Consider the following 56,856-nt stretch of genomic DNA (forward strand, 5'->3'; position numbering starts at 1 on the left):
GTACCGGGGCGTTGCGCACGGGCCGCCGCCCCTCCTCGGCAGCCGTGCCCGCGCCTCGGGTCCGGGCGTCGCGCCGAGGCCCCATCGAGCGCCCCCAAGGAGACCGCCGTGCGGTTCACCGTCTCGTCCCTCGTCGCCAACGGGCCCGATCCCGTGACCGGCGTCCAGCGCACCCCGCAGGAGAAGCTGTGGAACGTCATCGACCAGGCGGTCGTGGCCGAGCAACTCGGTTACGACGGCTACGGCGTGGGGGAGCGGCACGGTGAACCGTTCCTCTCTCCGGCGCCGCCGGTGCTGCTCAGCGCGATAGCGGCCCGTACCTCCACCATCCGGCTGTTCACCACGGTGACGGTGCTGAGCATCCTGGATCCGGTCCGGGTCGCCGAGGACTACGCCCTGCTCGACCAGCTCTCCGGAGGCAGGGTCGAGTTGATCATCGGCAAGGGCAACGACCCGCGGCACTTCGACCTGTTCGGCCTGCCCGAGGAGCGCCAGTGGGACGCGCTCGCCGAGAACTACGGCCTGCTGCGCCGGCTCTGGCGCGAGGAGCGGGTGACCTGGGAGGGCTCGACCCGCCCACCGCTCAAGGACGCGGCCGTCGCGCCGCGCCCGTTGCAGGACCCGATCCCGGTGTGGCACGGCAGCGCGACCAGCACCCAGTCCACCGACCTGGCGGCCCGCTACGGTGATCCGCTCTTCTCCGCCAACTCCTTCCACCCGCTGGCCAAGTACCGCTCGCTGGTGGAGCACTACCGCGAGCGCTGGGCGCACTACGGGCGCGATCCGAGGGAGGCCAGGGTGGGCGCGAGCTTCGGCGGGCTGTACGTCGTCAAGCGCTCGCAGGACGCGGTCGAGGGCTTCCGTCCGTACTGGGACGCGATGTTCGGTTCGGCGGCCGGCCGGCACAACAAGTCGCCGTTCACATCGCTGGAGGACGCGTTGGAGCACGGTTCGGCCCTGGTCGGAAGCCCGCAGCAGGTGATCGAGAAGATCCACCGCTATCACGAGGCCTTCGGCAACGAGGTGGTCGGGATCGGAGTCGACGCCCTGACGGAAGGGGCGCAGCGGGAGCAGTTGGAGCTGATCGCGGCCGAGGTGGCCCCGGTGGTCAGGCGCGAGCTTCCGTGAGCGCCCGCCCGATGTGACGCGCGCCACCGGCTGCGGTGGAGTGCCGCCGGTCGGCGCTGGGGAGGCGAGCGGGCGAGGGGCCGTGGCCGCCGGGGGGCGGCGCACGGCCCTCAGCCGTTCCCGGTGCGGACCGCGTCTGCCCGCCTCGCGTCCGCGTCGAGCCGGGCAATCCCTGGCTTCTGTACCTACTGGTATGTACAGTGTTTCGCATGACCACCCAGGACCGTCTCATCGAGAGCACCCAGGCACTCCTCTGGGAGCGCGGCTACGTCGGCACCAGCCCCAAGGCCATCCAGCAGCACGCCGGCGTCGGCCAGGGCAGCATGTACCACCACTTCGCCGGCAAGCCCGACCTCGCCGCCGCCGCACTGCGCCGCAGTGCCGAGCAGCTGCGGGGAGTCGCCGCCGCCGACCTGTCCGCCCCCGGCAGCGCGTACGACCGCATCTCCGCCTACCTGCGCCGTGACCGCGACGTGCTGCGCGGCTGCCGGATCGGCCGGATGGCCCAGGACCCGGACGTCATCGCCGACCCCGAACTGCGCGCCCCCGTCGAGGAGACCTTCGACTGGCTGCGCGCCCGGATCGCCGAGTTGGTGGCCGAGGGCCAGGTGGCGGGCGAGCTCGCCCCCGGTGTCGACCCGGCGGACACCGCCGCCGCCGTGGTCGCCGTCGTCCAGGGCGGCTACGTCCTGGCCCGCGCGGCCGGCCGGGCCGAGCCCTTCGAGCAGGCCGTACGCGGCGCCCTCGGCCTGCTCGCCGCCCAGCGCACCGCCTGACCCGCGCCGCGAACGGCTGAGCGGCCGCGCCACCGACTGACCGCGTGACCGCGTGACCGCGCGACCGACCGCGCGACCGACCGCGCGGCCGACCGGCCGAGCGACGTCCGCTCGACGATCCGACCGAGGAGACCCGCCGTGCACGCCATGCAGTACGAGATCACCCTCCCCGCCGACTACGACCTGGGGATCATCCGCAAGCGCGTCGCCGACAAGGGCCATCTGCTCGACGCGCACCCGGGCCTCGGGCTCAAGGCGTACCTGGTCCGCGAGCGGGGCCACGACGGGTCGCCCGTCAACCAGTACGCGCCGTTCTACCTCTGGCGCACCGTCGAGGGCATGAACAGCTTCCTCTGGGGGCCGGGCTTCCGCGGCCTGAGCGCCGACTTCGGCCGACCGTCCGTCCGTCACTGGCTCGGCGCCGGTCTGGCCCACGGCGCCGTGCCGGACGCTCCGGCGACCTCGACCTCGACCTCGACCTCGACCGTGACCGTGGCCACGCCCGCGACCACGGCTACCCGCCACACCGTCAGGCTCCCCGAGTTCGACGATCCCGCCGAGGCGGTCGAGCGGGCCATCGCCGAGTTCCCCGCGCACCCCGCCCTGCACACCGCCGCCGTCGCGGTGGACCCGAGCCGCTGGGAGCTGGTCCGCTTCGCCCTCTGGCGCGGCCCGGCGCCGGACGACGTGCCGGGCATCCGCTACCAGGTGCTGCACCTGTCCTGTCCCGAACTCGACCGGCTGCCCGGCGGCCGACACTGGTGAAAGGTTCCGCCACTCCCATGACCAGTCCCATGACCACCCCCGCGACCACCCCCGCGACCGCCCCCGCCGTCCCGGCCCCCGCCCCCGCCCAGATGACACCGGCCGACCTGACCCCCGCGCCGCTCGACCGCGAAGCCGGCTACGCCCTGCTTGCCGACCTCGCCGGCCCGGTCGCCGCCGCGACCCTCGGCGGTCTGGACGGTCTCGCGCCCGGCTTCCCCGACTGGATCGTCACCAGCCTCTTCGGCGGCACCTACCAGCGCCCCGGCCTCGCCCTGCGCGACCGGCAGGTGGCCAACCTGGCCGCGCTCACCGCCCTCGGCGGCGTGGAGCCGCAGCTCGCCGACCACGTCCGCAACAGCCTGCGGATCGGCCTGACCAGGGAGGAGATCACCGAGGTCATCGTCCACCTCGCCCCCTACGTCGGCGTCCCCAAGGCCCTGGCCGGCCTGCGCGTCGCCACCGCAACCTTCGCCGAGGCGTCCGCGACCGAGCCGTCCCCGGCCGCCGCAGACCCCACCCCGGCAGGCTCGACCGAGACGGACCGGGCATGACCCCCACGATCCGCACCGTCCTCGGCGACCTCGACCCCGCGGAACTCGGCGCCACCGACTCCCACGACCACCTCTTCATCCGCAGCCCCCTGCTCCCCGGCGAGGAACTGGACGACCCGGCCGCCGCCGAGGGCGTCCTGCGCGCCTTCGCGGCGGCCGGCGGGCGGTCGTTCGTCCAGTGGACCCCGTACGGCATGGGCCGCGGAGCGGACTCCCTCGCGAAGCTCTCCCGTGCGACCGGAGTCCACGTCGTCGCCGCCACCGGCCTGCACCAGGCGGCCCACTACGACCCGGACGCGCTCCCCGCCCTGTACGACGGGCTGGCCGAACGCTTCACCGCCGAACTCACCACCGGGCTGACGGCCGAACCGGCCACCGAACTGCCTGGGCTGCCCGGACCACCCGGATCGCCCGAGGCCGTCCGGGCGGGCCTGATCAAGATCGCCTGCGAGCCCGGGACCACCACGGCGCACACCCACCGGGTGATGGCCGCGGCCGCCGACGCGCACCACTCCACCGGTGCCCCGATCGCCGTTCACCTCGAACCCCGAGCCGACCCGCACCTCGTCCTGAACCGGCTGCACGCTCGACATGGCGTACCACCCCACCGGATCATCCTCGGCCACCTCACCCGGCTGCCGGACGTGCGGGTGCACCGCGAACTCGCCGCGGAAGGCGTCTACTTCGCGCTGGACAGCCCCTCCCGGGCCGGCCACCCGGCCGACCACCAGGCCTTCGACGTCATCGCCGACCTCGTCGAGGCCGGCCACGCCTCCCGGCTCCTCCTCGGCGCCGACACCACCACCCGCACCGCCCGTCGGGCCGGCGGCCCGACCGCTCTGCTCAACGACCTCGTCCCACGGCTGGCCCGCACCTTCGGGCCCGAACTGCCCGGCCTCCTCCTCACCGCCAACCCGGCCGCCGCCTTCGCCACCAAGTGGCGCACGCCCTGAACCGTCCATGCTCGGCCCGCCCCGGTCCCGACCCCGGCCGCGGGCCGACCCCGGGACTTCGGTGAAGGCCGGCCGCCCACGCCCTACCGTGACGGCCATGGTGACCCTGCGCATTCTCACGACCGACGACTGGCCGCTCTGGCGCGACCTGCGCCTCGCCGCCCTCTCCGACGCGCCGCACGCCTTCAAGGCCCGCCTGGTGGACTGGCACCACGGCGGCGAGGAACAGTGGCGAGCCCGGTTGCACCTGCCGGGCGCCCACCACGTCGCGGCGCTGATGGACGGTCCGGACGGTCCGGCCACGACTCCCGTCGGCCTGGCGGACGGCCTCCCCGGAGCCGACGGCGTACGGGAGTTGCGCTCGGTGTGGGTCAGTCCGAAGGCGCGCGGCAGGGGCGTCGCCGACCGCCTGCTGGAGGAGGTCGAGCGCTGGGCCCGTGCATCCGGTGGCAGCACGCTGCGCCTCGCGGTGATCCCCGGCAACGAACCCGCGATCGCGCTCTACCGCCGGCATGGCTTCACCGCGCTCGCACTCGCCGAGCCTGGCGGGCCGCTCGCCGACGGGGTCGCCCGGGAGCTCGTGATGGCGAAGCCGCTGCGCTGACGGCTGCGGCTGACGGCCGGGCGGTCGGCTACCCGCCGATCCACCCCGCCACCCGCTCGACGGCCGCGAACGCACCGAAGGCGAGCAGCCGCGTCAGTTCCCCGTCGTCGGCCGCGGGCCGAACGGCGCGCCAGGCGGCCACGTCGGCCTCCGTGAGCCGGTACGGCGCGAGGGCGGTGAGCAGGGCGAGCTGGGCGGCCGGACGCTCGGGTGCGGCGAGCCCGGCCAGGTGCGGGCCGACGGGGTCGCCGCCGAGCGGCGGGTGGGTGCCGTCCCAGGTGGCCAGCGCGTCCCGGACGGTGGCGCGGGCGGGATCCGTCAACAGGCCGCCGCCCTCCGACGCGGCCGCGCGCAGGGCGAGGTAGGCGGGGCCGATCGCGCCGTCCCGGGCCCAGGCGGGCGTGGCGCCATCGGGGGAGGGGGAGGGGGAGCCGCCGAGGACGGTGAGGCCGGCGCCGGGCAGCACCGTGAGACGGGCCGCCGTCGCCACCGCCAGCGCGGCGGCCCGCCGCTCCTCGGCGGAGTGGCGCAGGGCCTCCGGCAGCAGCGCCTCCTCGTCCAGGAGAGCGGTGACCATGCGGTTGATGAAGTGGGTGACCAGCACCGTCCCGACGAACTCGGGAGCGAGGGAAGCCGGGAAGGGCGGGCGGGCCAGGGCCGGGTCCCCCGGCGAACGGGTGGCCGCCGCCCAGGCGAGCAGGGCCGCCTGCCCGGCGTCCTCGGGGGCGCGGCCGACCCGGGCGGCCTCGGCGAGGCGGTGGTCGCCGGCGCCGCGGGCGAGCAGGGCGTGCGCCTCGGTGCAGAACGGGCAGCGGTTGGCGAGCGAGACGGCGCTGGCCACGGCCCCCTTGTCGGTGCGCGCCGCGGCCCCGGCCAGTTCGGCCTCGCGCAGCAGCGCCCAGGTGGCGGCGAGCACCGCAGGGGCGGGCGAGAGGCTCATCAGCGGGCCGTCGGCGAGCAGGAAGTCCTGCTCCATCTGGGCGTACACGGCTGCCACCTGTCCGGTGGCGGCCTCGGGTCGGACGGGCGTGGTGTGGCGGTAGGGCGCGGGCATGCGGGTCCCCTCCTGATGTGCCGGACTTCTGTCCCAGCTATCGCAACCCGCAGTTGCGATACGGTGAGAGTGGCACGCCGCTCGCCCTAACGCAACCAGGAGTTGCAATGCGACCCGCTGAACCCGCTGAACCCGCTGAACCTGCCGAAGCCGTCGAACCCGCCGAAGCCGTCGAGTGCGTGGAACCCGCCGAGCCCGCCGAAGCTGCCGAGCGGGCCGAGTCCGCCCGGCCCGCCGCCCGGCCCACGCTCGGGCGCGGAGAGAAGGTTCGGACGGCGGTGCTCGCCGCCGCCCTCGCGGAACTGGCCGAGACCGGCTACACCGCGCTCACCGTCGACGGGGTCGCACAGCGGGCGGGCGTCCACAAGACCACCGTCTACCGGCGTTGGAAGGACCGCGACACCCTGCTCGTCGACGCCCTGGCCGGTCAGATCGCCACCGACATCCCCATCCCGGACACCGGCTCCGTCGACGACGACCTGCGCGCCCTCGCTCGCGCCCTCGCGGCCTGGCTGACCGGACCGTCCGGCAGTGCCGTGCTCGCCGTCCTGCTGTCGGACGCGGTGCGGGTCCCGGCGATGGCCGAGGTGCGGGCGCGGATCTTCGACGACCGGCTGCGGCGGGCCGAACCGGTGGTCCGTCGAGCCGTCGAACGCGGGCAGCTGCCACCCGGCACCGACCCGGCGGAGGTCATCAAGAACCTCGCCGCGCCGCTGTACTTCCGGGTCCTGATCACGGCCGAGCGGGTGGCCGGCGTCGCCGCCGACCGTGCCGCCACCGCCGTTCTCGCCGCAGCCCGCAACGGCGGCCTCGGCTGACCCGGGCGGCCGTCGCGAGCCCGACGGTCGTCGCGAGCCCGGCCCGCCGTCCGCGACGCGATGGCGGGGCCCGCGTCACCGGGGGAGTGGCCGGGGCCCCGCCGTCGTGCGGCCGTCCGGCGGCTCACATGTGAGTGCCGCCGTCGATGCGGAGCTCGGTGCCGGTGACGAACGCGCCGTCGTCGGAGGCCAGCATCGCGATCACCCCGGCCACTGTTTCCGGACCCGCGAAGCCCTGGCCGAGGGCCGGGGCGAGCTTGGCGAGCAGGCCGAGGTCGGCGTCGGCAGGCAGTCCCGGGTTGTGGGTCATGCCACTGTCGATGCTGCCCGGTGCGACGCAGACCGCGCGCAGTCCCTGCTTCGCGTACTCGGAGGCGATGGCGTGGGTGAAGGACTGGATGCCGCCCTTGGTCGCGGCGTACGCGGCCATGTAGGGGTGGGCGAAGCTCGCCGAGGTGGAGCTGAAGTTGACCACCACGCCCCTGCCGCCCGCGAGCAGCGCGGGGAGCGCCTCGCGGGTCATCAGGAAGGTGCCGGTCAGGTTGACCGCGAGGAGCTTGTTCCAGAACTCCAGGCTGGTCTCGTGGGTGTGCGAGGAGCGGAGGATGCCGGCCGCGTTGACCAGGGCGTCCAGCCCGCCGAGATCCGTGATCGCCGCCGCGACGCCGGTGACGACGGCCGCCTCGTCCGAGATGTCCAGGACCTGGACGGCCAGGCGGTCCGCGGTGCCGTCGGCGGTCGCGCGGTCCAGGGTCGCCTTCAGGCCGTCCTCGTCGACGTCGACGGCGACGACCTTCCCTCCCTCGGCGAGGACACGGTGCACGGTCGCCTGGCCGATGCCAGAGCCGCCGCCGGTGATCAGGACGTTCCGTCCGCTGAAGCGCTCCATGGTGGTACTCCGTTCGTTCGCGGCCTCTCGGCCTCAAGAGGCACGGTACGCCTTTGTGGCATGACGTGCCAATAAGTCCTCCAAGTGTCACTCCGGCGCACCGCGCCACAGTGGCATCGGCCCGCGTACGCTGACCCTGTGACCGGACGCCCCACCCTGAATCAGCGCCGCCGCGACGCCACCCGGCTGGACATCGCCCGCACCGCCGCCGCGCTCTTCGCCGAGCGCGGGGCCGAGGCGACCACCGCCGAGGAGATCGCCCTCGCGGCGGGCATCTCGCTGCGCACCTTCTATCGGTACTTCTCCGTCAAGGAGGACGCCGTCGCGCCACTGCTGGCGGCCGGTGGGCGCCACTGGGTCGACCAACTCGCCGAGGCCCCGGCCGAGCTGCCGCTGCGCGAGGCGCTGGAGCGCTCGGCGGTCGCCTCGCTGACCCCGCCCGACACTGAGGCGGTCGAGGCGATGGAGTGGACGCGAAGCCTGCTGCGCGACCCGCGCCTCGACGGGACGTGGCAGCGTGTCCACGCCGACTCCGAGGAGCGGTTGCGGGCGGTCCTCGCGGCGCGCTGCCCGGAGGGCGCCGACCCGCTGGAGATCCGACTGGCCGCCGCTGCGGCGACGGCCGCGATCCGGGTCGCGCTGGAGGAATGGGCCGCCTCGGACGCGCCCACGGCCGGCCCGGGCTCCCCGCAGGAGCTCGGCGCGCGCTGCATGCGCGAACTCACGGCGGGGCTGCGGCTCTATGGGCGGGAGGGCTGAGCCCGTCCAGCCGCGAACAGTCGACAGATAACAGATGACAGATTTCGTTATCTGTTATCTGTTATCTGTCGACTGTCATCTGTCACCCGTTCCTCCTCTCCGGCCCCGTTAGGGTGGGTGATCGCGTGCCCCGGCGGGGGAACCGGGGTGACCACCTCGGATGTCCTGGACGGAGGGGGCGGGGAGTTCGAGGCGTGGGAGCAAGTAGGACATGGGTCTGACGAGCCACAAGGTGTTGGCGCTGGCCGTATTGATCGCCGTCGTGATGACGGCCGGCACGGTCTGGCTGTGGCCAAGACTCGCCAAGCAGACCTGGCAGGCGGTGCTCGGCCGGATCGGCGCCCTGCTCGCCACCCAGCTCGCGGTGCTGGCCGCGCTCGGCCTGGTGGCGAACAACTACTTCGCCTTCTACAGCAGTTGGGACGACCTGCTGGGCACAGGTGACACCGGCCCGGTGGTGATCCACAACAAGGCGGACGCGTCCGGTCGGCTGCTGGTGGAGACGATCGGCCACGCCTCCGTCAAGGGCGGCGGCGCGATGGGCCGCGAGCCCAGCCAGTCGGGCGAGATCCGTAAGGTGAGGATCGACGGTGCGGCCAGCCGCCTGTCCACCGAGGGGTACGTCTTCCTGCCGCCGCAGTACTTCCAACCGGAGTACGCGCAGCGGCAGTTCCCGGCGGTGATCGTCAGCACCGGCTTTCCCGGGATCGCCGAGAACCTGATCACCCGGTTCAACTACCCGGGGGCAGCGCTCAAGTTGCTCCAGGACGGCAAGATGCAGCCGACCGTCATGGTGCTGATGCGCCCCTCGCCGGCCCTGCCGCAGGACACCGAGTGCGAGGACATCCCGGGCGGCGCGCAGTCCGACACGTACTTCACCAAGGACGTGCCCTCAGCGATCCAGGCGAGCTTCCGGGTCTCCTCCGACCCGCAGGCCTGGGCCTTCATGGGCAACTCGACCGGTGGCTACTGCGCCCTCAAGCTGGCCATGCGCCACCCGGACGTCTTCCCGACCGCCGTCGCGCTCTCCGCCTACTACGACGCCGCCGACGACCCGACCACGGGGGACCTGTTCGGCGGCAGCAAGCAGCGTCGCGACGAGGCCAACCTGATGTGGCGGTTGAAGAACCTGCCGCAGCCCAAGGTGTCCGTGCTGCTGGCCGGCACCAAGAAGGGCGACGGCGACTACCGGCGCGACACCGAGGCTTTCGTCGACGCCGTGCAGTCCCCGATGAAGGCCTCCTACAGCATGTTGGAGAACGGCGGCCACAACTTCGAGACCTGGAGCGCGCTGCTGCCGTCCTCGCTGGAGTGGCTGTCCCAGCACCTCAAGGTCCCGAACCAGACCGCCTGAGCAGGTTGCCCGAGCGAGTCGTCTGAGTGGCCGGCCTGAGTAGACCGCCTGCGTAGACCGTCCGAGCAGGCAGTCTGCTCAGACGGCCTGAGCAAGCCGACGGACAGCGACGGACAGCGAGGGGCGCGGGAGCGGCGAGGCTCAGGCCACCCGCTCCAGCGTCCCGGTGTGCAGCTCGCCGACCCGGCCGCCCTCGCCCTCGTACGTCCAGAAGGCGCGTACCGTCAGCCGGCCGAGGTCCATCACGTGGCTGACGGTGATCCCGCTCTCCTCGGTCCAGCTGATGAAGTAGATCTCCGGCGCCACCTCGGCGACGTGCAGCCGCACGTCCTCCCACTGGCCCGCCGACTCGCCGAGGCCCTCCCAGCGCAGCCGCCTGCCGTCGGCCGAGTAGGTGTTGCGGAAGGCCGCGCCGTTGTCGGCCCGGAAGAGGTAGGTGCGGCCGGCGAAGGCGGGCAGGGGCGCGGTCATGGTGGGGCGGTACCTCGTTCCTGTGGGGCCGTGCACGGCGGTCTTGTGCACTGCGGAAGATGTCGGACCTCCAATTTATCCGACCCGGTGAGCCGGGCGGGCGCACCCGTGGACGGTGCGCCACGGCACCGGCCGCCACCGCGCGGGCCTGCGGGGTGTGCGACCGGCACCTGGGCGCCCGCCGACGGCCGGTCCTACCGTCCACCCCCATGAGACGCACCCCCACGCCCGTGCGGCACACCCCCACCGCCGTCGGACGCACCCCCACGACGCTGTCCGCCCTCCTGCTCACCCTCGCCGCGCTGTTCCTGGGCACCCCCACTCCCGCTCAGGCCACCGCCGCCCGGACCGCCACCGTCCCGGCGGCCACCGCCCCGCTCACCCTCGAAGCCGCCTTCCCCGCCCCCGGCAACGGCTGGGCCAAGGTCGAGCGCTACCTCGACACCACCCCCGGCTTCCGCACCGAGCAGTACCCGGCCGACGGCCGCGGCGACCAGGACGGCGCCCGCCGGACGTACTTCGGCGGCACCGGCCAGCCCTCCTCCAGCCGCTTCCTGCTGTACTCGGCGACCGGCTGGGACACCGGCAGCCGGCCGACCCCCGTGCTGCTGGTCCACGGCGCCAACGACAACGCCGACCGCGCCTGGGCCAACCCGGGGGAGAGCGGCACCTGCGGTGCCTCCGCCTGTCCGTCCACCGGCCTCGCCCAGTACCTCGCCGGCACCGGCCACCGGGTGTTCGCCATCGGCTTCGCCCACAAGCAGGGCGACAACCTGCTCCAGGCGCAGGCCGTCGGCGACGCCGTCGCGCTGATCCGGGCCCGCCTCGGCGTCCCCCAGGTGGACGTGGTGGCCTGGAGCAAGGGCGAGGTCGCCGCCCGGGCGTACGTGTCCTCGGTGCGCCCGTCCTGGGGGCGGGCCTACGCGGGCGACGTGCGCCGCCTGATCACCCTCGGGGGCCCGAACGGCGGGCTCGACTACGTGTACGCGCACGGCTGGTCGTTCGACCTCGCGAGCTGGCCGGCCTGCGGCGGCACCGCCAACGCGCCGTCCCCGCACCTCTACATGACCTGCTACGGCACGTACACGGCCCAGCCCTGCCTCGGCGTGCTGCCCACCGGCGGCTACGACTGCTACCCGGGCCAGCGCCAGCTGCTCGCCCGCTGGGACGGCCGGTACGGGGTGGACGGCGCCGCCCAGGACTGGTGGACCACCTACTACGGCGGCCAGGGCTTCTACACCTCCGGCCAGGGCATCCAGGCGGCGATCGACGCCGGTTCGCTGATCGCGCCGCTGCAGCAGGCAGGCGTCCCGGCGCCGGTGCGCACCTACCTGCTCGCGGGCGGATCCGCCGACATCCCGGGCGTGCTCAACGAGAACCGGGGGCCCAGCGACGGCATCGTGTTCACCGCGAGCGCCCTGGACACCACCGGCATCGCGACGATCGGCGGCACCCGGCTGCTCACCGGCCTCAACCACCTGGAACTCGCCTGGGCGCCGGAGGCCGAGAGCCAGGTCGACAACTGGCTCGCTTGACCCGTGGACCCGTGGACCCGTGGACCCGTGGACCCGTGGACCCGTGGACCCGTGGCCCGTCGATTCGTCGTTCGGCAGCCCGACGGCTCCGCTGATCCGTCCCAACTGATCCACCACGCAGCGTCGTTGATCGACACCACTGTGACCTGTGCGACAACCGGCCCGGGCGGGTTGTCCGTTCACGCACGGCCTGCCTAGCCTGCAACCGTCGTCCGCCCTCGCGGACCCCCGCCGCCGGGACGCCGAGTCCTGTCCACCCGTCGGCCGGCAACCGAGCACCACAGCGGACGGGAGCGGGGGAACCAAGGTCAGCGCCCGGCCCGTACGCTCCCGCGTGCGGGCCGTGGCTAGGGGTGAAGCCGCTCCCACCGGCGGCCGGGCCACCTCAGCCCGAATCCGACAGCTCACCTCGCAGGCGTCGCAGAGGACACTGCCATGCACCAGCCTGCCCGGCGCCGCGCGCCGCGCCACGCCCGCCCCTCCCACCGGGGCCGCAACGCCGCCCTCGCCGTCACCGGAGCGCTCGCCGTCACCGGCGCCGGACTGCTCGGCCTGCCGGCCGTCTCCGGCGCCCAGGCAGCCGCCGCCCCGACCGTCACCCAGGACCGGCTCGCTCCGGCGACCATGGTCGCCAACCAGGCCGCCACCGCCTCGCTGACCCTCCACTCCTCGGCCTGTTTCACCGCGAGGACCGTCGGTGTGGGCGTCCGGAACGCGGCCGGAGCGAACCTCGACTTCCCGGGCAACGCCTCCAACGTGCAGATCTGCCCGAGCGGCCTGTCCTTCACCAGCGGCGCGCGCGCCCTGCCAGCCGGGACGTACACCCAGTTCGGCTTCTGGCAGGATCTCGGCGGGGCCTGGCACAACCTGGCCTCGCAGCAGCTGGTGGTCTCCAGCACCCCGGCGCCGACTCCTACCCCGACGCCGACCTCGACCCCGACGCCCACCGCGAAGCCGACCCCGACCGCGAAGCCGACCCCGACGGCGAAGCCGACCCCGACCCCCACCCCCACCCCCACCGCGAAGCCGACCCCGACGAGCAGCCCGACCCCGACGAGCAGCCCGAGCGCCACCGCCAGCCCGTCGGCCGGCACCCCCGCCTCGCCGGTCGCCGGCAAGTCGCTGACCTGGTCCGACGAGTTCAACAGCCCGATCAGCTGGGGCTCGCGCTGGGTCGGCGACAAGAGCACCGCGTACAAGTACGGCAACCACAACCCGGACGACAACAAGCTCGACCTGCTGAACAAGAACAACGTCAGCGTCGCGAACGGCGTCGCCACCTTCACCGCCGCGCCCGGCACCACCACGCTGGAGAACGGCAAGCAGGCCTGGAACACCGGCTTCCTGACCACTGAGGGCTCCAGCGAGGGTTTCCAGGTCAGGACCGGCGACTACGCCGAGACCCGGGTCAAGCTGCCGTCCGGCTCCGGCGCCTGGCCGGCCTTCTGGACCTGGAAGAACGGCAACGGGGAGGTCGACTCCTTCGAGTACCACCCCGACAACCCGAACCTGCTGGAGCTGACCAACCACGTCAACCCCGGCAACCCCAAGTACTACACCGACGCCAGCGCCGTCGCGAAGGACCAGTGGGTGACCATCGGCACCTACTACGGCGCCACTTCGGTGGACTGGTACGTCAACGGCGCCAAGGTGTTCTCGGACGGCAAGGGCGTCGGCGCCAACTGGTCGGCGTACCTGATCCTCAACCTGTCGGTCGGTGCGGGGAAGTACCACCCGGCACCGCAGGGCACCGCCCCGATCACCTTCGCCGCCGACTACGTCCGCGTGTACCGGTAGGGCCTTCGGGGCTTCCCGGTCAGGAACCGGGAGCCGTCTCGACCACCGTGATGTCGAACGGCTGCCGGTTGTTCCCCTCGTCCGGGTCGTCCACGCCGCGCACCGCGACCGAGCCGCCGGTGAGCTTGCCGATCGGCAGGTCCGGGGACAGCCGCACCGGTACCAGCGCGGTCGCGCTGCGCAGCGGGGGTAGTCCGGCCGGGAAGACGCAGCGCACCTGGCGGCCGTTGAGCCGCACCTCGCAGTCCTCCGGGAAGTACGGGCCCTCGGGGGAGACCCCGGGGGGCAGCGTGACCAGCACGGTGAACGGTGCGGCGGTGGTGTCCGGGCCGTGGTTGGCGATGAAGGCGTGGATGGTGGTGGTGCCGCCGGGCGGGGCGGCGTCCGGGTCGAGCCGGACCACCTCCAGGTCGGAGCGGGGCGCCGCGGGGGCTGCCGTGTCCACCGCCGGCCGGGGCTCGGGCCGCCGCAGCGCCCAGGGCGGGCCGGCGGTCAGCGTCGCCACCGAGCAGCCGGCCGCCATCGCGGCGACGAGCGGGGCCGCGCGGAATCCGCAGAGCCTACTGGTCTGCCCGGACCAGCCCTGCCGGGACCGGCTCTGCCCGGACCCGCCCCACATCGTCGAACGCCCGTACGTCATCGTTGTCCACCCTGTCCCGGGGCCCGGCCGCCCGCGCCGTTGCGGGCCGCGTCCGCACCAGGGTGGCGGAGCCTGCGCCGGGGGCCGGTGCAACCCGCTCGGCGTCCGCCCGAACGGGCGAGCGCACGCACGGGAAGTCGACCGGAGGACTCTGCCGGCGAGATCGACTTCCCGTGCGCGAAGCGGGCGGTGGCGGTGGGTCAGGGGGCGAGGACCTGCCCCAGCCGGGTCGCGATGTGGTGCATCACCGGCACCAGCGAGGACGTGCCGGCCTGCTCCTCCAGGGCCCGGATGCGAGCCTCCGGGCCGGATACCGACAGGGCGGTGGGCGTCGGCGCGCCCGGTACGGCGAGCGCGATGCAGCGGACGCCGATCTCCTGCTCCTGGTCGTCGACCACGTAGCCGCGCTCGCGCGCCTCGGCGAGCTGGTGCAGCAGCTCCTGCGGGTCGGTGACGGTGTACTCGGTGTGCGCGGGCAGCGGGTTGGGGCCCAGGATGGCGCGTGCCTCGTCCTCGGGGAGCTGGGCGAGCAGCGCCTTGCCGACGCCGGTGCAGTGCGGTTGCACCCGTCGGCCGACCTCGGTGAACATCCGCATCGAGCGGCGCGACTGCACCTGCCCGACGTACACCACCTCGCCGCCCTCCAGCACCGCCAGGTTGGCGGTCTCGCCGGTGGCCTCCATGAGTTCGGCCAGGTAGGGGCGGGCCCAGCTGCCGAGCAGCCGGCCGGCCGTCTCGCCGAGGCGGATCAGCCGGGGGCCGAGGGTGTAGCGACGCGCGGTGTCCTGGCGTACATAGCCCTGCTGGACGAGGGTACGAACCAGGCGGTGGATGGTCGGCATCGGCAGGCCGGAGCTGGCGGAGAGCTCGCTGAGGGTGGCCACGCCGCCGGAGTCGGCCAGCGCCTCCAGGAGTTGGAAGGCGCGCTCGACGGACTGCACGCCGCCGGTCGCGCGGTCCGTGCTGGTCGTCGGTGCTGTGTCGGGGGTCGAAACCACCGGCGTTCCCTTCGCTGTCGGGGAGGAGTAGAGTCCCGGCGATCACATCAACAAACCGTTGAAATTCTGTATCGCGGAAACTAGTCTCCACCTTACAGAATCGAACTCGCCGACAGGCGGGTTCCGATCAAGGAAGTTCCCACCGGAGCTCCCTCCGCCAGGCTCAACCGCTTAGGAGTGTCCTGCCCATGGCTACAGAACAGGGACCCGTCGGCGCCTCCCCCGCTGCTCCGGTCGTCACTGTCGCCGGTCCGCGCGTTCACCGGGCGGAGGAGGTGCTCACTCCGGAGGCGGTCGCCTTCGTCGTCGGCCTCCATCGCGCTTTCGAAGGGCGGCGACAGGAGCTCCTGGCCGGGCGGAAGGCCCGCCGGGCGGAGATCGCCAGGGCCGGCACGCTGGACTTCCTCCCCGACACCGCCGACATCCGGGCCGGCGACTGGAAGGTCGCCGAGGCGCCCCGCGCGCTCCAGGACCGCCGCGTCGAGATCACCGGTCCCACCGACCGCAAGATGGTCATCAACGCCCTCAACTCCGGCGCGCGGATCTGGCTCGCCGACTTCGAGGACGCCACCTCCCCGACCTGGGAGAACGTGGTCAGCGGCCAGATCAACCTGATCGACGCCTTCGAGGGCCGGATCGACTTCACCACCTCCGCCGGAAAGGCGTACGCCCTCAAGTCCGCCGCCGAACTCGCCACCGTCGTGGTCCGCCCGCGCGGCTGGCACCTGGACGAGAACCACCTGCTCGTCGACGGCACCCCGGTCGCCGGAGCCTTCCTCGACTTCGGCCTGTACTTCTTCCACAACGCCGCCCGGCTGCTCGCCAAGGGCGCCGAGGACCCCAACTCCGGCCCGTACTTCTACCTGCCGAAGACCGAGAGCCACCTCGAAGCCAGGCTCTGGAACGACGTGTTCACCCACGCCCAGGCCGCGCTCGGCATCCCGCACGGCACCGTCCGCGCCACCGTGCTGATCGAGACCATCACCGCCGCGTTCGAGATGGACGAGATCCTCTACGAGCTGCGCGACCACGCGGCCGGCCTCAACGCCGGGCGCTGGGACTACCTGTTCTCGATCGTCAAGAACTTCCGCGACGCCGGCGAGCAGTACGTCCTGCCGGACCGCAACAGCGTCACCATGGCCTCGCCGTTCATGGCCGCGTACACCCGCCTGCTGGTGCAGACCTGCCACAAGCGCGGCGCCCACGCGATCGGCGGCATGGCCGCGTTCATCCCCAGCCGCAGGGACCCGGAGGTCAACGCCGCCGCCCTGGAGAAGGTCAAGGCGGACAAGGACCGCGAGGCCGGCAACGGCTTCGACGGCTCCTGGGTCGCCCACCCGGACCTGGTTCCGGTCGCCCGCGCCTCCTTCGACGCGGTGCTCGGCGAGCGCCCCCACCAGAAGGACCACCCCGGGCCCTCCGAGCCGGTCACCGCGACCCAGCTGCTCGACATCGCCGGCGCCGGCGGCACCTGCACCCACGCGGGGCTGCACAACGCCGTCCAGGTCGGTATCCGCTACATCGAGGCCTGGCTGCGCGGCCTCGGCGCGGTCGGCATCTTCAACATGATGGAGGACGCCGCCACCGCGGAGATCTCCCGCTCGCAGATCTGGCAGTGGATCCACAACGGCGTCGTCCTGTCCGACACCGGCGAGAAGGCCACCGCGGACCTCGTCCGCGCCCTGGTCGCCGCGGAGTTGGCCGAACTCCTGGCCGAGCTGGGTGCGGACGCGTACGCCGGCGGCCGCTGGCGCGAGGCCGCCCAGCTCTTCGAACAGGTCGCCCTGGCCGAGGAGTTCGCGGACTTCCTGACCCTCCCCGCGCTTCCCCTGCTGGGCTGAGACCCAGTCCATCCGCCGGTGCCGCCGCTGCCGCCTGCCGGGCTGTAGCAGTCCCACCGGCCCATTGCTCCGTTCCGTACGGCGACGATTCCACCTGTCCTCCCGTCGCCGTACGGAACGGCCTTTTCCCGGTACCCGTCAAGGAGTTCAACCGTGCCCCGCATCTTCTTCAACGGCCAGGCCATGGTCGGCGGACCGTTCCACGCCAAGGTCGCCGACTCGCTGGTCGGCCCGGCCCGGACGGCCCCCGGCTACCGCTTCTTCTCGATCGACGACGTCTGCCCGGGCCTGCTCGCCGATCCGACGGTCGACACCGCCATCGAGGGCGAGCTCTACGACATCACCCTGGAGCGCCTGCGCGACGTCATCCTCCCCGGCGAGCCGCGGGAGTTGGAGCTCGGTGTCATCAAGCTCGACGACGGCTCCGCCTGCCTGTCGATGCTGCTCGCCCGCGGCGAGGTGGAGCGGGGGGTGCACCGCGAGATCACCCACCACGGCGGCTGGCGCGCGTACCTCGGCTCGCTCGGGCGTACCGCCTGAGTCCGGGCCCGTAGCGGCGGACGCACCACAGCGGACGGATCGCGGCGAACGGATCACCGCAAGCGCATCACGGCGAACAGATGTCAAAGAACAGATTTCAGCGGACAGATAACAGATGACGAAAGTTGTCATCTGTTATCTGTCCGCTGTCGTCTGTCACTTGTCACCTGTCACCCGCCCCCGGGCACGCCGCAGCCCCGGACCCTCGCCGTGGGTCCGGGGCTGCGGTCCGCGCGCCGGCCGGGAAGGCCGGGTTGCGGAGTCCGGGTCACGCACCGTCCCTGGGCGGCCCGGAGTTCAGGGGGTGGGAAGGGGAGCAGCGGGGCGTCAGAGCGGCCGGGCGGCGAGCTCCTTGGCGGCGCGGGCGCAGGCGCGGGCGATCCGGTCCTCGTTGACGGTGGTCAGCTGGCCCTTCTCGACGACGGCGTTGCCGTTGACGAACAGCACGGCCAGCGGCGGCAGGGCGCCGAAGGTGAGGGCGGCGACCGGGTCGGCGATGGAGGAGTGAAGGACGCCGTCGATCTTCCACAGCGCGAGGTCGGCGAGCTTGCCGGCCTCGATCGAGCCGATCTCGTCCTGGCGGCCGAGCACCCGGGCGCCGCCCATGGTGCCCAGCCGCAGCGCCTGGCGGCCGGTGAGGGCGGTCGGGGAGCCGTGCAGACGGTTGATCAACAGGGCGTTGCGCAGCTCGGTGCCGAGTTCGCCGGACTCGTTGGAGGCGGTGCCGTCGACGCCGAGGCCGACCGGGACGCCGGCCCTGAGCATGTCGGGGACGCGGGCGATCCCGGCGGCCAACCGGGCGTTGGAGGAGGGGCAGTGGGCCACACCGGTGCCGGTCTCGGCGAACTTGGCGATGTCGGAGTCGTTCATGTGGACGCAGTGCGCCATCCAGACGTCCTCGCCGAGCCAGCCGACGGACTCGAAGTAGTCGGTCGGGCCCATGCCGAACAGTTCCTTGCAGAACTGCTCCTCCTCGGCGGTCTCCGAGCCGTGGGTGTGCAGCCGGACGCCCTTGCGGCGGGCGAGTTCGGCGGACTGGCGGAGCAGGTCGGTGGAGACCGAGAACGGCGAGCAGGGCGCGATGGCGACGTGCAGCATCGAGCCGAAGGAGGAGTCGTGGTACGTGTCCACGGCGGCCTCGGAGGCGGTGAGGATGTCGTCGAGCTCCTCGACCGCGTGGTCCGGCGGGAGGCCGCCGTCCTTCTTGCTGCGGTCCATGGAGCCGCGCAGCGCGGTGAACCGCAGGCCGAGCTCCCGGACGGCCTCGATGGAGGCGCCGAGGACGTCGCCGCCGTCCTTGGGGAAGACGTAGTGGTGGTCGGAGGCGGTGGTGCAGCCGGACTTGAGGAGGGCGGCGGCGGAGCCTTGGCTGGCGGCGTGGACGAGCTTCTCGTCGATCCGGGCCCAGGTCGGGTAGAGAGCGACGAGCCAGTCGAACAGGATGTCGTTCTGGGCGAGGCCGCGGGTGATCCACTGGTAGAAGTGGTGGTGGGTGTTGACCAGGCCGGGGGTGATCAGGTGGCCCTCGCCGTTGATCCGGCGCACCACGTTGTCCAGCCACTGCGGGGCGGGTCCGTCGCCGACCGACTCGATCGTGTTGCCGAGGATGACCACGTGGCCGCGGGCGTACTCGGTGTCGTCGGCGTCGACGGTGGCGATCGCGACGTTCTCGATGACGATCCGCTGGTCGGCGGGTGGGGGCTGGACTGCCATGGTGTCACTCCTATGGGGGGGCCGGGAGGGGCGTGCGCCCCTCCCGGGCCGGTCAGGACGGTGTCGCCGTCGGCACCGTCGCGCCGGAGGTCTGGCCGGATCCGGTCCGGCGGGCGGCTCCGACGTGGTGGAAGAGCAGGTTGAGCAGGACGGCCATCACGCAGCCGACCGAGATCCCGGAGTGCATCAGGGTCCGGACGGCCTCCGGGAAGGAGTCGTAGAAGGTCGGCGCCGCGATGGGGATGATGCCGACGCCGAGCGACACGGACACCAGGATGGTGTTCGAGCTGGACTCCATCCCAGCCTCCGCGAGGGTGCGGATGCCACTCGCCGCGACGGTGCCGAAGAGCACGATTCCGGCGCCGCCCAGGACGGGCTGCGGTACCAGGGAGACGAGCGACCCGAGCACGGGGAAGAGCCCGAGCAGGATCAGGATGCCGCCGCCGGCCGCGACCACGAAGCGGCTGCGGATCTTGGTCAGCGCCACCAGCCCGATGTTCTGGGCGAAGGCGCTGGCGGCGAAGCCGTTGAAGACGGGGCTGAGCGCGGTGGCCAGTCCGTCGGCCCGGAGGCCGGCGGCGAGCGTGGGTTCGTCGGCCTCGCGCTCGACGATCTTGCCCAGGGCGAGCATGTCGGCGGTGGACTCGGTCATGGCGACCACCATGACGATGCACATCGAGACGATCGCGGCGGCGTCGAAGACGGGCGCGCCGAAGTGGAACGGGGAGGGGAGCGCGAAGATCTTCGCGTCCTTGACCGCGCCGAAGTCGGCCAGGCCCAGCGGGAAGGCGATCAGGGTGCCGAGCGCCAGGCCGATGAGCAACGAGAGCTGCTGCCAGAAGCCGCGCAGCAGCCGGTTGCAGAGCACTACCGCGACGAGGGTGATCGCGGCGAGCCCGACGGCCCGCATGGAGCCGTATCCGGGGGCGCCCGGCGAGCCGCCGCGCGCCCAGTTGACCGCCACCGGAAGCAGGGACACCCCGATGAGGGTGATCACGGTGCCCTGGACGACCGGGGGGAAGAACCGGATGAGCTTGCAGAAGTACGGTGCCGCGAGGAAGCACAGGATCCCCGCGACGATCACCGCTCCGAAGATCACCGGGAGGGCGTCCTTCGGGCTGTGCTCCTTGGCTATGGCGATCATGGGCGCGACTCCCGCGAAGGAGACGCCGTTGACGAACGGCAGTCGCGCGCCGATCTTCCAGATGCCGAGGGTCTGGAGCAGGGTGGCCAGTCCGGCGGTGAACAGGCTGGCCGAGATGAGCAGGGCGAGTTCGGCGGGGGAGAGCCCGACGCCGGCGCCGACGATGAGCGGGGGTGCGACGACTCCCGCGTACATCGCGGCGACGTGCTGGAGTCCGGTGGAGAAGAGCTTCACCGGGGGCAGCAACTCGTCCACGGGGTGGGTTCCGGGCCCGGACGGCTCACCGGGCAGGTGTGCCGACGTGCCGTCCGGGCCAGGGGTTCTTTCCGGGGTGGAACCGCCGTCTTTACTGCTGGTGTCGCTGGGTGCCATGTCGAGCCCCTCTTGTGCCCGTGACTCCCGGCGCGCCCGCGGCGCTGGAGGTGCCCCGAGGGCGGGACGGCGGTGCAGGAATCCCTCGGGGCGCTTCTCCAGTGCCCCGGGCCGGCCGCCGCGAGGCAGACACGAACTCCGGTGGGTGGGGGTGGAGAAACTGGTGGAACGGGTGGTGCCGGTGGTGCGGGTACTGCTGTCCGCCCGGACGCGGCCGGCGTTCGGGGGCCGGCGGGTGCGGCGATTCCGGGCGGTGCCCATTGGGGTGGGGCGGTCAGGCGACGGGGATGACCGGGACGACGCCCTCGCGGTGCACGGTGCCCTCGATGAGGCCGTACATCCGGTCGGCGGCGTAGTAGACCTCGTTGTCGTTCTTGAGGCCGAAGGGCTCCAGGTCGACGAGGAAGTGGTGCTTGTTGGGCAGTTCCAGGCGGACTTCGTCCACCTCGGCGCGGTTGTTGAGGACCCGGGTGCCCATCGAGTGCAGGGTCTGCTGCAGCGAGTAGGAGTAGGTCTCGGCGAAGGCCTCCAGCAGGTGCCGCCGCACGTGGGTGTAGGAGCGGTTCCAGTTGGGCTGGGCCTCGCCGTCCCGGCCGTCGTAGCCGTACTTCCAGCGGGCGGTGACCTGGGTGGCGAGGATGCGGTCGTACGCCTCCTGCAAGGTGGTGTACTTGTCCTTGATGTAGCCCCAGAACTCCGAGTTGGTGGAGTTCATGACGACGAGGTCCTTGAGGCCGGAGATGACCTGGACGGTCTCGCCGTCGTAGACGATCTCGGTGGTGCGGGTCTCCTGGCCGTTGCGGACGAAGGAGTGGCCGACCTCCTCCGAGCCGATGAAGCGGGCCGAGTTGTCCGGCGTCTTGATCCGGTCCCAGGCGTACTCCTCGATCCGGATCCGGGCGCTGTGCACGACGCCGCGCTCGGTGTCGTCGACGAAGTGGCGGGCCAGGATGATGCCGAAGGCCTCGGCCGACTCGATCCCGTGCTCCTTGGCGAAGGCGTACACGGTGTTCTTGGTGGTGTCGGTGGGGAGGCAGTTGGCGTTCGACCCGGTGAGGTGGACGTCCTCGAACTCGCCCCGGAGGGAGACCGAGACGTTCAGGTCCTTGATCTCGTGCCGGGTGGAGTCGCGGTAGACCCGCACGATGCGGTTCTCCGCCTTGCCGTACTGGTTCTGACCGAGCACGTGGGCCATGACGTGGCTCCTAGGGCTTCCAGGTCGGTCTACTAGCTTCCGCGGTAGACCGAGTATCCGAACGGGTTGAGCAGCAGCGGCACGTGGTAGTGGTGCTGCGCGGGCGCGACCGTGAAGACGATCGAGACCTCGGGGAAGAACGGCGGCTCCGCGGACTTGAGCGCGTGGTAGGCGCGGGTGTCGAAGAGCAGCCGGACGACCGAGCCCGCCTCCACGGCCGGCAGGTCCTTGACCCGGCCGTCGGAGTCCGTGGCGGAGGTGCCGAGCACCTGCCAGCCACCCTCGGTGTGCAGTGCGAGCTCGACCGGGACGCCCTCGGCCGGGAGGCCGAGGCTGGTGTCGAGCACGTGGGTGGAGATGCCAGTCATGGGTGAAGTGACCTTACTGATGGCAGAAGTGATCATTCGTCTACAAATGCTGATGATCCGTCAGGATATGTCCACCGGGGCCCGCCAGGGCCCGTCGCGGCTCCGTCAGGATGCGTCGAGCAGGCGGTTGAGCCGAATGTCGTTGATCTTGCGCAGTTCGCCCCGGACGATCTCCGCCTCGGTGGCGGCGTCGTTGGGGTGGCGCTCGCGCAGGGCGGCGAGCATGGTGGCCGCGGTGCGGCCGGTCGCGCAGATCAGGAACACGTGGCCGAACTTGGCCTCGTAGGCGGCGTTGGCCTCGTGCAGTTCGTCGAGGAGGGCTCGGTCCACGCCCCGGATGCCGGCCTGCTCCCGCTGCGAGGTGGCGTCGCCGGTCTTGGGCTTGCCGATCCGGGCGTGGCCGGCCATCGCGTCGTGCAGGTCGGCGACCGTCAGCCCGGCCATGGCCGCCGCGTTGGCGGTGAGCAGGGACTCCCGGTCGGACCAGGGCCTGGCCCGCGCGACGTCGGCGGCCCAGTGGGGGCTGGAGCAGACCTCCAGCAGAACGGCTTCCAGGTCCGCGGCGTCGGCCGCGGCCAGGGCGTCAAGGGTGTGGGGGTGGTTGGTCACGGGTGGACCTCCTGAAGAGTGGTGCCACCCGCACAAGCTAGATCCACCCCACCCGGCCGTCAACACTTTGTTGAACGGTTGGTGGTTACGTTTTGAACCGGCCGCCGTTGTCGGCGCGATTCGTGTGCGATTCGCCAAGTGCGCCCCGCCGGGGGCCGGTTCGGACTGGCCGCGCCGGCGGGGTCCGTCCGTTCGGAAGGTTTCCGCCAGAAGGAAGTCCTGGCGGAATCGACCGAGGAGACAACCGGGGGGTCGACCTGGGGGAGCGACCGGGGTCAGGAGGGCTTCGAGCCGTCCTGGCGGTTGAGGTAGTTGTACACCGTGAACCGGCTGACGCCGAGCGCCGAGGCGACCGTCTCGACCCCGTGGCGGACGGTGAAGGCGCCGCGCTCCTCCAGGAGGGCGACGACCCGCTGCTTCTCCCCGCGGTCCAGTTCGGCCAGCGGGCGGCCGTCGAACTGGCGGGCCATCTCGGCCAGCAGCCGGTCCAGGGCGCTGCTGAGGTGCGGCAGCCGGACGGCGAGCGCCGGGGTGCCCTCCCACTCCAGGACGACGTCCTCGGACTTCGCCTCGTCCAGTTGGACGGGCGTCGCGCCGACGGCGTCGAGCAGCGGCTTGATCGCCAGGGCGAGCGGGTGTTCCACGTGCTCGGTCACGGCGTACCGCCCTCCTCGCCGAGCACGCTGACCTGGACCGAGATCCGGGTCGCACCCGCGGTCAGGGTTTCCCGGAGCAGCTTGGTCACCGCGGCGAGCACCTGGTCGGCCTCGCCCTCGGCGCCGGTCCCGAAGGGGCCGACCGAGACGGCCAGGCCGGCCTCGTCGACGACCTGGCGGGCCGCCGCGGCGTGCTCGGGGAACGTGTCCAGTTCGAACGGTTCTGTCGTGAACTCCACCATCAATCGCACGTGCTCACTGTAGCGAGCGCCGGTGCGGGCGGGCAGGGCCGGTCGATCCGCCGGTCGCGGCGCCGATGGGAGGGGGGTTCCGGGCTCACGGCCGGGCTCACGGCCGGGCTCACCTCCGGGCTTCTTCAACAAAATGTTGCGGCGGTCTTGACACCTGCTCGCCGAGCCGGAGATGCTTCCACCAAGCAGAATCCCTCTTCCGGATCGTGGAAGTTGCGGATCTCGGTAGAGAGTGAGAGGTGAGTGACGTGACGGCCGCTTCCCGGCACAGCTTCACGGTCAACCTGTCGATCCTGTTCGGCGAACTGCCGCTGCTGGAGCGTCCCGCCGCGGCCGCGGCCGCCGGTTTCACCGCCGCCGAGCTGTGGTGGCCCTTCGGCGCCGAGCCCGCCCCGTCCGAGGCCGAGCTGGACACCCTCCGCAAGGCCTTCGGCGACGCGGGCGTGCGGCTCACCGGCCTCAACTTCCTGGACGACCTCACCCTCGGGGCCCGCGGCACCGTCTCGGTGCCCAGCGAGAAGGACCGCTTCCGGGCCAACGTCCCGGTCGCCGCGGGGCTCGCCGCCTCGCTCGGCGCCAAGGCGCTCAACGCGCTGTACGGCAACCGGATCGAAGGCGTCGAGGCCGCCGAGCAGGACGCCCTCGCGCTGGAGAACCTGGTGCTCGCCGCCGGGGCCGCGCACGAGATCGGCGCGATCCTGCTGATCGAGGCCCTCAACACGGCGGAGTCCCCGGACTACCCGCTGGTCTCCGCGGCCGCCGCGGTCGAGGTGGTCGACAAGGTCAACGCCGCCACCGGCCTGGGCAACGCGAAGTTCCTCTGCGACCTCTACCACCTGGCCAGGAACGGCGAGGACCTGCCGGCCGTCATCGACGCCTACGCCGACCGGTTCGGCCACGTGCAGATCGCCGACAACCCGGGCCGCAACGAGCCCGGTACCGGCGGGCTGGACTTCGAGGACCTCTTCGCCCGGCTCACCGCCGCCGGCTACACCGGCCCGATCGGCCTGGAGTACCGCCCCTCCACCGGCGTCAGCGCCGACAGCTTCGGGTGGCTGCCGCGCGAGCACCGCGCCGCCGAGTAGCCGTCGAACAGCCGTCGAGTAGCCGCTGAGCAGGCGCCGAGCACCCGTCGAGCGGGCGGGCCCTGCGCTGCTCCTGAGCGGGCGGGCCGCACGCCGCCGGGCAAGCCCGGCCCACCACCCTCCCCACCCCACGAACGACGTAAGGAACGACGCGATGAGCCGCAAGATCGCCTTCATCGGCCTCGGCATCATGGGCAGCCCGATGGCCGCCAACCTGGTCAAGGCCGGCCACCACGTCACCGGCTACAACCTCACCCAGCCGCAGATCGACGCCCTGGTCGCGGCCGGCGGTCACGGCGCCACCAGCATCGCGGACGCGGTGAAGGACGCCGAGGTCGTCATCACCATGGTCCCGGCCGACCCGCACGTCGAGCAGGCCATCCTGGGCGAGGGCGGGGTGCTGGAGAACGCCAGGCCCGGCACCCTCGTGATCGACATGTCCTCGATCACCCCGCAGACCTCCCAGAAGGTCGAGGCGGCCGCCAAGGAGAAGGGCGTGCGCACCCTGGACGCCCCGGTCTCCGGTGGCGAGGCCGGGGCCGTCGAGGCGGTGCTGTCGATCATGGTCGGTGGCGCCGCCGAGGACTTCGCCGAGGCCAAGCCGCTGTTCGACGTCCTGGGCACCACGGTCATCCACGTCGGGCCGTCCGGTGCCGGCCAGACCGTCAAGGCCGCCAACCAGCTGATCGTCGCCGTCAACATCCAGGTGCTCGCCGAGGCCGTGGTGTTCCTGGAGAACGCCGGCGTCGACCTGCCCGCCGCGCTGGACGTGCTCGGCGGCGGCCTGGCCGGTTCGACCGTGCTGAACCGCAAGAAGGCGAACATGGTCGACCGCGAGTTCGCCCCCGGCTTCCGGATCGACCTGCACCACAAGGACATGGGCATCGTCACCGACGCCGCCCGCGCCGTGGGCGCCGCGCTGCCGGTCGGCGCCGTGGTGGCCCAGCTGGTCGCCTCCGCCCGCGCCAACGGCGACGGCTCGCTCGACCACTCGGTGCTGCTGCGCGGCGTCGAGCGCCTCTCGGGCCGCGAGGTCAAGTAGGCCCCGGGGCCTCTCGGGCCCCCTGTGAACTCCTCCTGGTGGCGTGTACCTCATCCGGTCGTGCCCGCGCCACCAGGGGGCCAGACCCGACCGGCGGTCGGGCCGGGGCTCATCCGCCCGCCCGCCGGTCGATCCAGCCGGTGATGCGTACTCCCCTGCCGGGGGCACTTCGGTCGTGCCGGTACGCCTCGCCTGGCCCCCTCCCCGCCGAGGGGAGCCTCTCGTACGTCGGAAGCGGGACGAGGGGAACGGCGGGGAGGGGGTCGCACCTCCCGCCGGGAGCGCACCCTCCCGGCGGGGGCTGACCCCCGCGACGACGGGCGGACCCCCGCGACGGCGGGCGGACCCCCGCGACGGCGGGCGGACCCCCGCGACGACGGGCGGGCGAATCTCCTGACAGGGGGTCGCATCCCCGGAGCACCCGGGCCCATGCTTGGCACAGGCTGTCGAAACATCGCCAGACCCCGTACGGAAGTGAGGACCGCACCATGCCCGTCACCCCCCACCAGGGCCATGTGGTCGTAGCTCCCGACAAGTTCAAGGGCACCCTGGAGGGCGCCGAGGTCGCCGCCCGGATCGCCGCCGGCGTCCGGCGCGCCGCGCCCGGCGTCGAGGTGCGCGAACTGCCCGTCGCCGACGGCGGCGAGGGCACCCTGGCCGCCGCGCTCGCGGCCGGCTTCACCCGCGTCCCGGCCAAGGTGGCCGGGCCGACCGGCCTGCCGGTGGACGCCGCGCTGGCCGTGCGGGGCGACACCGCCGTGGTCGAGCTGGCGCAGTCCTCCGGTCTCGCCCGGCTCCCCGGCGGACGCACCGCCCCGCTCGCGGCCGGCTCCTACGGCGTCGGCCAGCTGATCGGCCGGGCCGTGGCGCTCGGCGCCAAGCGGATCGTGCTCGGCCTCGGCGGCAGCGCCTGCACCGACGGTGGCGCGGGCATGGTCCAGGCGCTCGGGGCCCGCCTGCGCGACGCCGACGGCGCCGAACTGCCCCCCGGCGGAGCGGCGTTGCGCAGGCTCGACCGGATCGAGCCCGGCCCGCTGGCCGACGTGCTGGCCGGCGTCGAGATCGTCGTGGCCTGCGACGTGGACAACCCGCTGCTCGGCCCGCGCGGCGCCACCGCCGTCTACGGCCCGCAGAAGGGCGCCGACGGCGACGACCTGGTGGTCCTGGAGGAGGGCCTGACCCGCTTCGCCGACCAGGTCGCCCTGGCCACCGGACGGGACGTGCGCGACGCCCCCGGTGCCGGGGCCGCCGGCGGGGTGGGTTTCGCCGCTCTCGCGCTGCTCGGCGCCACCATGCGACCCGGTATCGAGCTGCTGCTCGAACTGCTGGGTTTCGACGAGGCCGTGCGTGGGGCACGCCTCGTCGTGACCGGCGAGGGCTGTCTGGACGCGCAGACGCTCCACGGCAAGGCCCCCGCCGGCGTTGCCTCGGCGGCCGCCCGGGCGGGGGTTCGGGTGGCCGCCGTGGCGGGGCGGCTGGAGCTGTCCGAGCCCGAGTGGCGGGCCGCCGGGTTCACCGCCGCGATCGCCCTCACCGACCTCGCGGAGCAGCCGGGGGACAGCATGACCAAGGCCGGTGAGCTGGCCGAGGTGGCGGGGGAGCGGCTGGCGGGCGAGCTGCTGTCCGGCTGATCCTCCGCGCCGACCCGCCGTACCCGTTCCCGCATGCCGATGGGCCGGGCGGGTCCGCCATGCCGATGGGCCGGGCGGATCCCCCGTGCCGACGGGGTGCGCGGATCCCCCGTGCGTTCGCCTCGTACGTTCCTCCATTGACGTTTTGTTGAAGGCGGGCCTAGGCTCCCGGCAATCCTTCGCTTCCCCGCCCGGTTCGCTGCCGGTTCCCTGCCGGTCCGCCTCCCGGTTCCCGCCCGGCGCCCACCCCCAACTTCCAGGTTTCGGAGGTCTCCCATGCCTTTCAGCCAGCCAGCGGTGATCCGCTCCCGACGGGTGGTCCTGCCCGACGGTGAGCGCCCCGCCGACGTGCTGATCCGGGACGGGAAGATCGAGCAGGTCGCCGCGTACGGCTCGCTCCTCGCGGGCGACCGACCCGACGGCGACGGCGGCCTCGCCGACCTCGGGGACACCGCCCTGCTGCCCGGCCTGGTCGACACCCACGTGCACGTCAACGAGCCCGGCCGCACCGAGTGGGAGGGCTTCGCCACCGCCACCCGGGCCGCCGCGGCCGGCGGCGTCACCACGATCATCGACATGCCGCTCAACTCCGTCCCGCCCACCACCACGCTGGAGGGCCTGGTCGCCAAGCGGAAGACCGCGGACGGCCAGGCCTGGGTCGACCTCGGTTTCTGGGGCGGCGCCGTCCCCGGCAACGTCCCGGACCTCGCGCCGCTGCACGAGGCCGGCGTGTTCGGCTTCAAGAGCTTCCTCGCCCCCTCCGGCGTCGACGAGTTCCCGCACGTCGAGGCCGCGGACCTGGAGGCCGCGCTGGCCGAGCAGGCCCGGCTCGGGGCGCTGGCGATCATCCACGCCGAGGACCCGGCCGTGCTGGCCGCCGCCCCGCAGCAACCCGGCGTCCACTACCGCGACTTCCTCGCCTCCCGCCCCGCCGACGCGGAGGCCGTCGCCGTCGCCGTCCTGCTCGACACCGCCCGGCGCACCGGCGCCCGCGTCCACATCCTGCACGTCTCCTCCGCCGCCGTGCTGCCGCTGCTGCGCCAGGCCCGCGAGGACGGCGTCCAGGTCACCGCCGAGACCTGCCCGCACTACCTGACCCTGGCGGCCGAGCAGGTGCCGGACGGCGGCACCGCCTTCAAGTGCTGCCCGCCGATCCGCGACGAGACCAACCGCGACCTGCTCTGGCAGGCCCTGGCGGACGGCGAGTTCATCGCCGTGGTCTCCGACCACTCGCCCTCCACCCCCGACCTCAAGCTGCTGCCCGAGTACGGCGGCAGCGGTGACTTCGCGGCCGCCTGGGGCGGCATCGCCTCCCTGCAACTGGGCCTGCCGGCGATCTGGACCGAGGCCCGCCGCCGCGGCCACGGCCTCGCCGACGTGGTCCGCTGGATGTCCGCCGGACCGGCCGAACTCGTCGGCCTCACCGGGATCAAGGGCGCCATCGCGGCGGGCTGCGACGCCGACCTGGTCGCCTTCGACCCCGACGGTGAATTCGCCGTCCACCCCCGCGAGTTGCACCACCGCAACCCCGTGACCCCGTACGCGGGCCGGACGCTGACCGGCGCGGTCCGCACCACCTGGCTGCGCGGCCGCGCGGTGGACGTCTCGGCCGAGCCCTTCGGCCGCCCGCTCACCCGGCCCGTCGCCGCCCCCACCACCACCCCGTCCGATCGCCTGTCCTGAGGAGACTTCGTGACCACTGCCGACACCCCGAGCGCTCCCTTCACCGAGCTGGTCAACCTGGCCTCGCGGCTGCTCGGCGCGGGCGTCGTCGCCACCAACGAGGACACCTTCGCCGACGCCGAGAACCTCCTGGTCGCCAAGCCCGCCGAGTTCCGCCCGCACACCTTCGGTCACAAGGGCCAGATCATGGACGGCTGGGAGTCCAGGCGCCGCCGCGGCGTCTGCGCCGACCAGCCCCACCCCACCGACCAGGACCACGACTGGGCGATCGTCCGGCTCGGCGCCGGCGGTGTGGTCCGCGGCCTGGTGGTGGACACCGCGCACTTCACCGGCAACTACCCGGAGAGCGCCTCCGTCGAGGCCGCCTCGGTGCCCGGCCACCCCTCGCCCGAGGAGGTGGCGGACGCCGAGTGGACCACGCTGGTGCCGCGCACCCCGCTCCAGGGCGACACCGCCCACGAGTTCGCCGTCGACGACGCCAACCGCTACACCCACATCCGCCTCAACATCTTCCCGGACGGCGGCGTCGCCCGGCTGCGCGTCCACGGCGAGGTGCTGCCCGACCCGCGCGAACTGGACGGCCTCACCTTCGACCTGGCCGCCCAGGAGTACGGCGGCGTGGCCGAGGCGGCGTCCGACCGCTACTTCTCCTCCCCGCACAACCTGAACGCTCCCGGTCGCGCCTCCGTCATGGGCGAGGGCTGGGAGACCCGGCGTCGGCGCGACAAGGCCAACGACTGGGTGCAGATCGCCCTGGCCGGGGGCGGTGAGGCCCTGGCCGCCGAGGTGGACACCACCCACTTCGTCGCCAATGCCCCCGGCTGGGCCGACCTCGTCGGCTTCGACGCCTCGACCGGGGCGGACCCGGCCGACGGCGAGTGGTTCGAGATCCTGCCCCGCACCCGCCTGCAGCCCGACACCCGGCACCGCTTCCGGCTCGACGCCGGCCGCCCGGTGACCCACGTGCGCATCAACGTCCACCCGGACGGCGGCCTCGCCCGCCTCCGGCTCACCGGCCGCCTCACCGAGGCCGGCCGCGCGGCCCTCGCGCTGCGCTGGTTCAACGCCGTCCCGGCCGCCGAGGCCGCCGCGGCCCTCGCCGAGGCCGGCCTGACCGCCGACGAGGCCGCCGCGCTGACCGCCGCCCGCCCGCTGGCGGACCAGGCCGCGGCCGCCGGCGCCGTCGCCGCGCTCCGGCCCGCCGACGGCCCCGACGGCGAGCACTCCTCCCGCCGCCGCTCGGCCGTGTGGCGCCTGCTGGGCGTCTGACGCCCGTTCGGCGGTCCGGCGGAGCCCCGCGCACTCCGGGACCGACGGCACGTCACACCACTCTCCACGCAACGCTTTTATCGACACCTGAAGGACCCTCCATGTCCAAGATCCTGACCACGGAGTCCGGCGCCCCGGTCGCCGACAACCAGAACTCGGCCTCGGCCGGCGAGTACGGCCCGCTGCTGATCCAGGACCAGCAGCTGCTGGAGAAGCTGGCCCGGTTCAACCGCGAGCGCATCCCGGAGCGGGTCGTGCACGCCCGCGGCTCCGGCGCGTACGGCTACTTCGAGGTCACCGACGAGGTGTCGCGGTACACCCGCGCGGACTTCCTCGCCGAGGTCGGCAAGCGCACCGAGGTCTTCCTGCGGTTCTCCACCGTGGCCGGCAACCTGGGCTCCAGCGACGCGGTGCGAGACCCGCGCGGCTTCGCGCTGAAGTTCTACACCGCGCAGGGCAATTACGACCTGGTCGGCAACAACACCCCGGTGTTCTTCATCAAGGACCCGCTCAAGTTCCCCGACTTCATCCACTCGCAGAAGCGCGACCCGTACACCGGCGTGCAGGAGGCGGACAACGTCTGGGACTTCTGGGCCCACTCGCCCGCCTCGACCCACCAGATCACCTGGCTGTTCGGCGACCGCGGCATCCCGGCCTCCTACCGCCACATGAACGGCTACGGCTCGCACACCTACCAGTGGGTCAGCGCCGAGGGCGACGCCTACTGGGTGAAGTACCACTTCAAGACCAACCAGGGCATCCGCTCGCTGGACGGCGACCAGTCCGCCGAGGTGCTCGGCGCCGACGCCGACTCGCACCAGCGCGACCTGCACCAGGCCATCGAGCGCGGCGTGTTCCCGTCCTGGACCCTCTACGTCCAGCTGATGCCGGTGGCCGAGGCCGCGGACTACCGCTTCAACCCGTTCGACCTCACCAAGGTGTGGCCGCACGCCGACTACCCGCTGGTCAAGGTCGGCCGCCTGGTGCTCAACAGGAACCCGGAGAACGTCTTCGCCGACGTCGAGCAGTCCGCGTTCTCGCCGAACAACTTCGTGCCCGGCATCGGCCCCTCCCCGGACAAGATGCTCCAGGGCCGCCTGTTCGCCTACGCCGACGCCCAGCGCTACCGCCTCGGCGTCAACCACACCCAGCTGCCGGTGAACGCCCCGCGCGCCACCGAGGCGGACAACTACGGCCGCGACGGCCTCCATGCCGTCAACAAGTCCGGCCGCGGCAAGAACTACGAGCCCAACTCGTACGACGGCCCCGCCCAGACCGACACCGCGCTCGCCGCGCCGGTCCGGCTGGACGGCTACACCGGCACCTACACCACGCCGGCTCACACCAAGGACGACGACTTCTTCCAGGCCGGTGAGCTGTACCGGCTGATGTCCGCGGGCGAGAAGACCCGGCTGATCGACAACATCGCGGGCTTCCTCGCCCAGGTGAGCCGCGACGACGTGGTCGAGAAGAACCTCGCCCACTTCCACGCCGCGGACGAGGAGTACGGCGCCCGCCTGGAGGCGGCCGTCGCCAAGCTGCGGGCGGGCGACGAGGGCTGAGCCACCCCGCCGCCGTGGCGCGCCACGCGTGACCACGGCTGAGCCGCCCCGCCGTGGCGCACCACGTGTGACGCCCCGCTGACCGACTGACCCGCCCTCACCGGCCGCCGGGGCCCCGCAACCCGGCGGCCGCGGGACGGCCCCCTCCCCCCGGGGCAGTGGGGGAGGGGGCCGTCGTGCTGTCCTCCACTACCGTTCCTCCGAGCGATCGGTGGGTGCTCCACGGAATGTTCACGGATATTCACGGACAGCAGTCGCCGGGCCCGCCGGGTCGATAGGCTGGAGGGCGCCCGCGGTCGCTCCGTGGGGGGACATCGGAAGGGGACGACATGTCGACACCAGCCCCGGGTCGCCACGCCGCGCTGGACCAGGGCCTCGCCGGCCCGTTCACCTCCCTGCAGCACGCCCTCAGACTGCTGGAGGCCGTCGACCGGCACCCTGACGGTGCCACCCTGGTCGCCCTCGCGCGGGAGACCTCGCTCGGCCTGCCGACCGTCCGGCAGCTCGCCGAGATCCTCGAGATCGAGGGCTACCTCCAGTGCCAGGACGGCGGTTGGGTGCTCGGCGGCACCTTCGCCCTGCTCGGCCAGCACAACCGGGAGCAGCTGGTGAAGGCCCGGCTGAACCGCAAACTCGCTGAGCTGCGAGACGAGTTGGGCGCGGCAGTGTACTTCACCCGCTACCACGACGGCGAGTTGTCGGTGGAGGCGGTGTCCGCGGCCGAGTACGCGCCGGCGGTGCAGGAATGGGTGGACTTCCGGGCCACCGCGCACGCCAGCGCGATCGGCAAGTGCCTGCTCGGCCAGCTCGACGCGGACGCCCGCTGGGACCACCTCTCCCGCCACCCGGTGGCCCGGCTCACCTCCCGGACCGTCACCGACGCCGACCAGCTGATGCACCGGCTGGAGCGGCAGCCGGCCACCGTGCCGGTGCTGGACATCCAGGAGTACGCGCTCGGCACGGTGTGCGCGGCCGTCCCGATCACGGCGGGCAGCACGGTCGGCTGCCTGGCCACGTCGATGCCGGTGGACAACGTGCACAAGCTGAAGGCCGCCGCCGAACTGCTGGCGGCCCGGGCGGCGCCGCTGATGCTGGCGATGGCGGTCTGACGGCCGGTCGTTCCCGCGGGCCCCGCCGGATCCGAGTGATCCGGCGGGGCCCGCGTGTTCGTTCGCGGGCGTGTTCGTTCAAGGACCTGGTCGTTCGCGCGCGTTTCCGATGACGGCCCCGGGGTGTGTCACTTATTAGACTCGATGTCGATAAGAGTCGCCGAACCCCTTGTCCCAACCGCTACCCGCGAGTACGTTTCCCTGAGTCGAGCCGCCGCCCCGAGGTCAGGAGGGCCCGCCGTGCCCCGCTCCACCCCCGTACCCGCCCTTGCCGTCCCCGCCGCGCGCGTCCACGACAGCCTCGTCCTCGAACCCCGGGACGTCCGCTTCGACTGGGACCGGCTGCCGCTGCACTGGATCCCCGACGAGCCGATGGCCACCCACGTCATCAACGTGCTGCACCTGCTGCTGCCCGAGGGTGAGCGCTGGTTCGTCAAGGTCTTCAAGGAGGCGCTGCCGCTCATCCGCGACGAGCAACTGCGCGAGGAGGTCCTCGGGTTCATCGGCCAGGAGGCCATCCACGCCGAGGCGCACCAGGAGGTCCTCGACCACCTGCTCGGCCAGGGGCTCGACCCGCGTCCGTACGTCCGGCAGATCGCCTGGCTGTTCCAGCGCGTCCTCGGCGACAAGCCCGGGCTCAGCCCCGCGCGGCGCCGCGAGAACCTCATCGAGCGGGTCGCCTTCGTGGCGGCGATCGAGCACTTCACCGCCTTCCTCGGCAACTGGGCGCTCAACTCCCCGGGCCTGGACCGCGCCAAGGCCGACCCGACGATGCTCGACCTGCTGCGCTGGCACGGCGCCGAGGAGGTCGAACACCGCAGCGTCGCCTTCGACCTGATGGTCCACCTCGACCCCGGCTATCTGCGCCGGGTCCGCGGCATGGCGGTCTCCGGGCCGCTGCTGGTCCACCTCTGGGTGCGCGGCGCCCGCTTCCTGCTCGCCGCCGACCCCACCCTCGACGGACGGCTCAGGCCCACCTGGCGGGAGGCCGGCAGGATCGCCAGGCGCGGCCTGCTGCCCGACCCGGTCCGGTCGATCCGCTCCGGCCTGCGCTACCTGCGGCCCGGCTACCACCCCACCCAGGAGGGCTCCTCCAGCCAGGCCCTCGGCTACCTCGCCGCCTCCCCGGCCGCCCGCGCGGCGGCAGTGGGCCACTGACAAGGGGTCAGGTGACAGAGTTCAGATAACAGATAACAGAAAACGTCATCTGTTATCTGAACTCTGAACTCTGAACTCTGAACTTTGAAATCCGAAACCTGTCACCCGTCGCTCGCGCCCCCTCCCAGACGCCAAGGACCGCCGGATGGACCTGCTCAACCCGCCCCCCGACCTCTACGGCCGCCCCCGCGCCGACGCGTTCATGCGCCGGCTCACCGCCTTCGGTGACCGCTACACCCCGGCCCTCGGTAGCCCCCTGCTGCGTCGCAACCCCCGCCGCCCGCTCAGCCGCCCCACCCCGCCGCTCCAGCTGGTCGTCGCCACCCGCCGCCAACTCGCCGCCGACGTCGTCGAATTGCGGCTCACCGACCCCTCCGGCGGCCCGCTCCCCGGCTGGCAGCCCGGCGCCCACCTGCGCCTCGCCCTGCCCTCCGGCCGCGAACGCCACTACTCGCTCTGCGGCGACCCCGCCGACCGTGCCGCCTACCGGATCGCCATACGGCGACTGCCCGAGGGCGGCGGCGGCTCCGTCGAGATCCACGACACCCTGCACCCCGGCAGCCGCCTCACCGCCCGCCGCCCGCGTAACGGCTTCGCCTTCTGCGCCGAGCCCGCCGTCCTGCTGCTCGCCGGCGGCATCGGTATCACCCCACTGCTCCCGATGGCCCGCGAGGCGCAGCGGCACGGCCTGGACTGGCGCCTGGTGCACGTCGGCCGCAGCGCCGACACCCTCCCGTACGCGGACGAGCTGCGCGCTCTCGACCCGAGCCGGGTGGTGCTGCGCACCGACGACGAGCACGGCGTGCCGACCGGCGCTGACCTGCTCGCGCACGCCCCGCGCGGCGCCGCCGTCTACTGCTGCGGCCCGGCTCCGATGCTCACCGCCGTGCAGCGCGCCCTGGACGAATCCCCTTCCACCGCCCTGCACTTCGAGCGCTTCGGCGCCGCCCCGGTCATCGGCGGCGAGTCCTTCGCCGTGCGCCTGGGCACCGACGGCCCGGTGCTGGACGTCCCCGCCGACCGCTCCGCCCTGGACGTGCTGCGCGAAGCCCGCCCCGACCTCCCGTACTCCTGCCACCAGGGTTTCTGTGGCACCTGCGAGGTCCGCGTGCTGGCCGGCACGCCCGAGCACCGGGACCGCCGGCTCACCTCAGAGCAGCGTGCCGCCGGCGCCGTGCTGCCCTGCGTCTCCCGGGCCGCCGAGGGCGAGACCCTGGTGCTCGACCTGTAGCGTGCTCGACCTGTAGAAGGAGCCCCGATGGCGAACCCCCCGACCTTCCCCTACGACGAGCGCGACCTCGCCCGCTTCCGCGAGACCCAGCAACTCGCCTACCACTGCGCCGAACAGGTCGCCGCCTGGATCGGACCGGGCGTCACCGAGCGCCAGGCCACGGCCGAACTGCGCCGCCGCCTGGTCGCCGCCGGGGTGCAGGACTTCTTCCACGTCCCGTTCGCCTGGTTCGGCGACCGCACGGCCTTCCGGCACTTCCACACCCCGCTCCAGTTCTTCGCCGGCAACCGCCGCCTGGAGGAGGGCATGCCGTACGTCCTGGACTGCGCGCCCATCGTCGACGGCTACACCGCCGACATCGGTTACGGCGGCAAGGTCGGCGAGAACCGGGTCTGGGACCGCCTGGCCGCCGACCTCCAGGTGTACCGCGAGCTGATCCTCGCCGAGGTGCGCGCCCGCCGTCCGCTCAACGAGGTGTACGCGGCCGTGGACGCGCAGATCGCCGCGCACGGCTACGACAACCGCCACCAGGTCTACCCGGGCCGGGTGATCGGCCACCAGGTCACCCGCACCACCGTGCGCGGCCCGGCCGGGGTCAACGTCCTCGGCTTCGGCGTGCGCACCCTGCAGACCCTCGGACGCGAACTGATCTCCGAGCGCCTGCACGGCCGTTCACCGCTCTGGGCGGACGGCCGGTCGTCCCGGCACGCGCCCACCCCGGGCCTGTGGGCGGTCGAGCCGCACATCGGCTTCCGCGGCGTGGGCATCAAGTTCGAGGAACTGCTGGTGGTCACCGAGGACGACGCCCACTGGCTCGACGACGACCTGCCGCACGTCCGCCGCTGGACGGCGGACGCCGCCCACGACGTTGCCCTGGAGGCCGCCCGATGACCACCCCCGCCGCAGACGCCCCGGACGCAGCAGACGCCGCAGCTGCCGCGAAGGCGCCGGCCGCCCCGCCCGTGCGCCGCCGCACCGTGCACTCCGACGGCCTCCCGCTCGCCGTCTTCGAACAGGGCGACCCGGCCGCCCCGACCGTCCTCCTGGTGCACGGCTACCCGGACACCCATGCCGTCTGGGACGACGTCGCCGCCGACCTCGCCCGCGACCACCACGTGGTCCGCTACGACGTGCGCGGCGCCGGCCGGTCCGGAGTGCCCGCCACCCGGGACGGCTACCGGCTGGAGCACCTGGCCGCCGACCTGTTCGCGGTCGCCGACGCCGTCAGCCCCGACCGCCCGGTGCACGTGGTCGCCCACGACTGGGGCTCGCTGCAGTCCTGGGAGGCCGTCACCGAGCCCGGCTCCGAGCGGCGGATCACCTCGTACACCACCATGTCCGGCCCCTGCCTGGACCACATGGGCTACTGGCTGCGCCACCGGATGCGCCGGCCCACCCCGCGGCACCTGCGCCAACTCCTCCACCAGGGCCTGCACTCCTGGTACATCACCGCCTTCCACCTGCCCTTCCTCGCCCCCGGCGTGTGGCGCCTGGGCCTGGCCCGGGCCTGGCCGCGGGTGCTGCGCGACCTGGAGCAGGTCACCCCGCGGCCCGACCACCCGCAGCCCGGCCTGCGCCGCGACGCCGTCCGCGGCATCGAGCTGTACCGGGCCAACTTCCGCCCCACGCTGCGCAGCCCGCGCGAGCGGCCGACGCGGGTGCCGGTCCAGCTGATCACCCTCACCCGGGACCGCTACGTCGCCCCGTTCCTCTCCGAGGGGCTGGAACGCTGGGTGCCCGAGCTGACCCGACGGACGCTGCACGCCGGTCACTGGTCGGCGCTGCTGGAGAAGGGAGCCACCGTGGCCGAGATGGTCCGCGAGTTCACCACCCGTATCGAACGCGGAAGCGCCGAGCCGACCCGGGAGCAGGGTGACGGCCGGCTGGTCGTCGTCACCGGCGGCGGCAGCGGCATCGGCCGGGCCACCGCGCTCGCCTTCGCCGAGGACGGCGCCCGCGTCGTGGTCTGCGACCTCGACCTCGCCGCCGCCGAGCGCACCGCCGAACTCGCCTCGCTGATCGGCCCGCAGGCGCACGCCTACCGGGTGGACGTCGCCGACGGCGCGGCGGTGGACGCCTTCGCACAGGCGGTCGCGGAGGAGCACGGGGTGCCCGACGTGGTGGTCAACAACGCCGGCATCGGCCACTCCGGGACGTTCCTGCAGACCACCGAGAAGGAATGGCAGCGCGTCCTGGACGTCAACCTCTGGGGCGTCATCCACGGCTGCCGCGCCTTCGGCACGCTGATGGCCGACCGCGGCCGGGGCGGTCACCTGGTCAACGTCTCCTCGGCCGCCGCCTACCTGCCGTCCAAGGCGCTCACCGCGTACGCGACCAGCAAGGCCGCGGTGTTCATGCTCTCGGACTGCCTGCGCGCCGAACTCGCCGGGCACGGCATCGGCGTCTCCACCATCTGCCCGGGCATCGTCAACACCAACATCACCCGCACCTCCACCTTCTCCGCGACCACCGCCGACCAGCAGGCCGCCAAGCAGGCCCGCGCCGCCGGGCTCTACGCCCGCCGCGGCTTCCCCCCGGAGAAGGTCGCCACCGCCATCCTCACCGCCGTCCGCACCGGCAGGCCGGTCGTCCCCGTCACCCCGGAGGCCAAGGCCGCCCGCTTCCTCTCCCGCCTCAGCCCCGGCCTCCTCCGCCTGGCCGCCCGCCTCAACGTCACCTGAGCGGGCCGCACGGGCCCGCGGTATCGGGCAGGACGACGCCGCCCTTGAGGACGCGGTGCGGCGCCGGAAGCGCGAGGCCTTCACGGCCCGGCTCGCCGAGGGCGGTCTGCCCGGTCTCACCGGACCGGTGGACCAGGGTGAGTGAGGAACGAGGCCCCGGGCCTGTGAGAGCATCGAGGCCCATGGAGATGACAACGGCTCTGTGGTCCTTCGCCCTCGTCGTGGGGCTGCTCACGCTCACGCCCGGGCTCGACACCGCGCTGGTGCTGCGGACGTCCGCGCTCGGGCGGCGGCGTCAGGCGTGGGGGGTGGTGCTGGGGATCCAGACCGGGACGCTGGTCTGGGGGACGCTCACCTCGGCCGGGGTGACGGCGCTGCTGACCGCCTCGCAGGTGGCGTACGAGGTGCTGCGCTGGGGTGGGGCGGCGTACCTGGTGTGGATGGGCGTCGGCATGCTGCGCAGCCGGGGCGGGGAGGCGGCGGTCGAGGAGGAGCCGGCCGAGGGCGGTTTCGGGTACGGCTGGCGGCGCGGAACGCTGACCAATCTGCTGAACCCCAAGGTCGGGGTGTTCTACGTGGCCGTGCTGCCGCAGTTCATCCCCGCCGGGGCCCCGCACTTCGCCGCCGGGGTGGCGCTCACCTGCGTCCACGTGGTGGAGGGCGTGCTGTGGTCGACCGTCCTGGTCGGCTTCGCCCGGGCGCTGCGCGGCTGGCTGCGCCGCCCCGCCGCCCGGAGGCTGATGGACCGGGTGACCGGCGCGGTGGTGGTGGGCTTCGGCGTGAAGCTGGCACTGAGCGACTGACCGGCGGCCTCAGGCGGCGTGCGTCCGGCGCGTGCGTCGTGCCCGGGGCTCCTCGGGGGTGGCCGGTGCCTCGTGGTGGATCGGGCCGTCCCCGGCATTGAGCGGCAGGCAGCTGCCGCCGCGCCGGTGGGCGATGATCTCGGCGGCGACGGACACCGCCGTCTCCTCGGGGGTGCGGGCGCCGAGGTCGAGGCCGATGGGGGAGCGCAGCCGGCCGATCTCGGCCTCGGTGAGCCCGACCTCGCGCAGCCGCGCCTCGCGGTCGCGGTGGGTGCGGCGCGAGCCCATCGCGCCGACGTAGCCGACCGGCAGCCGCAGGGCGCGTTCCAGCAGCGGGATGTCGAACTTGGCATCGTGGGTGAGCACGCAGAGCACGGTGCGCCCGTCGATCCGGTCGAGCTGGGAGTCGAGGTAGCGGTGCGGCCAGTCGACGACGACCTCGTCGGCCTCGGGGAAGCGCCGTTTCGTGGCGAAGACGGGCCGGGCGTCGCAGACGGTGACGCGGTAGCCGAGGAAGCGGCCGATCCGGACGACGGCGGCGGCGAAGTCGATGGCGCCGAAGACGAGCATCCGCGGCGCGGGCACGTAGGACTCGACGAAGCAGGTGACGGTGCCCTGGTCGCGGTCGTCGCAGGGGCGTCCGTCGAGGCCGAGCACGATCCGGCCGGTGCGTCCGGCGTCGAGCATGGCCCGGGCCTCGGTGACGACCGCCCGTTCGAGCGCGGTCACGAGGTGTCGCGCGGGGCGCGTCGCCGGAAGGGTGGCGGCGGGCGACGGCTGGGCCGTCGAGGGGGCGGGGGGGAGGGCGGGGGAGAGGGCGCCGTGGTGGGTGTCGGCGGTGACGGCGACGGTGGCGCCGACGAGTCCGCCGGGCCCGGCGATCACCCGGGCGAGCGCGACGGGGGTGCCGGAGGCGATGTAGGCGATGCCGGCGTCGAGTCCGTCGTCGGCCCCGGGCCGGATCGGCTGGACGAACACGTCGAGGACGCCGCCGCAGGTCAGGCCGACGGCGAAGGCGTCCTCGTCGCTGTAGCCGAACCGTTCCAGGACGGGTTCGCCGGACTCGATGGCAGCCTGGCACAGCTCGTAGACCGCGCCCTCGACGCAGCCCCCGGAGACGCTGCCGATCGCCTCGCCGGCCGCGTCGACGGCCAGGGCCGCCCCCGGGTCGCGGGGCGCGCTGCCGGAGACGCCGACGACGGTGGCCACGGCGAAGGAGCGCCCGGCCGCGTGCCAGGCCTGCAACTGCTCGGCGATGTCCTGCATGTCGGAGAGCTCCTTACACAAGCGAGGGTAGACGGGAGGTGCCGCCGTACGGGAAACGATTCCCGCACGGCGGCGGTGCGGCCAGGTCCTCTGCGGCCGAGCGGGGCTAGTGCACGCCCAGCCAGGACTTGATCGGGGTGAGCGCGAAGTAGACCACGAAGACCCCGGTGAGGATCCACATCAGCGGGCCGGGCTCGCGCCACTTGCCGGTGCCCGCCTTGATGACCGTGTACGAGATGACGCCCGCGGCGACACCGGCGGTGATGCTGTAGGTGAACGGCATCAGGGTGCAGGTGAGGAAGGCCGGGATGGCGACCTCGCGGTCGGACCAGTCGATGTGCCGGGCCTGGCTCATCATCATCGAGCCGATCACGACGAGGGCGGCGGAGGCCACCTCGGTCGGGACGATCGCGGCGAGCGGCGAGAAGAACAGCATCAGTGCGAACACGCCGCCGGTGACGGTCGAGGCGAGGCCGGTGCGGGCGCCGTCGCCGACCCCGGTGGCGGACTCGACGAACACGGTCTGGCCGGAGGCGCCGGACAGGCCGCCGACGGCGCCGCCGGCCCCGTCGATGAACAGGGCCTTGGAGAGGCCGGGCATCCGGCCCTGCTTGTCGGCCAGCCCGGCTTCGGTGCCGACGCCGATGATGGTGGCCATCGCGTCGAAGAAGCCGGCCAGTACCAGGGTGAAGACGGCGACCGAGGCGCTGATGGCGCCCAGGCCGTGGCTGCCGAAGGCACCGAAGAGGTCGACGTGGCCGAAGAGGCCGAAGTCGGGCGCGGAGACCGGGCTGCCCGGCCACACCGGGGCGGAGCTGACCCAGGTCTTCGCGGGGAGGTCGGCGACCGCGTTGATGACGAAGGCCACCACGGTGCCGCCGGCGATGCCGATCAGGATCGCGCCGCGGACGTTGCGGGCCAGCAGGACGAAGATCGTCAGCACGGTGAGGCAGAAGACCAGGACGGGCCAGCCGGCCAGCTCGCCGAAGGGGCCGAGCGCGAGCGGCGTGGGGCCGCCGGTGTGCACGAAGCCGGCCTTGACCAGGCCGATCAGCGAGACGAAGAGGCCGATGCCGATGGTGATGGCGTGCTTGAGCGGCAGCGGGATGCCGCTCATGATCTTCTCGCGGAGCCCGGACACGACCAGCAGGACGATCAGCAGGCCGTAGATCACGCACAGGCCCATGGCCTGGGGCCAGGTGGTGTGCGGTACCACCAGCGCGGATATCACGCCGGAGACCGAGAGCCCGGCGGCGACCGCCAGGGGGACGTTGCCGACCACGCCCATCAGGATCGTGGTGACGGCGGCGGCGAGCGCGGTCGCGGTGGTGAGCTGCGCGTGGTCCAGCTTGAGGCCGTTGACGTCGGCGCCGCTCAGGATGATCGGGTTGAGCAGGACGATGTAGGCCATCGCCATGAAGGTGGTGAGGCCGCCGCGGATCTCGTTGCCGAAGGTCGATCCCCGGGCCGTGATCCTGAAGTACGCGTCCAGTGCGTTCTTCGGCGCGGGGGCCGGGGCGGGAGCGGGCGTGGCGGTGTCGTCCTCGGCGGGTCTCTCCTCGGTGGGGCTGTGTTCCGTGGGGATCTGGGTCATGTCCACTCCCAAGTGTCAAAGGGGGTTGGGGTGGGCGAGCCGACCTGACTGCCAGTCAACGAGGTTGGCGCAGGGGGACTGCTCGACTCACTGGGCGCACTGTGGCGGTGCCTGCGGTGCGTGGGTGGTGCGCACCGCTGCAGAACCCCGGCGTGGGAGAGGCAGCGGGATGGTGCGGTCGCGTGCCGTGGGTGGTGCACGCGAGTGGGGGTGGCGCGGTGGAGCGGCCCCGGGGCGGCGGGGAGGACGGTCGCCGCCCCGGGGAGGTTCTCCTGCACCCCGGCCGTGCGGCTCGGGGAGGTTCTCCTGCTCCCCGGGGCCTGAAGCCCGGGGGAGCTTGCGGGCTCCGGGGGCGTCAGGCTCCGGGGGCCTCCGTGGTCAGGTGCTCGGGCCGGACCGGGATCCGGTTGAGCGCCAGGCCGGTGGCGTTGCGGATGGCCGCCACGATCGACGGAGTCGCCGAGACGGTCGGGGCCTCGCCGACGCCGCGCAGCCCGTACGGGGCGTGCGGGTCGGGCAGTTCGAGGATCTCCACCGGGATCGGCGGGGTGTCGAGGATGGTGGGGATCAGGTAGTCGGTGAAGGAGGCGTTGCGCACCTTCCCGTCCCGCACGATGATCTCCTCCATCACGGCGAGGCCGAGCGCCTGGGTGCAGCCGCCCTGGATCTGGCCGACGACGGAGAGCGGGTTGAGCGCCTTGCCGACGTCCTGGACGGCGGTGAGCTCGACGACCTTGACCAGGCCCAGTTCGACGTCCACGTCGACCACCGCGCGGTTGGCGCAGAAGGTGTACTGGACGTGGCCGAAGCCCTGCCCGGTCTCCTTGTCGAAGGGGACGGTCGGGCGGTGGTGGTGTTCGCGGGTGAGGTCGATGGCCTCGTCGCCGAGCAGGTCGACCATGGGGACCAGCACGCCGGCGCTCTCCGAGACGACCTTCCCGGCGATCAGCGTGATGTCGCCGTGGGTCCAGCCGTAGCGGCGGCGGCCCTTCTCGATCAGCGCCCGCCTGACCGCCTCGGCGGCCAGCTTCACGGCGCCGCCGGTCATGTACGTCTGGCGCGAGGCGGAGGTCGAACCGGCCGATCCGACCTCGGTGTTGGCCGGGTGGATGGTGACCAGTTCGACGCCCAGCTCGGTGCGGGCGATCTGGGCGTGCACGGTGACGCCGCCCTGGCCGACCTCCGCCATCGCGGTGTGGACCATGGCGACGGGCTCGCCGCCGATCACCTCCAGGCGCACCCGGGCGGTGGAGTAGTCGTCGAAGCCCTCGGAGAAGCCGACGTTCTTGATGCCGACCGAGTAGCCGACGCCGCGCACGATGCCCTCGCCGTGCGAGGTGTTGGACAGTGCCCCGGGGAGCTGGCGCACGTCCGGGTGATCGGTGTCCAGCGGCGGCGGCAGCGGCATCTCCTTGGCGCGCCGCAGCAGTTCGGCGACCGGGGCGGGCGAGTCGATCTGCTGGCCGGTGGGCATGTGGTCGCCCTCCGACATGGCGTTGAGCTGCCTCAACTCGACCGGGTCCATGCCGAGTTCGACGGCCAGCTTGTCCATCTGCGACTCGTAGCCGAACGCGGCCTGGACGGCGCCGAAGCCGCGCATGGCGCCGCAGGACGGGTTGTTGCTGTAGAGCGCGATGGCGTGCATCCGCACGTTGGGGATCACGTACGGGCCGTGCCCGAGCGAGGCCGCGTTGCCGACCACGGCGGGCGAGGCGGAGGCGTACGCGCCGCCGTCCAGCACGATCCGGCAGTCGGCGAAGACCAGCTTGCCGTCGCGGGTGGCGCCGTGCTCGTAGTGCATCCTGGCGGGGTGGCGGTGCACGTGGCCGAAGAAGGACTCGTCGCGGGCGTAGACGATCTTGACCGGCTTGCCGGTGTGCTGGGCCAGCAGGCAGGCGTGGATCTGCATCGACAGGTCCTCGCGGCCGCCGAAGGCGCCGCCGACGCCGGCCAGGGTGAGCCGGACCTTCTCCTCGGGCAGGTCGAGCACCGGGGCCATCTGCTGGCGGTCGACGTGCAGCCACTGGGTGGCGATGTAGAGGTCGATGCCGCCGTCCTCGGCGGGCACCGCGAGGCCGGACTCGGGGCCGAGGAAGGCCTGGTCCTGCATGCCGACCTCGTAGTCGCCGCTGACGACGACGTCCGCGAGCGCACGGACCTCGTCGGTGACGCCGAGGCCGGAGACCAGCCGCTGCTCGTGGCAGATGTTGCCGTACCCGTGCGACTTGTACTCGTGCGGCTCGTGCACGTAGCCGTGCGTGGCGGGGTCCAGGCACTGCTCCTCGGTGACGATCGGGGTGAGCACCTCGTACTCGACCTTGATCCTCTTCACCGCGCGGCGGGCGGTCTCCGGGTGGTCGGCCGCGACCAGGGCGATCGCCTCGCCGTGGTAGCGGACCTTGTCGATGGCCAGGGCCGGCTGGTCCTGGATCTCCAGCCCGTAGTACTTCGCGCCGGGGATGTCCTGGTGGGTGAGGACGGCGTAGACGCCGGGCACCTTGAGCGCCTCGGAGATGTCCACCGACAGGATGGTGGCGCGCGGGTGCGGCGAGCGCAGCGCCATGCCCCAGAGCATGTCCTCGTGCCACATGTCGGAGGAGTAGGCGAACTCGCCCTTGACCTTGAGGTGGCCGTCCGGGCGCAGCGGCGAGCCGCCGATGCCGTCCTTGCTGGCCTGCCGGATGTCCTGGAGGTTCTTCTGGCCCTGGATGGTGCGGGTGGTCATTGCGACACGGCCTTTCCGGCGCACGTGCGGGCGGACGCCAGCCGCACCGCGTCCATGATCTTCTCGTAGCCGGTGCAGCGGCAGAGGTTGCCCGACAGCGCCTCGCGGATGTCGTTGTCGCTCGGCTGGGCGTCCCGCTCCAGCAGCGCGTCGGTCTGCACCAGCAGGCCGGGGGTGCAGAAGCCGCACTGGACGGCGCCGGCATCGATGAACGCCTGCTGGACGAGGCCCAGTTCGCCGTTCTCGCCGGTCAGGCCCTCGACCGTGCGCACCTCGCGGTCCTGCACCTGGCCGGCCGCGACCAGACAACTGCAGACCGGCACGCCGTCCAGGTAGACCGTGCAGGAGCCGCACTCGCCCTGCTCGCAGGCGTTCTTCGAGCCCGGCAGGCCGACCCGCTCGCGCAGCACGTACAGGAGGCTCTCGCCCTCCCAGACGTCGTCCGCCTCGACCGGCTTGCCGTTGGCGGTGAAAGTCACCCTCATGCCGCGCTCCTGATCTGCTTGCTGTAGTCGTTCCAGGTCCAGGTGAGGGTGCGGCGGGCCATCACGGCGAGCGCGTGCCGGCGGTAGTCGGCGGTGCCCCGGACGTCGTCGATCGGCGAGGCGGCGGCCTTGACCAGCTCGCCGAAGCGCTGGACCACCTCGGCGCCCAGCAGGTCGCCGGACTCCCAGAGGCCGCGCTCGGCGAGCACGCCCGCCAGGTACTCCTCGGCCTCGACGGCGCGGCGCGGCGTGGGGGCGGCCGAGCCGATGCCGGTGCCGACGGTGCCGTTCTTCGGGTGGAGGGCGAAGCCGAAGGCGCAGACCGCGATCACCATGGCGTTGCGGGTGCCGATCTTCGAGAACTGCTGCGGGCCGTCCGCCACCGGGATGTGCACCGCCCGGATCAGCTCGTCGGCGTCCAGGCTGTTGCGCTTCACGCCGACGTAGAAGTCGTCGATCGGGATCAGCCGGGTGCCGCGCACGGAGGCGGCCTCGACCAGGACGTCCCGGCCGGCCGCCAGCAGCGCCGGGTGGGAGTCGCCGGCCGGGGAGGCCGCGCCGAGGTTGCCGCCGACGCCGCCGCGGTTGCGGATCTGCGGGGAGCCGACGGTGTGGGCCGCCAGCGCCAGCCCGGGCAGCGGCCCGGACAGCTCGTCGATGATCCGGGAGTAGGGGACGGAGGCGCCGAGCCGGACGACGCCGCCGTCGTTCGACCACTGGGTGAGCTCGGTGATGCGGTTCAGATCGAGAATCGCGGATGGCCGGTGCACGTCGAAGTTCAGCTCGACCATGACGTCCGTACCGCCCGCGATGGGCAGTGCGGTCGGGTACTCGGCCTTCGCCGCGAGTGCCTCGTCCCAGGTAGCGGGCCGAAGGAACTCCATGCGGGTGTCTCCTCAAGTCGTCGCCTGCCGGACGGGTGGGCACACTGCCCGGAACTCGGTGTTCGGACCTCTCAACCAACCGCTTCGTCGCCTCCGCGTCGGGCCCCGGTCACCGGGCTGCGTCCGGCGGCGTGTCGCCCAGTGAACCGCCGCGACGGGGCCCACAGGCAGTCACCGATGGCATGAAGCCCCGGCTGTGCTCCCGCCCGGCATCCTGTACGTTCCTCTAAGGAGAGGAATGCGCAGCCCAGGTGTTCACCAGGTGCTACCTACGACCGTAATCCGGCCGTGATTCGCAAGCGACGGGCCCGTGATCCGCTCGCCCGCCCGGACGTGACGACAAGTACGGATGTTCGGGCACACTGTGACCCCCGACCGAACGCCCGGGCCTTCCCCGTTCGGCCCACCCCTCAGCCCCATCCCACCCTCAGCCCCCGTTAGGAGTCCGCGGATGCGTGTCCGTGACCTGCTCGCCCCCGGCGCCCCGCGACTGCGCCTGCTCGCGGCCGAGGAAGAGCTGGACCGGCAGGTCAGCGGCGTCATGACCACGGACCTGCACGATCCCGGCCGCTACCTGCACGGCGGCGAGCTGGTGCTCACCGGCATGCTGTGGCGCACCGCCCCGGCCGACTCCGAGCGGTTCGTGCGGACCATCGTGGCCGGCGGCGCGGTCGCCCTGGCGGCCGGCGAGGCCGAGGTCGGCCCGGTGCCCGAGGACCTGGTGGAGGCCTGCCGGCGGCACCGGATGCCGCTGCTGGCCGTCCCCGACGACATCGCCTTCGGCACCGTCACCGAGTTCATCGGCCGCCAGGTCTCCGCCGACCGCGCCGCCGACCTCGCCGCCCTCGTCGACCGGCACCGCCTGCTGGTCTCGGCGGCCGGCGGCGGCGGCCTGGACGCGGTGCTGGACCTGCTCGGCGGCGACCTCGACCTCGACTGCTGGGTGCTCACCCCCACCGGCGCGGTGATCGCGGGCCCCGCCGACCGCCTCCCGGCCGAGGACCGCGACCAGCTGGTCCGGGCCCACCTCGGCGCCCAGCGCCAGCGCCGCCGCCCCCCGCACCGGGCCCGCCTGGCCGGCGGCTCCTACTCGCTGCTGCCCGCCCCGGCGTCGGCCGATCACCAGGCGCCGCTGGCCGACTGGGTGCTCGCGGTGGCCGGCGACGTCACCGAGTGGACCACCAAGCGCCAGCAGCTCGCCGAGAACCTGGCCCGGCTGGTCGCCGCCGAGCGCCACCGCCGCGACGAGGGCCGCCGGCTGCGCCGCCGCCTCGCCGACGAGGTGCTGGCCCTGCTCCAGCGCGACGCCGACCCGGCCGAGATCAGCCGCACCCTGTACGCCTCCTCGGCGATGGCCGCCCGCTACGAGAGTGTCGAGCCCAAAGCCCAGGCCCAGGACGGGTCCTGGCTGGTGCTCAGCGCCGAGGGCACCGGCCTGCACGAGGGCGTGGTGCGCGCGGTCCTGGAGGAGGCGCTGGGCGGCACCACCGACCGCGCGCTGGTCGCCGGGGCCGGCTCCGGCGCCGTCGTGGTGCTGCCCGCCCTGGACGGACCGGTGCCCGCCGAGACCCTGCGCGAACTGCTCGCCCCGCTGGAGGCGGGCCTCGGCTCGGAGGGCCGGATCACCCTCGGGGTCTCCGCCCCCGCCTCCGAGGCCGGCGGCCTGCGCGGCGCCCTGGAGGAGGCCCGGCACGCCCGCCGGATCGCCGCCGCCCGGGTCGGCCGGGTCTGCGTGGCGGGCCCCGAGGAGCTGGCCTCGCACGTGCTGCTGCTGGCGGCCGTCCCGGACGAGGTCCGCCGCGCCTTCCGCAGCCGGCTGCTGGACAAGGTGATCGCGTACGACATCGAGCACCAGGCGGACCTGGTCCGCACCCTGGAGGCGTTCCTGCGCTCGGACGGCTCCTGGACGCGCTGCGCCGCGCAGCTGCACGTCCACGTCAACACCCTGCGCTACCGGATCGGCCGGATCGAGGAGCTGACCGGCCGTGACCTCTCCCGACTGGAGGACCGGGTGGACTTCTACCTGGCGCTCGAACTGGCCTGACGGCCGGGCCCGAGAGCCGTGCCTCATGCGGGAGGGCCCGCCGCGAAAATGCGCGGCGGGCCCTCCCGCATGATCGTTACTGCGTGGGACTACTGCGGCGGGATGACCGAGGTCATCCACTCGAAGATGCTCGGCACCATGGTCTTCCACAGCTCGGTGGTGTGCGGGCCGTTGCTCTCCTGGACCTGGACCTTGGTCGGCTCCTTGGCCGCCGCCGCGATCGCCTGGCCGTCCTCCAGACCGTCGCCCTTCTTGCCGCTGATGTAGAGGCTGACCTTCGGCGGCTGCTGGGCGCTCTTGAGGATGTTGACCGGGTTGTTGGCCTCGCGCAGCTTCGGGTCCTTGCCGACCAGGGAGTCGCTCTCGGACGCCGGGTCGTTGTAGCCGGACATCGAGATCGCGGCCCGGTACCGGTTGGGGTGCGCCAGGGACAGCTTGGCCGCGCAGTGGGCGCCGGCCGAGTAGCCGGCGATGCCCCAGCGGTCCGGGGACGGGTCGGCGCGGAAGTTGTCCATGATCATCTGCGGGACGTCCCGGGTGAGCCAGGCGTCGGCGTTGATCTTGCCGGGGATGTCGGTGCAGCCGGCGTCCTGGTGGTTGCCGAGGAGCAGGGTGCGCGGCGAGACCAGGATGAACGGGGAGACCTTGCCCTGCTGCATCAGCGGCTTGAGCTGCTCGGAGACCTTGAGCGTGCCGTACCAGGTGGAGGAGGAGCCCGGGTAGCCCGGGATCAGCTCGACCACCGGGAACTTCTTGTCCTTGAACGCCGGGTCGTTGTACTGCGGCGGCAGCCAGACCAGCACCTCGCCGTCGACCCCGGACACCTGGCCCTTGAGCTCGGTCTTCTGGACGTCGCCGGGCACCGCCGGGTCGCCCACGCCGGCGAACTTCTGGAGCGCCTTCGGCGGCTGCTTGGCCGCGTCGCCGCCGCCCTGGCCGGCGCCTTCCTTGCCCGCGGCGCCCTGGTCGGCCGGCGCCACCTGCGGCACGGCCCGGACGTGGTCACCGGTGCCGAGCAGGTCGTCCCAGTTGCCGTAGATCAGGTTGGCGTTGTTGACCATCACGAAGACCATCAGCACGGCCGTGATCTGGCAGAACATGATCATGACGAGCCTGGACAGGATCCGCACCGGGTTCGGCCCGCGGACCTTGCCCCAGTACAGGAGCGCCACCGCGATGGACACCGGCACCAGGATGACGGTGAGGATGAAGAATGGCGTACCTGTCAGTTGCATCGAGTTCTCGTATCCGGGTTGCTGGCCGCCCGAGCCCCACTCGCCCGAACGCACTCCAATGGCATTGGACGGCGCGGAACCGATGATCGGTTGCCATCCGAATCTGTGCGGAACCTGAGAGGAACATCACGTTTCCTGTGATGTTCCTGTTTCGGGTCGGCGCTAAGTCTGCCACCCGGACGGCGGTCGCCCGGACGAGATGTCCAGCGAACTTCCAGGAAGGTCCCCCGGGGCACCTTACCTCCCGCGTCCCGGGCGCCGCCGGGCGAGGCGGTGTCATCCACGTGCCGCCCGGCCAGAGAGACTATGGGGATGAGCACAACCCGCTTTCGCCCGTCCCGCCGTTTCTGGCCCGTCTGCGCCCTCCTGGCACTCGCGGTCACCGCGGCCGGTTGCAGCAGTACCGGAGGCCGCCGCGCCGAGGAGGCCCGCGCCAAGGCGTCGGCCGCCGGCGGCAGCGCCGTCACCACCCCGCGCTGGAAGGTCGCCATGGTGACCCACGCCGGGGCCGGCGACGCCTTCTGGGACAGCGTGCGCAAGGGTGCCGAGCAGGCCGCCGCCAAGGACAACATCACCTTCCTGTACTCCAACGACGCGCAGACCCAGAACCAGGTCCAGCTCGTCCAGGCCGCCATCGACCAGAAGGTCGACGGCCTGCTGGTCACCCTCGCCAAGGGCGACGCCATGGCCGACGTCCTCGGCAAGGCCAAGGCCGCCGGCATCCCCGTGATCACCGTCAACTCCGGCCAGGAGTACTCCGCCAAGTTCGGCGCGCTCACCCACATCGGGCAGGACGAGTCCACCGCCGGCCAGGCGGCCGGCACCGAGCTGGCCGGCCGCGGCCGCAAGAACGTGCTCTGCGTCATCCACGAGCAGGGCAACATCGGCCAGGAGCAGCGCTGCTCCGGCGCCCAGTCCAAGGCCGGCGGCGCCTTCCAGGTGCTGTACGTGGACGGCGTCAACATGCCCGACGCCCGCGCCGCGATCTCCGCCAAGCTCCAGGCCGACCCGTCCATCGACACCGTGCTCACCCTCTCCGGCCCGATGGCCGCCACCGGCCTCCAGGCCGTCCAGGACGTCCACCGCGCCGTCGAGCTCGACACCTTCGACCTGGGGCCGCAGGTGGTGGCCGGCCTCAAGTCCGGCTCCGTCGGCTTCGCCGTCGACCAGCAGCCCTACCTCCAGGGCTACGAGGGCGTCGACCTGCTCTGGCTGTACAAGTCCAACCTGGACATGCTCGGCGGTGGCAAGCCCGTCGCGACCGGCCCGCAGATCCTGACCAGGGACGACGCCGACGCGCTCGCCGAGTACGTCGCGAGGGGGACCAGGTGAGCACCACCGACGTCCTCGCCCAGGACCGCCCGGCCGCGCTGCGCCGCCTCCTCGCCCGCCCCGAGCTCGGCTCGCTGATCGCCGCCGTCGCGGTGTTCACCGTCTTCGCGGTGGCCGCCGAACCCTTCCTGCGGGTCTCCTCGCTGGGCACCGTGCTCTACGCGGCGTCCACCATCGGGATCATGGCCGTCCCGGTCTCGCTGCTGATGATCGGCGGCGAGTTCGACCTGTCGGCCGGCGTGCTGGTCACCACCGCCGCGCTGACCTCCTCGATGGTCTCCTACCAGTTCACCGCGGTGACCTGGGTCGGCGCGCTGGTCTCGCTCGCCGTCACGCTGGCCGTCGGCGCCTTCAACGGCTGGATGCTCGGCCGCACCCGGCTGCCCAGCTTCATCGTCACCCTCGGCACCTTCCTGATGCTGACCGGTGCCAACCTCGGCGTCACCAAGCTGGTCTCCGGCACCGTCTCGACCAAGCCGATCTCCGACATGGAGGGCTTCGCCTCCTGCCGCTGGCTGTTCGCCTCCGAGGTCACCGTCGGCGGACTGACGATCAAGGCCACCGTCTGGTGGTGGCTCGGCCTGCTCGCGGTCGGCAGCTGGGTGCTGTTGCGCACCCGCTTCGGCAACTGGATCTTCGCCGTCGGCGGCGACGCGGACGCCGCCCGCGCGGTCGGCGTGCCGGTCGCCCGCACCAAGACCCTGCTCTACCTCGGTGTCGGCTTTGGGGCCTGGGTGCTCGGCCAGCACCTGCTGTTCTCCTTCGACACCGTGCAGTCCGGCGAGGGCGTCGGCAACGAGCTGATCTACATCGTCGCGGCCGTCATCGGCGGCTGCCTGATCACCGGCGGCTACGGCTCGGTGGTCGGCTCCGCGCTCGGCGCGCTGATCTTCGGCATGGCCAGCAAGGGGATCATCTACGCCCAGTGGAACCCGGACTGGTTCAAGTTCTTCCTCGGCGCGATGCTGCTGCTCGCCGCCCTGCTGAACGCGTACGTCAAGCGCCAGGCCGAACGGGGGCCCCGATGAAGACCGAACTGCTCGCCCTGGAGGGCGTCGGCAAGAGCTACGGCACCGTGCGCGCCCTCCAGGACGTCTCGCTCACCCTGCACGCCGGAGAGATCAGCTGCGTGCTGGGCGACAACGGCGCCGGCAAGTCCACCCTGATCAAGATCATCTCCGGGCTGCACCAGCACGACGAGGGCAGCTACACCGTCGGCGGCGAGGAGGTCCGGCTCGACTCCCCGCGCCAGGCCCTGGACCGCGGCATCGCCACCGTCTACCAGGACCTCGCCGTCGTCCCGCTGATGCCGGTCTGGCGCAACTTCTTCCTCGGCTCCGAGCAGGGCCACCGCCGCTGGGGCGGCCTGCGCCTGGACGCCGAGGCGATGCGCACCACCACCCGCGAGGCGCTCGCCCGGATGGGCATCGACCTGCACGACGTGGACCGCCCGATCGGCACCCTCTCCGGCGGCCAGCGCCAGTGCGTGGCGATCGCCCGGGCCGTGCACTTCGGCGCCAAGGTGCTCATCCTGGACGAGCCGACCGCAGCGCTCGGCGTCAAGCAGTCCGGAGTGGTGCTCAAGTACGTCACCGCCGCCCGCGACGCCGGGCTCGGGGTCGTCCTGATCACCCACAACCCGCACCACGCCTACCTGGTCGGCGACCACTTCACCCTGCTCAAGCGGGGCCGGATGGCCGGCAGCCACCCGCGCACCGAGATCGGCCTCGAACAGCTCACCACCGAGATGGCCGGCGGCTCCGACCTCGCCGAACTCTCGCACGAGCTGGCCCGGCCCACCGAACCCCAGCCCCGCACCGAACCCGAGCCCCGCACTGACCCCGAGCCCCGTGAGGAGCGTCCGTAGCCGTGACCAGCCCCCAAGGCAGCACCCGGCCGGCCGTCCTGCCCACCCTGCTCGGCCTCGGCCCCCGCGCCGAGCGCCGCCGCCGCGCCCTGCCCGCCGGGATACTGCGACTGCCCACCATCGGCGTCGACATCGGCGGCACCAAGGTGGTCGCCGGAGTGGTCGACGGCGAGGGCAAGGTGCTGGAGAAGCTGCGCACCGACACCCCCGACAAGAGCAAGAGCGCCAAGGTCGTCGAGAACGTCATCGTCGACCTGGTGCTGGAGCTCGCCGACCGGCACGACGTCCACGCCGTCGGCATCGGCGCGGCCGGCTGGGTCGACGCCGACCGCTCCACGGTGCTGTTCGCCCCGCACCTGAACTGGCGGGGCGAGCCGCTCCAGCAGGCGCTCAGCGAGCGGCTGCGCTTCCCGGTGATCGTGGAGAACGACGCCAACGCCGCCGCCTGGGCCGAGTGGCGCTTCGGCGCCGGGCGCGGCGAGGACCACATGGTGATGCTCACCCTGGGCACCGGCATCGGCGGCGCCGTCGTCCGCGACGGCTACGTCGACCGCGGCAAGTACGGCCTGGCGGGCGAGTTCGGCCACATGCAGGTGCTGCCCGGCGGCCACCGCTGCCCGTGCGGCAACCGCGGCTGCTGGGAGCAGTACTCCTCCGGCAACGCGCTGGTGCGCGACGCCCGCGAACTCGTCGCCGAGGAGTCCCCGGTGGTGCAGCCGCTGCTCGCCCGGGCCGGCGGCACCGTCGAGGGCATCACCGGACCGCTGGTCACCGAGGCCGCCCGGGCCGGCGACCCGACCGCCACCGAACTGCTCTACGAGGTCGGCACCTGGCTCGGCGTCGGCATCGCCAACCTGGCCGCCGCGCTCGACCCGGGCCGCTTCGTCATCGGCGGCGGCGTCTCCGAGGCCGGCGACCTGCTGCTCGGCCCGGCCCGGGACACCTTCCGCCGCACCCTCACCGGGCGCGGCTTCCGGCCCGAGGCGAGCATCGTGCACGCCGCACTCGGCAACGAGGCCGGCCTGGTCGGCGCCGCCGACCTCGCCCGGCAGGTCGCCCGCCGGTTCCGCACCATCAAGCGGCGCCGGGTCGAGCGCAGCGGCGTCTAGGCCCTGTTCGGCAAGATCGGCCGGACAGGGCCTCGGCCCTTTCGCCTGATTCGGTTCCGTCAACTACCGGTTGGTAGCGGTGCGGTGTGATTGTCGGGATCATGCCTCCTGTGAGACAACGGAGTTGACGTCGACTCAGGAGGACTCGGATGAGGGCTCTGGCCCGGATCGCACCACCGCTGCTGCTCGCCACCGCCCTGGTCTGGTCCTGTGCCGGGCCGGCCGGGGCGGCGGGGGCGGCCCCGCCGCCGAAGGCCCCCGAGGCGGTGGGTCGGGGCGGAGCGGTGGCCAGCGTCGACGCCGACGCCACCGCGGCCGGCATCGAGGTGCTGCGCAAGGGCGGCAACGCGGTCGACGCGGCGGTCGCGACCGCCGCCGCCCTCGGCGTCACCGAGCCCTACTCCTCCGGCATCGGCGGCGGCGGGTACTTCGTCTACTACGACCACGCCACCGGCCGGGTGCACACCATCGACGGCCGCGAGGTGGCCGGCCGCACCGCCGACAGCGGGCTGTTCCTGGAGGACGGCAAGCCGCTGGCCTTCGCCGACGCCGTCACCAGCGGCCTGTCCGTCGGCGTCCCCGGTACCGCCGCCACCTGGGACACCGCCCTGCGCCAGTGGGGCACCCGCACGCTCGCCGACGCCCTGGGGCCCGCCGAGCGGATCGCCGACAACGGCTTCGTCGTCGACCAGACCTTCCGCGGCCAGACCGCCGACAACTACGACCGGTTCAAGGACTTCCCGGACACCGCCAAGCTCTACCTGCCCGGCGGCAAGCCCCCCGAGGTCGGCACCGTCCTGCGCAACCCCGACCTCGCCGCCACCTACCGGCTGCTCGCCAAGGACGGCGTCAAGGCCTTCTACCAGGGCGACCTCGGCAAGGACGTGGCCGACACCGTCCAGCACCCGCCGGTCGACCCGGCCTCCGGCCGCAACGCCCGCCCCGGCAAGATCGACACCGCCGACCTCGCCGCCTACCAGGTCCGCCGCCAGGCGCCCACCCACGTCCCGTACCGGGACTACGACGTCTACTCCATCGCCCCCTCCAGCTCCGGCGGCACCACCGTCGGCGAGGCGCTCGGCATCCTGGAGGACGGCGACCTCGGCGCGTACAGCGACACGCAGTACTACCACCACTTCCTGGACGCCTCCCGGATCGCCTTCGCCGACCGCAACCGCTGGGTCGGCGACCCGGCCTTCGGCGACGTCCCCACCAAGGAACTGCTCTCCGCGCGCTACGCCGGCTCCCGGGCCTGCCTGATCAGCCCCGACCGCGCCCTCACCAGCCCGCTCGCCCCCGGCGACCCGCGCCACCCGGCCGACTGCGCCGAGGCCGGCCCCGCCGTCGCCGAGCCCTACGAGGGCCCCAACACCACCCACCTCAGCGTGGCCGACCGCTGGGGCAACGTCGTCTCCTACACCCTCACCATCGAGCAGACCGGCGGCAGCGGCATCACCGTCCCCGGCCGCGGCTTCCTGCTCAACAACGAACTCACCGACTTCGACTTCACCCCGCTCACCCCGGGCGTCCCCGACCCCAACCTGCCCGGCCCGGGCAAGCGGCCGCGCTCCTCGATCTCCCCGACCATCGTGCTGCGCGACGGCGAACCGTTGCTGGCCACCGGTAGCCCCGGCGGCGCGACCATCATCACCACCACCCTCCAGGTGCTGCTCGGGCGGCTCGACCGGGGCCTGAGCCTGGAACAGGCCATCGCCGCACCGCGCGCCAGCCAGCGCAACACCGTCGCCACCCAGGCCGAGCCCGGCTTCCTGGCGCTGCCCGAACGGGCCGCCCTGGAGGCGCTCGGGCACAGCTTCACGTCCGTCGCCGAGATCGGCGCCGCCACTGGCGTCGAACGGCTGCCGGACGGGCGGTGGGTGGCCGCGGCCGAACCGGTCCGGCGCGGGGGCGGCTCCGCGGCGGTGGTCCGGCCCACGGGCTGACCGGGCCGCAGGCCGGCCGGGCCGCGCTGTCGGTGCCGGGCGGTATGTTCGGGGTGGGCGTCCCCTCAGGGGGTGCCCACCCCTCGTCTTGACCGGACCACCCGTCCATCACCACTCGTCCGTACCGAAGCACCCGTCCGTACCGAACCACCGGGAAGGCCGCCCGCCGTGACCGTCCGCATCGCCACCTGGAACATCAACTCCGTCACCGCGCGGCTGCCCAAGCTCCTGGAGTGGCTGGAGAGCGCCAAGCCCGACGTGCTCTGCCTCCAGGAGCTCAAGTGCGCGGCCGACGCCTTCCCGTACGAGGAGGTGCGCGCCCTCGGGTACGAGACGGCGGCCCACGGCACCGGCCGGTGGAACGGCGTCGCGATCGTCTCCCGGCTCGGCCTGGACGACGTCGTGCGCGACCTGCCCGGCCAGCCCGGCTACCTCGCCGACGGCGCCCTGCTGCCCGACGTGGAGCCGCGCGCCGTCGCCGCCACCTGCGGCCCGGTCCGGGTCTGGTCGGTCTACGTGCCCAACGGCCGCGAGGTCGACCACGCCCACTACCGCTACAAGCTGGAGTGGCTGCAGGCGCTGCGCACGGCCGCCACCGAGGACGCCGCCGGGCCCCGCCCGTTCGCCGTCCTCGGGGACTTCAACATCGCCCCCGCCGACGAGGACGTCTACGACGTCGCCGCCTTCGAGGGACTCACCCACGTCACCCCCGCCGAGCGGGCCGCGCTGGAGGCCCTCGGCGAGGTGGGCCTGCACGACGTGGTACCGCGACCGCTCAAGTACGACCGCCCCTACACCTACTGGGACTACCGCCAGCTGGCGTTCCCCAAGAACCGGGGCATGCGGATCGACCTCACCTACGCCAACAAGCCCTTCGTGGACGCCGTCACCGACAGCTACGTGGACCGCGAGGCCCGCAAGGGCAAGGGCACCTCGGACCACGCGCCGGTCGTGGTCGACCTCGACCTGTGAATCACCCTGGGTGAGAGGCGGTAACCCGAACGGTCCCGACCGGTGGCCGGGGCCGGGCGGGCTGCCTACTGTCGGGCATAACCGGGTGCAGTTGTTCGACCACGTGGACATCGGAGTCCCCCCGGCTGCGCCCGAGAATCCCGGAGGTTCCGGCATGCGCCCCATGCGTACGGCCGCCGCCGCTCTGATCGGCGCGACGGTGCTGACCGGCCTGACGGCCCCCCTCGCATCCGCCAGGGACGGCTCGGCCTCGGTCAGCCCGTCCCAGGCCGCACCGGGCCAGACCGTGAAGGTCACGGTCTCCTGTGAGAAGTCGGACAAGCCCGACGCCAAGACCATCACCGCCCACTCCGCCGCGTTCG

At 72.9% G+C, this 56,856-nt stretch carries 51 protein-coding genes and 1 riboswitch (1 of these 52 only partly in view); of the genes, 33 read left to right on the forward strand and 18 right to left on the reverse strand.

The features are described from left to right. Positions 1 to 108: 108 nt before the first annotated feature. The 6 genes from ABT015_RS00965 (at position 109) to ABT015_RS00990 (ending at position 4,780) form a co-directional block, all read left to right on the forward strand. The gene (locus tag ABT015_RS00965) at positions 109 to 1,128 is read left to right on the forward strand and encodes an LLM class flavin-dependent oxidoreductase (RefSeq protein WP_350875285.1); all 1,020 of its coding nucleotides are present in this window, start codon (positions 109 to 111) and stop codon (positions 1,126 to 1,128) included. 209 nt (positions 1,129 to 1,337) lie between these two features. After that, complete coding sequence (locus ABT015_RS00970; RefSeq protein WP_350875287.1) at positions 1,338 to 1,904, forward strand: TetR/AcrR family transcriptional regulator; 567 nt, start codon at positions 1,338 to 1,340, stop codon at positions 1,902 to 1,904. Positions 1,905 to 2,042: 138 nt separating this feature from the next. Beyond that, a complete protein-coding gene (locus ABT015_RS00975; RefSeq protein WP_350875289.1) occupies positions 2,043 to 2,669 on the forward strand; it encodes a DUF4865 family protein in 627 nt (208 codons plus the stop codon). Positions 2,670 to 2,686: 17 nt separating this feature from the next. Continuing rightward, positions 2,687 to 3,223, forward strand: coding sequence for a carboxymuconolactone decarboxylase family protein (locus tag ABT015_RS00980; RefSeq protein WP_350875291.1), 537 nt, complete (start codon positions 2,687 to 2,689; stop codon positions 3,221 to 3,223). Further along, positions 3,220 to 4,176 (forward strand): phosphotriesterase family protein, encoded by a 957-nt coding sequence (locus ABT015_RS00985; RefSeq protein ID WP_350875293.1) that lies wholly within the window; start codon positions 3,220 to 3,222, stop codon positions 4,174 to 4,176. The genes ABT015_RS00980 and ABT015_RS00985 overlap by 4 nt, the downstream gene beginning before the upstream one ends. Before the next feature lie 97 nt (positions 4,177 to 4,273). After that, the gene (locus ABT015_RS00990) at positions 4,274 to 4,780 is read left to right on the forward strand and encodes a GNAT family N-acetyltransferase (RefSeq protein WP_350875295.1); all 507 of its coding nucleotides are present in this window, start codon (positions 4,274 to 4,276) and stop codon (positions 4,778 to 4,780) included. A 28-nt stretch (positions 4,781 to 4,808) separates the two neighbouring features. Here ABT015_RS00990 and ABT015_RS00995 read toward each other — a convergent pair whose 3' ends face one another. Then, a complete protein-coding gene (locus tag ABT015_RS00995; RefSeq protein ID WP_350875297.1) occupies positions 4,809 to 5,834 on the reverse strand; it encodes a carboxymuconolactone decarboxylase family protein in 1,026 nt (341 codons plus the stop codon). A gap of 107 nt (positions 5,835 to 5,941) precedes the next feature. Here ABT015_RS00995 and ABT015_RS01000 point away from each other — a divergent pair, with 107 nt between their 5' ends. Then, entirely contained in the window at positions 5,942 to 6,652 is a 711-nt protein-coding gene (locus tag ABT015_RS01000) for a TetR/AcrR family transcriptional regulator (RefSeq protein ID WP_350875299.1), read from the forward strand. Positions 6,653 to 6,776: 124 nt separating this feature from the next. On the opposite strand, the gene ABT015_RS01005 is transcribed toward ABT015_RS01000, so the two are convergent. Then, entirely contained in the window at positions 6,777 to 7,541 is a 765-nt protein-coding gene (locus ABT015_RS01005; RefSeq protein ID WP_350875301.1) for an SDR family NAD(P)-dependent oxidoreductase, read from the reverse strand. 138 nt (positions 7,542 to 7,679) lie between these two features. Between ABT015_RS01005 and ABT015_RS01010 the strand changes: the two genes are divergently transcribed. Together ABT015_RS01010 and ABT015_RS01015 are read left to right on the forward strand one after the other, a co-directional pair. Further along, positions 7,680 to 8,300, forward strand: a complete 621-nt coding sequence (locus tag ABT015_RS01010) for a TetR family transcriptional regulator (protein WP_350875303.1) — start codon at positions 7,680 to 7,682, stop codon at positions 8,298 to 8,300. Positions 8,301 to 8,511: 211 nt separating this feature from the next. Then, the gene (locus tag ABT015_RS01015) at positions 8,512 to 9,654 is read left to right on the forward strand and encodes an alpha/beta hydrolase (RefSeq protein ID WP_350875305.1); all 1,143 of its coding nucleotides are present in this window, start codon (positions 8,512 to 8,514) and stop codon (positions 9,652 to 9,654) included. A gap of 141 nt (positions 9,655 to 9,795) precedes the next feature. Here the strand turns inward: ABT015_RS01015 and ABT015_RS01020 are convergent, their stop codons facing one another. Then, positions 9,796 to 10,125, reverse strand: a complete 330-nt coding sequence (locus ABT015_RS01020; protein ID WP_063349998.1) for a MoaF-related domain-containing protein — start codon at positions 10,123 to 10,125, stop codon at positions 9,796 to 9,798. A 209-nt stretch (positions 10,126 to 10,334) separates the two neighbouring features. On the opposite strand from ABT015_RS01020, the gene ABT015_RS01025 reads away from it, so the two are divergent. Both ABT015_RS01025 and ABT015_RS01030 read left to right on the forward strand, forming a co-directional pair. Continuing rightward, positions 10,335 to 11,660: an esterase/lipase family protein gene (locus ABT015_RS01025; protein ID WP_350875307.1), complete on the forward strand. Its 1,326-nt coding sequence runs from the start codon at positions 10,335 to 10,337 to the stop codon at positions 11,658 to 11,660. 307 nt (positions 11,661 to 11,967) lie between these two features. Further along, positions 11,968 to 12,093: riboswitch (cyclic di-AMP (ydaO/yuaA leader) on the forward strand. A gap of 2 nt (positions 12,094 to 12,095) precedes the next feature. Then, positions 12,096 to 13,457, forward strand: coding sequence for a glycoside hydrolase family 16 protein (locus ABT015_RS01030; RefSeq protein ID WP_350875309.1), 1,362 nt, complete (start codon positions 12,096 to 12,098; stop codon positions 13,455 to 13,457). Between the two features lie 19 nt (positions 13,458 to 13,476). On the opposite strand, the gene ABT015_RS01035 is transcribed toward ABT015_RS01030, so the two are convergent. Together ABT015_RS01035 and ABT015_RS01040 are read right to left on the reverse strand one after the other, a co-directional pair. Then, positions 13,477 to 14,097 (reverse strand): hypothetical protein, encoded by a 621-nt coding sequence (locus ABT015_RS01035; protein WP_350875311.1) that lies wholly within the window; start codon positions 14,095 to 14,097, stop codon positions 13,477 to 13,479. 200 nt (positions 14,098 to 14,297) lie between these two features. Further along, positions 14,298 to 15,095, reverse strand: a complete 798-nt coding sequence (locus ABT015_RS01040) for an IclR family transcriptional regulator (RefSeq protein ID WP_350875313.1) — start codon at positions 15,093 to 15,095, stop codon at positions 14,298 to 14,300. Positions 15,096 to 15,283: 188 nt separating this feature from the next. Here ABT015_RS01040 and aceB point away from each other — a divergent pair, with 188 nt between their 5' ends. Continuing rightward, positions 15,284 to 16,936 carry a malate synthase A gene (gene aceB, locus ABT015_RS01045; RefSeq protein ID WP_350875316.1) on the forward strand — a complete coding sequence of 551 codons (1,653 nt, stop codon included), beginning with the start codon at positions 15,284 to 15,286 and terminating at the stop codon, positions 16,934 to 16,936. Positions 16,937 to 17,089: 153 nt separating this feature from the next. Next, positions 17,090 to 17,476, forward strand: a complete 387-nt coding sequence (locus ABT015_RS01050) for an allophanate hydrolase-related protein (protein ID WP_350875318.1) — start codon at positions 17,090 to 17,092, stop codon at positions 17,474 to 17,476. A 327-nt stretch (positions 17,477 to 17,803) separates the two neighbouring features. Here the strand turns inward: ABT015_RS01050 and ABT015_RS01055 are convergent, their stop codons facing one another. The 7 genes from ABT015_RS01055 to ABT015_RS01085 all read right to left on the reverse strand — a co-directional run bounded on the left by ABT015_RS01055 (position 17,804) and on the right by ABT015_RS01085 (position 23,775). Beyond that, entirely contained in the window at positions 17,804 to 19,189 is a 1,386-nt protein-coding gene (locus ABT015_RS01055) for an 8-oxoguanine deaminase (RefSeq protein ID WP_350875320.1), read from the reverse strand. 52 nt (positions 19,190 to 19,241) lie between these two features. Further along, positions 19,242 to 20,705, reverse strand: coding sequence for a nucleobase:cation symporter-2 family protein (locus ABT015_RS01060; protein ID WP_350875322.1), 1,464 nt, complete (start codon positions 20,703 to 20,705; stop codon positions 19,242 to 19,244). Between the two features lie 274 nt (positions 20,706 to 20,979). Then, on the reverse strand, positions 20,980 to 21,900 hold the full coding sequence (gene pucL, locus ABT015_RS01065; protein WP_350875324.1) for a factor-independent urate hydroxylase: 921 nt from the start codon (positions 21,898 to 21,900) through the stop codon (positions 20,980 to 20,982). 32 nt (positions 21,901 to 21,932) lie between these two features. Next, a complete protein-coding gene (gene uraH, locus ABT015_RS01070) occupies positions 21,933 to 22,268 on the reverse strand; it encodes a hydroxyisourate hydrolase (RefSeq protein ID WP_350875326.1) in 336 nt (111 codons plus the stop codon). A gap of 105 nt (positions 22,269 to 22,373) precedes the next feature. Continuing rightward, a complete protein-coding gene (gene uraD / locus ABT015_RS01075) occupies positions 22,374 to 22,877 on the reverse strand; it encodes a 2-oxo-4-hydroxy-4-carboxy-5-ureidoimidazoline decarboxylase (RefSeq protein WP_350875328.1) in 504 nt (167 codons plus the stop codon). Positions 22,878 to 23,152: 275 nt separating this feature from the next. Further along, positions 23,153 to 23,533 (reverse strand): helix-turn-helix domain-containing protein, encoded by a 381-nt coding sequence (locus ABT015_RS01080; protein ID WP_350875330.1) that lies wholly within the window; start codon positions 23,531 to 23,533, stop codon positions 23,153 to 23,155. Then, a complete protein-coding gene (locus ABT015_RS01085; RefSeq protein WP_079136014.1) occupies positions 23,530 to 23,775 on the reverse strand; it encodes a thiamine-binding protein in 246 nt (81 codons plus the stop codon). The genes ABT015_RS01080 and ABT015_RS01085 overlap by 4 nt, the downstream gene beginning before the upstream one ends. A 248-nt stretch (positions 23,776 to 24,023) precedes the next feature. Here ABT015_RS01085 and ABT015_RS01090 point away from each other — a divergent pair, with 248 nt between their 5' ends. From ABT015_RS01090 to ABT015_RS01145, 12 genes are all read left to right on the forward strand, one after another. Further along, a complete protein-coding gene (locus tag ABT015_RS01090) occupies positions 24,024 to 24,869 on the forward strand; it encodes a TIM barrel protein (protein ID WP_350875332.1) in 846 nt (281 codons plus the stop codon). Positions 24,870 to 25,023: 154 nt separating this feature from the next. Continuing rightward, positions 25,024 to 25,911 carry a 2-hydroxy-3-oxopropionate reductase gene (locus tag ABT015_RS01095; protein WP_350875334.1) on the forward strand — a complete coding sequence of 296 codons (888 nt, stop codon included), beginning with the start codon at positions 25,024 to 25,026 and terminating at the stop codon, positions 25,909 to 25,911. A gap of 488 nt (positions 25,912 to 26,399) precedes the next feature. After that, positions 26,400 to 27,542, forward strand: coding sequence for a glycerate kinase (locus tag ABT015_RS01100; protein WP_350875336.1), 1,143 nt, complete (start codon positions 26,400 to 26,402; stop codon positions 27,540 to 27,542). Positions 27,543 to 27,818: 276 nt separating this feature from the next. Beyond that, entirely contained in the window at positions 27,819 to 29,225 is a 1,407-nt protein-coding gene (allB, locus tag ABT015_RS01105) for an allantoinase AllB (RefSeq protein WP_350875337.1), read from the forward strand. 9 nt (positions 29,226 to 29,234) lie between these two features. Beyond that, a complete protein-coding gene (alc, locus tag ABT015_RS01110) occupies positions 29,235 to 30,494 on the forward strand; it encodes an allantoicase (protein ID WP_350875339.1) in 1,260 nt (419 codons plus the stop codon). A gap of 101 nt (positions 30,495 to 30,595) precedes the next feature. Continuing rightward, entirely contained in the window at positions 30,596 to 32,056 is a 1,461-nt protein-coding gene (locus ABT015_RS01115) for a catalase (RefSeq protein WP_350875341.1), read from the forward strand. A gap of 329 nt (positions 32,057 to 32,385) precedes the next feature. Next, the gene (locus ABT015_RS01120) at positions 32,386 to 33,165 is read left to right on the forward strand and encodes an IclR family transcriptional regulator (protein WP_063350013.1); all 780 of its coding nucleotides are present in this window, start codon (positions 32,386 to 32,388) and stop codon (positions 33,163 to 33,165) included. Positions 33,166 to 33,405: 240 nt separating this feature from the next. Then, positions 33,406 to 34,323: a metal-dependent hydrolase gene (locus ABT015_RS01125; RefSeq protein WP_350875344.1), complete on the forward strand. Its 918-nt coding sequence runs from the start codon at positions 33,406 to 33,408 to the stop codon at positions 34,321 to 34,323. Positions 34,324 to 34,468: 145 nt separating this feature from the next. Further along, positions 34,469 to 35,554 carry a PDR/VanB family oxidoreductase gene (locus ABT015_RS01130; protein ID WP_350875346.1) on the forward strand — a complete coding sequence of 362 codons (1,086 nt, stop codon included), beginning with the start codon at positions 34,469 to 34,471 and terminating at the stop codon, positions 35,552 to 35,554. 27 nt (positions 35,555 to 35,581) lie between these two features. Then, complete coding sequence (locus ABT015_RS01135) at positions 35,582 to 36,445, forward strand: M24 family metallopeptidase (protein ID WP_350875349.1); 864 nt, start codon at positions 35,582 to 35,584, stop codon at positions 36,443 to 36,445. Next, complete coding sequence (locus ABT015_RS01140; protein WP_350875351.1) at positions 36,442 to 38,235, forward strand: SDR family oxidoreductase; 1,794 nt, start codon at positions 36,442 to 36,444, stop codon at positions 38,233 to 38,235. The genes ABT015_RS01135 and ABT015_RS01140 overlap by 4 nt, the downstream gene beginning before the upstream one ends. A gap of 182 nt (positions 38,236 to 38,417) precedes the next feature. Next, positions 38,418 to 39,038, forward strand: coding sequence for a LysE family translocator (locus ABT015_RS01145; RefSeq protein WP_350875353.1), 621 nt, complete (start codon positions 38,418 to 38,420; stop codon positions 39,036 to 39,038). Positions 39,039 to 39,047: 9 nt separating this feature from the next. Here ABT015_RS01145 and ABT015_RS01150 read toward each other — a convergent pair whose 3' ends face one another. The 5 genes from ABT015_RS01150 to ABT015_RS01170 form a co-directional block, all read right to left on the reverse strand. Then, the gene (locus ABT015_RS01150; RefSeq protein WP_350875356.1) at positions 39,048 to 40,304 is read right to left on the reverse strand and encodes an XdhC family protein; all 1,257 of its coding nucleotides are present in this window, start codon (positions 40,302 to 40,304) and stop codon (positions 39,048 to 39,050) included. A 106-nt stretch (positions 40,305 to 40,410) separates the two neighbouring features. Continuing rightward, the gene (locus tag ABT015_RS01155) at positions 40,411 to 41,898 is read right to left on the reverse strand and encodes an NCS2 family permease (protein ID WP_502897249.1); all 1,488 of its coding nucleotides are present in this window, start codon (positions 41,896 to 41,898) and stop codon (positions 40,411 to 40,413) included. Between the two features lie 355 nt (positions 41,899 to 42,253). Beyond that, positions 42,254 to 44,623: a xanthine dehydrogenase subunit D gene (pucD, locus tag ABT015_RS01160; protein WP_350875360.1), complete on the reverse strand. Its 2,370-nt coding sequence runs from the start codon at positions 44,621 to 44,623 to the stop codon at positions 42,254 to 42,256. Then, on the reverse strand, positions 44,620 to 45,108 hold the full coding sequence (locus tag ABT015_RS01165) for a (2Fe-2S)-binding protein (protein WP_350875362.1): 489 nt from the start codon (positions 45,106 to 45,108) through the stop codon (positions 44,620 to 44,622). The genes pucD and ABT015_RS01165 overlap by 4 nt, the downstream gene beginning before the upstream one ends. After that, positions 45,105 to 45,992 (reverse strand): FAD binding domain-containing protein, encoded by an 888-nt coding sequence (locus ABT015_RS01170; RefSeq protein ID WP_350875364.1) that lies wholly within the window; start codon positions 45,990 to 45,992, stop codon positions 45,105 to 45,107. The genes ABT015_RS01165 and ABT015_RS01170 overlap by 4 nt, the downstream gene beginning before the upstream one ends. Positions 45,993 to 46,443: 451 nt before the next feature. Between ABT015_RS01170 and ABT015_RS01175 the strand changes: the two genes are divergently transcribed. Then, positions 46,444 to 48,036 (forward strand): PucR family transcriptional regulator, encoded by a 1,593-nt coding sequence (locus ABT015_RS01175; protein ID WP_350875366.1) that lies wholly within the window; start codon positions 46,444 to 46,446, stop codon positions 48,034 to 48,036. An 89-nt stretch (positions 48,037 to 48,125) separates the two neighbouring features. Here the strand turns inward: ABT015_RS01175 and ABT015_RS01180 are convergent, their stop codons facing one another. Further along, the gene (locus ABT015_RS01180; protein ID WP_350875368.1) at positions 48,126 to 49,271 is read right to left on the reverse strand and encodes an alpha/beta hydrolase; all 1,146 of its coding nucleotides are present in this window, start codon (positions 49,269 to 49,271) and stop codon (positions 48,126 to 48,128) included. Between the two features lie 306 nt (positions 49,272 to 49,577). Between ABT015_RS01180 and ABT015_RS01185 the strand changes: the two genes are divergently transcribed. The 7 genes from ABT015_RS01185 to ABT015_RS01215 form a co-directional block, all read left to right on the forward strand. Beyond that, complete coding sequence (locus ABT015_RS01185; protein WP_502897250.1) at positions 49,578 to 50,603, forward strand: sugar ABC transporter substrate-binding protein; 1,026 nt, start codon at positions 49,578 to 49,580, stop codon at positions 50,601 to 50,603. Next, positions 50,600 to 51,631, forward strand: coding sequence for an ABC transporter permease (locus ABT015_RS01190; protein WP_350875372.1), 1,032 nt, complete (start codon positions 50,600 to 50,602; stop codon positions 51,629 to 51,631). The genes ABT015_RS01185 and ABT015_RS01190 overlap by 4 nt, the downstream gene beginning before the upstream one ends. After that, the gene (locus ABT015_RS01195) at positions 51,628 to 52,470 is read left to right on the forward strand and encodes an ATP-binding cassette domain-containing protein (protein WP_350875374.1); all 843 of its coding nucleotides are present in this window, start codon (positions 51,628 to 51,630) and stop codon (positions 52,468 to 52,470) included. Before ABT015_RS01190 ends, ABT015_RS01195 begins: the two co-directional genes overlap by 4 nt. Before the next feature lie 2 nt (positions 52,471 to 52,472). Further along, positions 52,473 to 53,579: an ROK family glucokinase gene (locus ABT015_RS01200; RefSeq protein WP_400325662.1), complete on the forward strand. Its 1,107-nt coding sequence runs from the start codon at positions 52,473 to 52,475 to the stop codon at positions 53,577 to 53,579. A gap of 149 nt (positions 53,580 to 53,728) precedes the next feature. Next, positions 53,729 to 55,522, forward strand: a complete 1,794-nt coding sequence (gene ggt, locus ABT015_RS01205; RefSeq protein ID WP_350875377.1) for a gamma-glutamyltransferase — start codon at positions 53,729 to 53,731, stop codon at positions 55,520 to 55,522. 168 nt (positions 55,523 to 55,690) lie between these two features. Beyond that, positions 55,691 to 56,494, forward strand: coding sequence for an exodeoxyribonuclease III (locus tag ABT015_RS01210; RefSeq protein WP_063350028.1), 804 nt, complete (start codon positions 55,691 to 55,693; stop codon positions 56,492 to 56,494). A 154-nt stretch (positions 56,495 to 56,648) separates the two neighbouring features. Then, a protein-coding gene (locus ABT015_RS01215; protein WP_350875380.1) for a hypothetical protein crosses the window boundary here: on the forward strand, positions 56,649 to 56,856 show its 5' end (the start). Its footprint extends 473 nt past the window's final position; 208 of the gene's 681 nt are visible here — the first part of the coding sequence; the start codon lies at positions 56,649 to 56,651; the stop codon falls past the right edge of the window.

The organism is Kitasatospora sp. NPDC094016, from assembly GCF_040304045.1.
In the GTDB taxonomy this organism is placed as follows: Bacteria; Actinomycetota; Actinomycetes; order Streptomycetales; family Streptomycetaceae; genus Kitasatospora.

Coding starts and splice junctions, on each gene's coding strand:
- ABT015_RS01005 (WP_350875301.1), bottom strand. CDS start 7,541: ATGGAGCGCTTCAGCGGACGGAACGTCCTGATCACCGGCGGCGGCTCT.
- ABT015_RS01060 (WP_350875322.1), bottom strand. CDS start 20,705: ATGGCACCCAGCGACACCAGCAGTAAAGACGGCGGTTCCACCCCGGAA.
- uraH (WP_350875326.1), bottom strand. CDS start 22,268: ATGACTGGCATCTCCACCCACGTGCTCGACACCAGCCTCGGCCTCCCG.
- ABT015_RS01180 (WP_350875368.1), bottom strand. CDS start 49,271: ATGCAACTGACAGGTACGCCATTCTTCATCCTCACCGTCATCCTGGTG.
- ABT015_RS00995 (WP_350875297.1), bottom strand. CDS start 5,834: ATGCCCGCGCCCTACCGCCACACCACGCCCGTCCGACCCGAGGCCGCC.
- pucL (WP_350875324.1), bottom strand. CDS start 21,900: ATGGCCCACGTGCTCGGTCAGAACCAGTACGGCAAGGCGGAGAACCGC.
- ABT015_RS01155 (WP_502897249.1), bottom strand. CDS start 41,898: ATGACCCAGATCCCCACGGAACACAGCCCCACCGAGGAGAGACCCGCC.
- ABT015_RS01035 (WP_350875311.1), bottom strand. CDS start 14,097: ATGACGTACGGGCGTTCGACGATGTGGGGCGGGTCCGGGCAGAGCCGG.
- ggt (WP_350875377.1), top strand. CDS start 53,729: ATGAGGGCTCTGGCCCGGATCGCACCACCGCTGCTGCTCGCCACCGCC.
- ABT015_RS01175 (WP_350875366.1), top strand. CDS start 46,444: ATGCGTGTCCGTGACCTGCTCGCCCCCGGCGCCCCGCGACTGCGCCTG.
- ABT015_RS01185 (WP_502897250.1), top strand. CDS start 49,578: ATGGGGATGAGCACAACCCGCTTTCGCCCGTCCCGCCGTTTCTGGCCC.
- ABT015_RS01100 (WP_350875336.1), top strand. CDS start 26,400: ATGCCCGTCACCCCCCACCAGGGCCATGTGGTCGTAGCTCCCGACAAG.
- ABT015_RS01055 (WP_350875320.1), bottom strand. CDS start 19,189: ATGGCAGTCCAGCCCCCACCCGCCGACCAGCGGATCGTCATCGAGAAC.
- ABT015_RS00980 (WP_350875291.1), top strand. CDS start 2,687: ATGACCAGTCCCATGACCACCCCCGCGACCACCCCCGCGACCGCCCCC.
- ABT015_RS01195 (WP_350875374.1), top strand. CDS start 51,628: ATGAAGACCGAACTGCTCGCCCTGGAGGGCGTCGGCAAGAGCTACGGC.
- allB (WP_350875337.1), top strand. CDS start 27,819: ATGCCTTTCAGCCAGCCAGCGGTGATCCGCTCCCGACGGGTGGTCCTG.
- ABT015_RS01130 (WP_350875346.1), top strand. CDS start 34,469: ATGGACCTGCTCAACCCGCCCCCCGACCTCTACGGCCGCCCCCGCGCC.
- ABT015_RS01115 (WP_350875341.1), top strand. CDS start 30,596: ATGTCCAAGATCCTGACCACGGAGTCCGGCGCCCCGGTCGCCGACAAC.
- aceB (WP_350875316.1), top strand. CDS start 15,284: ATGGCTACAGAACAGGGACCCGTCGGCGCCTCCCCCGCTGCTCCGGTC.
- ABT015_RS00985 (WP_350875293.1), top strand. CDS start 3,220: ATGACCCCCACGATCCGCACCGTCCTCGGCGACCTCGACCCCGCGGAA.
- ABT015_RS01170 (WP_350875364.1), bottom strand. CDS start 45,992: ATGGAGTTCCTTCGGCCCGCTACCTGGGACGAGGCACTCGCGGCGAAG.
- ABT015_RS00990 (WP_350875295.1), top strand. CDS start 4,274: ATGGTGACCCTGCGCATTCTCACGACCGACGACTGGCCGCTCTGGCGC.
- ABT015_RS01030 (WP_350875309.1), top strand. CDS start 12,096: ATGCACCAGCCTGCCCGGCGCCGCGCGCCGCGCCACGCCCGCCCCTCC.
- ABT015_RS00970 (WP_350875287.1), top strand. CDS start 1,338: ATGACCACCCAGGACCGTCTCATCGAGAGCACCCAGGCACTCCTCTGG.
- ABT015_RS01135 (WP_350875349.1), top strand. CDS start 35,582: ATGGCGAACCCCCCGACCTTCCCCTACGACGAGCGCGACCTCGCCCGC.
- ABT015_RS01015 (WP_350875305.1), top strand. CDS start 8,512: ATGGGTCTGACGAGCCACAAGGTGTTGGCGCTGGCCGTATTGATCGCC.
- ABT015_RS01095 (WP_350875334.1), top strand. CDS start 25,024: ATGAGCCGCAAGATCGCCTTCATCGGCCTCGGCATCATGGGCAGCCCG.
- ABT015_RS01085 (WP_079136014.1), bottom strand. CDS start 23,775: ATGGTGGAGTTCACGACAGAACCGTTCGAACTGGACACGTTCCCCGAG.
- ABT015_RS01000 (WP_350875299.1), top strand. CDS start 5,942: ATGCGACCCGCTGAACCCGCTGAACCCGCTGAACCTGCCGAAGCCGTC.
- pucD (WP_350875360.1), bottom strand. CDS start 44,623: ATGACCACCCGCACCATCCAGGGCCAGAAGAACCTCCAGGACATCCGG.
- ABT015_RS01020 (WP_063349998.1), bottom strand. CDS start 10,125: ATGACCGCGCCCCTGCCCGCCTTCGCCGGCCGCACCTACCTCTTCCGG.
- ABT015_RS01165 (WP_350875362.1), bottom strand. CDS start 45,108: ATGAGGGTGACTTTCACCGCCAACGGCAAGCCGGTCGAGGCGGACGAC.
- ABT015_RS01025 (WP_350875307.1), top strand. CDS start 10,335: ATGAGACGCACCCCCACGCCCGTGCGGCACACCCCCACCGCCGTCGGA.
- ABT015_RS01145 (WP_350875353.1), top strand. CDS start 38,418: ATGGAGATGACAACGGCTCTGTGGTCCTTCGCCCTCGTCGTGGGGCTG.
- ABT015_RS01120 (WP_063350013.1), top strand. CDS start 32,386: ATGTCGACACCAGCCCCGGGTCGCCACGCCGCGCTGGACCAGGGCCTC.
- ABT015_RS01150 (WP_350875356.1), bottom strand. CDS start 40,304: ATGCAGGACATCGCCGAGCAGTTGCAGGCCTGGCACGCGGCCGGGCGC.
- ABT015_RS01140 (WP_350875351.1), top strand. CDS start 36,442: ATGACCACCCCCGCCGCAGACGCCCCGGACGCAGCAGACGCCGCAGCT.